Annotated in this window: 47 protein-coding genes and 1 tRNA gene (2 of these 48 only partly in view); 23 read left to right on the top strand and 25 right to left on the bottom strand. The window is 71.5% G+C overall.

Annotated features, from left to right (window positions below; genetic code table 11):
- A protein-coding gene (locus tag ABZ990_RS16055; RefSeq protein ID WP_361231216.1) for a ScbR family autoregulator-binding transcription factor crosses the window boundary here: on the bottom strand, positions 1-465 show its 5' portion. 165 nt of this gene lie to the left of the window's left edge; only the first 465 of its 630 coding nucleotides appear in the window; it begins with the start codon at positions 463-465; its stop codon lies off the left edge, out of view.
- A 123-nt stretch (positions 466-588) separates the two neighbouring features.
- On the opposite strand from ABZ990_RS16055, the gene ABZ990_RS16050 reads away from it, so the two are divergent.
- Positions 589-1593 carry a ScbA/BarX family gamma-butyrolactone biosynthesis protein gene (locus ABZ990_RS16050; protein WP_361231214.1) on the top strand — a complete coding sequence of 335 codons (1005 nt, stop codon included), beginning with the start codon at positions 589-591 and terminating at the stop codon, positions 1591-1593.
- Positions 1594-1775: 182 nt separating this feature from the next.
- On the opposite strand, the gene ABZ990_RS16045 is transcribed toward ABZ990_RS16050, so the two are convergent.
- Both ABZ990_RS16045 and ABZ990_RS16040 read right to left on the bottom strand, forming a co-directional pair.
- Positions 1776-2279 carry a hypothetical protein gene (locus tag ABZ990_RS16045; RefSeq protein WP_361231212.1) on the bottom strand — a complete coding sequence of 168 codons (504 nt, stop codon included), beginning with the start codon at positions 2277-2279 and terminating at the stop codon, positions 1776-1778.
- Positions 2280-2578: 299 nt separating this feature from the next.
- On the bottom strand, positions 2579-3553 hold the full coding sequence (locus ABZ990_RS16040) for a zinc-binding dehydrogenase (RefSeq protein ID WP_361231210.1): 975 nt from the start codon (positions 3551-3553) through the stop codon (positions 2579-2581).
- A 116-nt stretch (positions 3554-3669) separates the two neighbouring features.
- Between ABZ990_RS16040 and ABZ990_RS16035 the strand changes: the two genes are divergently transcribed.
- Complete coding sequence (locus ABZ990_RS16035; RefSeq protein ID WP_361231208.1) at positions 3670-4272, top strand: TetR/AcrR family transcriptional regulator; 603 nt, start codon at positions 3670-3672, stop codon at positions 4270-4272.
- A 326-nt stretch (positions 4273-4598) separates the two neighbouring features.
- Positions 4599-4671: transfer RNA gene (locus tag ABZ990_RS16030), tRNA-Arg, on the top strand.
- Between the two features lie 153 nt (positions 4672-4824).
- Here the strand turns inward: ABZ990_RS16030 and ABZ990_RS16025 are convergent.
- Positions 4825-5862 (bottom strand): DUF6215 domain-containing protein, encoded by a 1038-nt coding sequence (locus ABZ990_RS16025; RefSeq protein WP_361231206.1) that lies wholly within the window; start codon positions 5860-5862, stop codon positions 4825-4827.
- A gap of 312 nt (positions 5863-6174) precedes the next feature.
- On the opposite strand from ABZ990_RS16025, the gene ABZ990_RS16020 reads away from it, so the two are divergent.
- A complete protein-coding gene (locus tag ABZ990_RS16020; RefSeq protein ID WP_361231204.1) occupies positions 6175-7284 on the top strand; it encodes a winged helix DNA-binding domain-containing protein in 1110 nt (369 codons plus the stop codon).
- A gap of 142 nt (positions 7285-7426) precedes the next feature.
- Here the strand turns inward: ABZ990_RS16020 and ABZ990_RS16015 are convergent, their stop codons facing one another.
- Together ABZ990_RS16015 and ABZ990_RS16010 are read right to left on the bottom strand one after the other, a co-directional pair.
- On the bottom strand, positions 7427-9118 hold the full coding sequence (locus tag ABZ990_RS16015) for an MFS transporter (protein ID WP_361231231.1): 1692 nt from the start codon (positions 9116-9118) through the stop codon (positions 7427-7429).
- Between the two features lie 357 nt (positions 9119-9475).
- Positions 9476-11794, bottom strand: a complete 2319-nt coding sequence (locus tag ABZ990_RS16010; RefSeq protein ID WP_361231202.1) for a D-alanyl-D-alanine carboxypeptidase — start codon at positions 11792-11794, stop codon at positions 9476-9478.
- A 218-nt stretch (positions 11795-12012) separates the two neighbouring features.
- Between ABZ990_RS16010 and ABZ990_RS16005 the strand changes: the two genes are divergently transcribed.
- The 3 genes from ABZ990_RS16005 (at position 12013) to ABZ990_RS15995 (ending at position 14446) form a co-directional block, all read left to right on the top strand.
- Positions 12013-12720, top strand: a complete 708-nt coding sequence (locus ABZ990_RS16005) for a GPP34 family phosphoprotein (RefSeq protein ID WP_361231200.1) — start codon at positions 12013-12015, stop codon at positions 12718-12720.
- A gap of 420 nt (positions 12721-13140) precedes the next feature.
- Positions 13141-14013: a helix-turn-helix transcriptional regulator gene (locus ABZ990_RS16000; RefSeq protein ID WP_361231198.1), complete on the top strand. Its 873-nt coding sequence runs from the start codon at positions 13141-13143 to the stop codon at positions 14011-14013.
- Between the two features lie 232 nt (positions 14014-14245).
- The gene (locus ABZ990_RS15995; RefSeq protein WP_361231196.1) at positions 14246-14446 is read left to right on the top strand and encodes a DUF397 domain-containing protein; all 201 of its coding nucleotides are present in this window, start codon (positions 14246-14248) and stop codon (positions 14444-14446) included.
- Positions 14447-14713: 267 nt separating this feature from the next.
- Here ABZ990_RS15995 and ABZ990_RS15990 read toward each other — a convergent pair whose 3' ends face one another.
- Both ABZ990_RS15990 and ABZ990_RS15985 read right to left on the bottom strand, forming a co-directional pair.
- A complete protein-coding gene (locus ABZ990_RS15990) occupies positions 14714-15832 on the bottom strand; it encodes an ADP-ribosylglycohydrolase family protein (protein WP_361231194.1) in 1119 nt (372 codons plus the stop codon).
- Positions 15833-16146: 314 nt separating this feature from the next.
- A complete protein-coding gene (locus ABZ990_RS15985; protein WP_361231192.1) occupies positions 16147-19959 on the bottom strand; it encodes a S8 family peptidase in 3813 nt (1270 codons plus the stop codon).
- 270 nt (positions 19960-20229) lie between these two features.
- Here ABZ990_RS15985 and ABZ990_RS15980 point away from each other — a divergent pair, with 270 nt between their 5' ends.
- The gene (locus tag ABZ990_RS15980; RefSeq protein ID WP_361231230.1) at positions 20230-21387 is read left to right on the top strand and encodes a helix-turn-helix domain-containing protein; all 1158 of its coding nucleotides are present in this window, start codon (positions 20230-20232) and stop codon (positions 21385-21387) included.
- 159 nt (positions 21388-21546) lie between these two features.
- Here the strand turns inward: ABZ990_RS15980 and ABZ990_RS15975 are convergent, their stop codons facing one another.
- The 4 genes from ABZ990_RS15975 to ABZ990_RS15960 form a co-directional block, all read right to left on the bottom strand.
- Positions 21547-24198 (bottom strand): bifunctional FO biosynthesis protein CofGH, encoded by a 2652-nt coding sequence (locus tag ABZ990_RS15975; protein WP_361231190.1) that lies wholly within the window; start codon positions 24196-24198, stop codon positions 21547-21549.
- Positions 24199-24393: 195 nt separating this feature from the next.
- Positions 24394-24855 (bottom strand): prevent-host-death family protein, encoded by a 462-nt coding sequence (locus ABZ990_RS15970; RefSeq protein ID WP_361231188.1) that lies wholly within the window; start codon positions 24853-24855, stop codon positions 24394-24396.
- Positions 24856-24894: 39 nt separating this feature from the next.
- Positions 24895-25725, bottom strand: a complete 831-nt coding sequence (locus ABZ990_RS15965; protein WP_361231186.1) for an LLM class F420-dependent oxidoreductase — start codon at positions 25723-25725, stop codon at positions 24895-24897.
- Positions 25726-25910: 185 nt separating this feature from the next.
- Complete coding sequence (locus tag ABZ990_RS15960) at positions 25911-26507, bottom strand: hypothetical protein (RefSeq protein ID WP_361231184.1); 597 nt, start codon at positions 26505-26507, stop codon at positions 25911-25913.
- A 106-nt stretch (positions 26508-26613) separates the two neighbouring features.
- Here ABZ990_RS15960 and ABZ990_RS15955 point away from each other — a divergent pair, with 106 nt between their 5' ends.
- Complete coding sequence (locus ABZ990_RS15955) at positions 26614-27375, top strand: GNAT family N-acetyltransferase (RefSeq protein ID WP_361231182.1); 762 nt, start codon at positions 26614-26616, stop codon at positions 27373-27375.
- 258 nt (positions 27376-27633) lie between these two features.
- Here the strand turns inward: ABZ990_RS15955 and ABZ990_RS15950 are convergent, their stop codons facing one another.
- The 7 genes from ABZ990_RS15950 to ABZ990_RS15920 all read right to left on the bottom strand — a co-directional run bounded on the left by ABZ990_RS15950 (position 27634) and on the right by ABZ990_RS15920 (position 37831).
- Positions 27634-29199, bottom strand: coding sequence for an APC family permease (locus tag ABZ990_RS15950; RefSeq protein ID WP_361231180.1), 1566 nt, complete (start codon positions 29197-29199; stop codon positions 27634-27636).
- A 287-nt stretch (positions 29200-29486) separates the two neighbouring features.
- Complete coding sequence (locus ABZ990_RS15945) at positions 29487-30977, bottom strand: aldehyde dehydrogenase family protein (protein ID WP_361231178.1); 1491 nt, start codon at positions 30975-30977, stop codon at positions 29487-29489.
- Positions 30974-32719: a D-aminoacylase gene (locus tag ABZ990_RS15940; RefSeq protein WP_361231176.1), complete on the bottom strand. Its 1746-nt coding sequence runs from the start codon at positions 32717-32719 to the stop codon at positions 30974-30976. Before ABZ990_RS15940 ends, ABZ990_RS15945 begins: the two co-directional genes overlap by 4 nt.
- 494 nt (positions 32720-33213) lie before the next feature.
- Complete coding sequence (locus tag ABZ990_RS15935; protein ID WP_361231175.1) at positions 33214-34338, bottom strand: LLM class flavin-dependent oxidoreductase; 1125 nt, start codon at positions 34336-34338, stop codon at positions 33214-33216.
- 148 nt (positions 34339-34486) lie between these two features.
- Positions 34487-35248 carry a glucose 1-dehydrogenase gene (locus tag ABZ990_RS15930; protein ID WP_361231173.1) on the bottom strand — a complete coding sequence of 254 codons (762 nt, stop codon included), beginning with the start codon at positions 35246-35248 and terminating at the stop codon, positions 34487-34489.
- A 13-nt stretch (positions 35249-35261) separates the two neighbouring features.
- Entirely contained in the window at positions 35262-36182 is a 921-nt protein-coding gene (locus tag ABZ990_RS15925; RefSeq protein ID WP_361231171.1) for an LLM class F420-dependent oxidoreductase, read from the bottom strand.
- 431 nt (positions 36183-36613) lie between these two features.
- Complete coding sequence (locus ABZ990_RS15920; protein WP_361231169.1) at positions 36614-37831, bottom strand: amidohydrolase family protein; 1218 nt, start codon at positions 37829-37831, stop codon at positions 36614-36616.
- A 282-nt stretch (positions 37832-38113) separates the two neighbouring features.
- On the opposite strand from ABZ990_RS15920, the gene ABZ990_RS15915 reads away from it, so the two are divergent.
- The 3 genes from ABZ990_RS15915 (at position 38114) to ABZ990_RS15905 (ending at position 42332) form a co-directional block, all read left to right on the top strand.
- Positions 38114-41332: a BTAD domain-containing putative transcriptional regulator gene (locus ABZ990_RS15915; protein WP_361231167.1), complete on the top strand. Its 3219-nt coding sequence runs from the start codon at positions 38114-38116 to the stop codon at positions 41330-41332.
- A 212-nt stretch (positions 41333-41544) separates the two neighbouring features.
- Positions 41545-41733 carry a hypothetical protein gene (locus tag ABZ990_RS15910; RefSeq protein ID WP_361231165.1) on the top strand — a complete coding sequence of 63 codons (189 nt, stop codon included), beginning with the start codon at positions 41545-41547 and terminating at the stop codon, positions 41731-41733.
- 437 nt (positions 41734-42170) lie between these two features.
- Entirely contained in the window at positions 42171-42332 is a 162-nt protein-coding gene (locus tag ABZ990_RS15905; RefSeq protein WP_361231163.1) for a hypothetical protein, read from the top strand.
- Between the two features lie 275 nt (positions 42333-42607).
- Here the strand turns inward: ABZ990_RS15905 and ABZ990_RS15900 are convergent, their stop codons facing one another.
- The 3 genes from ABZ990_RS15900 to ABZ990_RS15890 are packed head-to-tail and all read right to left on the bottom strand — an operon-like array spanning position 42608 to position 44903.
- A complete protein-coding gene (locus ABZ990_RS15900) occupies positions 42608-43003 on the bottom strand; it encodes a PIN domain-containing protein (protein ID WP_361231161.1) in 396 nt (131 codons plus the stop codon).
- Entirely contained in the window at positions 43000-43308 is a 309-nt protein-coding gene (locus tag ABZ990_RS15895; RefSeq protein ID WP_361231159.1) for a hypothetical protein, read from the bottom strand. Before ABZ990_RS15895 ends, ABZ990_RS15900 begins: the two co-directional genes overlap by 4 nt.
- A gap of 44 nt (positions 43309-43352) precedes the next feature.
- On the bottom strand, positions 43353-44903 hold the full coding sequence (locus ABZ990_RS15890) for a FadD3 family acyl-CoA ligase (RefSeq protein ID WP_361231157.1): 1551 nt from the start codon (positions 44901-44903) through the stop codon (positions 43353-43355).
- 205 nt (positions 44904-45108) lie between these two features.
- On the opposite strand from ABZ990_RS15890, the gene ABZ990_RS15885 reads away from it, so the two are divergent.
- From ABZ990_RS15885 to ABZ990_RS15875, 3 genes are all read left to right on the top strand, one after another.
- Positions 45109-46263, top strand: a complete 1155-nt coding sequence (locus ABZ990_RS15885; protein ID WP_361231155.1) for a lipid-transfer protein — start codon at positions 45109-45111, stop codon at positions 46261-46263.
- Positions 46264-46390: 127 nt separating this feature from the next.
- The gene (locus tag ABZ990_RS15880) at positions 46391-46816 is read left to right on the top strand and encodes an OB-fold domain-containing protein (protein ID WP_361231153.1); all 426 of its coding nucleotides are present in this window, start codon (positions 46391-46393) and stop codon (positions 46814-46816) included.
- Complete coding sequence (locus ABZ990_RS15875; protein WP_361231151.1) at positions 46813-47643, top strand: enoyl-CoA hydratase/isomerase family protein; 831 nt, start codon at positions 46813-46815, stop codon at positions 47641-47643. The genes ABZ990_RS15880 and ABZ990_RS15875 overlap by 4 nt, the downstream gene beginning before the upstream one ends.
- On the opposite strand, the gene ABZ990_RS15870 is transcribed toward ABZ990_RS15875, so the two are convergent.
- Positions 47640-48281, bottom strand: a complete 642-nt coding sequence (locus tag ABZ990_RS15870) for a hypothetical protein (RefSeq protein WP_361231149.1) — start codon at positions 48279-48281, stop codon at positions 47640-47642. The two genes, ABZ990_RS15875 and ABZ990_RS15870, sit on opposite strands and share 4 nt — an antisense overlap.
- Before the next feature lie 128 nt (positions 48282-48409).
- Between ABZ990_RS15870 and ABZ990_RS15865 the strand changes: the two genes are divergently transcribed.
- The 5 genes from ABZ990_RS15865 to ABZ990_RS15845 all read left to right on the top strand — a co-directional run bounded on the left by ABZ990_RS15865 (position 48410) and on the right by ABZ990_RS15845 (position 52002).
- Entirely contained in the window at positions 48410-49051 is a 642-nt protein-coding gene (locus tag ABZ990_RS15865) for a hypothetical protein (RefSeq protein WP_361231147.1), read from the top strand.
- A 91-nt stretch (positions 49052-49142) separates the two neighbouring features.
- Complete coding sequence (locus tag ABZ990_RS15860; protein ID WP_361231145.1) at positions 49143-49427, top strand: hypothetical protein; 285 nt, start codon at positions 49143-49145, stop codon at positions 49425-49427.
- Positions 49428-49538: 111 nt separating this feature from the next.
- On the top strand, positions 49539-50117 hold the full coding sequence (locus ABZ990_RS15855) for an RNA polymerase sigma factor (protein WP_361231143.1): 579 nt from the start codon (positions 49539-49541) through the stop codon (positions 50115-50117).
- On the top strand, positions 50114-50887 hold the full coding sequence (locus tag ABZ990_RS15850; protein ID WP_361231141.1) for a hypothetical protein: 774 nt from the start codon (positions 50114-50116) through the stop codon (positions 50885-50887). The genes ABZ990_RS15855 and ABZ990_RS15850 overlap by 4 nt, the downstream gene beginning before the upstream one ends.
- A gap of 443 nt (positions 50888-51330) precedes the next feature.
- Complete coding sequence (locus ABZ990_RS15845) at positions 51331-52002, top strand: RICIN domain-containing protein (protein ID WP_361231139.1); 672 nt, start codon at positions 51331-51333, stop codon at positions 52000-52002.
- Between the two features lie 144 nt (positions 52003-52146).
- On the opposite strand, the gene ABZ990_RS15840 is transcribed toward ABZ990_RS15845, so the two are convergent.
- Positions 52147-52515 (bottom strand): hypothetical protein, encoded by a 369-nt coding sequence (locus ABZ990_RS15840; protein ID WP_361231137.1) that lies wholly within the window; start codon positions 52513-52515, stop codon positions 52147-52149.
- Between the two features lie 625 nt (positions 52516-53140).
- Here ABZ990_RS15840 and ABZ990_RS15835 point away from each other — a divergent pair.
- The 3 genes from ABZ990_RS15835 to ABZ990_RS15825 all read left to right on the top strand — a co-directional run bounded on the left by ABZ990_RS15835 (position 53141) and on the right by ABZ990_RS15825 (position 56695).
- Complete coding sequence (locus ABZ990_RS15835; RefSeq protein ID WP_361231135.1) at positions 53141-53854, top strand: hypothetical protein; 714 nt, start codon at positions 53141-53143, stop codon at positions 53852-53854.
- A gap of 139 nt (positions 53855-53993) precedes the next feature.
- The gene (locus tag ABZ990_RS15830) at positions 53994-56171 is read left to right on the top strand and encodes a hypothetical protein (protein ID WP_361231133.1); all 2178 of its coding nucleotides are present in this window, start codon (positions 53994-53996) and stop codon (positions 56169-56171) included.
- A gap of 17 nt (positions 56172-56188) precedes the next feature.
- On the top strand, positions 56189-56695 hold the full coding sequence (locus ABZ990_RS15825; protein ID WP_361231132.1) for a hypothetical protein: 507 nt from the start codon (positions 56189-56191) through the stop codon (positions 56693-56695).
- A gap of 99 nt (positions 56696-56794) precedes the next feature.
- Here ABZ990_RS15825 and ABZ990_RS15820 read toward each other — a convergent pair whose 3' ends face one another.
- Positions 56795-57671, bottom strand: partial view of a PQQ-binding-like beta-propeller repeat protein gene (locus tag ABZ990_RS15820; protein WP_361231130.1) — the 3' portion only. The gene runs 1757 nt beyond the window's last position; 877 of the gene's 2634 nt are visible here — the last part of the coding sequence; its start codon lies beyond the right edge, outside the window; its stop codon occupies positions 56795-56797.

The raw sequence follows: 57671 nt of genomic DNA, 5'->3' as shown, positions 1-57671 counted from the left end.
GGACACGATGAACTCGGCGAGCTCGGGGACGTACACATCGGTGCGAACGTCACCCACGTCGCGGCCCTCGACCAGGCACTCCTCCATGATCTGGGCCCACTGGCGGTACGGGGTGATGTCGTCGAAGCCGAAACCCGTCTGCTCACTGGTGAGCCGGACGCCCGCGCGCAGCATCAGGTCGGTCCGCAGCTTGTGCGACCAGACGAGGGTGATGTCCACCAGCCGCTGCAGACCCTTTGACTCCAGGGCGGGCACTATGCTCGTCGGCTGCGCCCGCATGACGGCCAGGGCCAGCGCTTCCTTGTTCGGGAAGTGGAAGTAGACGGCGCCGAGCGTCACTCCCGCGCGGTTCATGATCTCCCGCATCCCGGCGCCGTTGTAGCCGCGCTCGTCGAACACCTCGGCCGCCGCCCGAAGGATCTCCTCACGGGTCTTCTGTGCCCGCTCCTGCTTGGGTTTCGTCATCAGTTCCGTACCCTCCCTCGACAAACAAAAAGAACGACCGTTATTTTACGTGACGTGGTTCTGGGAGACCAGAGCCCGCGCACTTCGCACGGGCATCGACGGCACTCATCCCTGGGGGGACCCATGACTCTCGCTCCGTTCGCTTCGGCCGCTCCGCTCGCTCCGCTCACCCGGACCACGTCCGCACCGAACCTCCAACTCCGGCCTGTTCCGCAGGAGTTGGTCCACAAGCTGGATGGATCCGAGGTCCTTCTCACGGGCTGGGCACCCGCCGGCGAGGACCGCGTCACGGTCACCGCCCAATGGCCGCGCACCCACGCCTTCTACGCCCCCGCGGCCGGGAACCACGACCCGATGCTGCTCGCCGAGTCGCTGCGCCAGTGCCTGCCGCTGATCTCGCACGCGGTCTACGACGTGCCGTTCGGCCACCACCTCATCTGGCAGCACTTCTCCTTCGAGGTCGACCCCGACTCGATGTGCGTCGGCGGCGGCCCGACGGATCTCCAACTCCGGATCACCTGCTCCGACATCACCCGGCGCGGCGGCCGTCTCGCGGCGCTCACCATGGATGTCGACATCCTGCGCGACGACTGGCCGGTTGCCACGGCGCACACCCGGTTCAGCTGCAACTCGCCCGCGATATACCGCCGTCTGCGCGGCGAGCACTACACGGAGCCCGGCAGCGCCTTTCCCGTTCCGCCGGGCCCTTCGGCCCCGGTGGTGATGCCCGTCCTGGTGGACCGGGAGCAGCCCGGTGACGTCGTGCTCTCCCCCACCGCGGTGCCGGACCAGTGGCAGCTGCGCGTCGACACCTCGCACCCCGTCCTGTTCGACCACCCCGTCGACCACGCGCCGGGCATGCTGCTCCTCGAAGCCGCCCGGCAGGCGGCCCACGCACTCCACGGCCCCTTCGCGGGCGAGGTCACGCCGGTCCGCTTCGACTCGGCCTTCTTCCGCTACGTCGAGTTCGACTCGCCCTGCCTCATCACCGCCCGGGTGGAGCCGGCCGGCTCGTCCCCGGAGGGGACCCGCTGCGTCTCGGTCACCGCGATCCAGGAGGACGCCACGGCCTTCACCTGCCGGGTGACCATGGCGGAGCGCACCGGCACCCGCCATCTGCGCCACTGACGACGGCAGTTGGGGGCGCGGGGGTCGATACGGGGGTCGATGCATGGGTCGACGCGGGGCCGCCACCCCGCGGAGACGGCGAAGGGCCGGGCCGCACCCTTCGGTGCGCCCCGGCCCTGCCCGGGATCAGCCGGCGATCCCGCTCCGTCGTCTCGATCAGCCGTCCCGCTCAACGATCCCGATCAGTGATTGACGTCGACGACGATCCGGTTGGGAGCGGTCAGCTTGAAGACCTTGTAGGAGGAGTGCGGCCCGAGGGCCAGCCCGAAGGTGTTGCCGTCCTCGAAGCTGTACACCAGCGCCTGCCCCTTGAGCGAGGGGAAGGCGAAGGACGCGGAGCGCGGACTCGTGTACGTGGACTGCCAGTTCAGATCGTTCGCGTACGACGGCATCACATGGACCTTGAGATACGAGTCCCCCTTGATCGGCACCTCGGTCTGCGAGCCCTCCTCGCCCCAGTACAGCGGAGTCGTCTGCTCGCTCGTGGTCCAGCCGGGGATGGTGCCCTGACCGAGATCGATGACGAAACGGTCGTACGTGTCGTGCGTCGCCGCCCGCACCCCGAGCACGCATATGCCGGCGCAGACGGGCTCCGTCCCCACCGCCGCCGCTGCCGAGGTGGTGCCGAGCAGCGTGGCGGCCAGGACCGCGGAGCCGGTCAGGGTGCCGAGTGCCGTCTTGCGCATGAATACTCCTCAGGGGATTCGAGTTCCACAGGCAACGCGAAGAGCCCGGGGAGCCGGCCCGCGAGGATTCCGGCCGCGTGCGGGAAGCCGCGACGGCGCGCGCCGCTCGCGCCAGGCCGGAACCATCCAAACAGCAGCCCGCCGGACGCCTCAATGGATCTTCCGGACAACGTCGGTCCGGCGGGACACTTGACGGCACTCCGAGCCGGGTGACCTCGACCAGGAGAGATACGGGGCGCGTTTCGAGCGGCCACACCCGGGAACACTGGGACTCCCCTGCCGCATGCCGGCCCATCCGCCTACGGAACGACCAGCACCCGACCCAGCTGCGCGCGGCTCTCCAGCAGCCGGTGCACCTCGGGCGTCTCGGTCAGCGGCAGCCGGGCGTGGACCGCCGCGCGCAGCAGTCCCCGGGTCGCGTACGAGGTGAGCTCGGCCTGGTCCTTCCGGGCGCGCTCGGGGTCGGCCGCGTACGCGGCCAGGAGGGAGAAGCCGGTGACGGACCTCAGGGCGAACAGGTCGGCGACGGGGACGGCGCCGAGCTCGCCGCTCGCGGCTCCGTACGTCACCAGTCGTCCGTAGGGGGCCAGGACGTCCAGGCTGCGGCGCATGATGTCGCCGCCGACGGCGTCGAGGACGACGTCCACGCCGCCGGACGAGGCCGCGCGGACCTGCTGCGGCCAGTCCTCGTCGGTGTAGTCGACGCCGGCGTCGGCGCCCTGGGCGCGGGCGAAGTCCAGCTTGGCCGCCGTACTCGCGGTGGCGATGACCGTTCCCGCGCCGAGCACCTTCGCGAGCTGTACGGCGAGGTGACCGATGGCGCCCGCGGCCGAGTGCACCAGCACGGTCTCACCGCGGGCCGGCCGCCCGGCGCGCAGCGCGCCCAGGGCCACCGGAGCCATCATCGGGAGCGCGCCGGCCGTACCGATGTCGAGCCCGTCGGGCACCCGGACGAGCCCCGGCTCGTCCACGAGGACGAGGTCGCCGAACGCGTCCTCGGAGGCCGCGGCGACCCGCCGTCCGATCAGGTCCGGGTCCGCGTCCGGCCCGACCGCCTCGACCGTGCCCACCACGTCGCCGGTGAGGGGCCGGGGTAAGGGGCGCCGGTAGAGCTCGGTCTGGATCATGCCGCGCCGGAGCTGGGTGTCCACGAAGTTGGCGCCGATCGCTTCGGCCCGGATGAGCACCTGTCCCTTCTCCGGTACGGGGGCGGGGACTTCTTCCAGGGTGAGGACTTCGGGGCCACCGTGGGAGTGGTAGCGGATGCGTCGCATGACAGATCTCCTTGGACGGGTCGATGCCCTAAACTGGACCAGCGGTCCAGTTCGGCGACCGTACTGGACCGCCGGTCCAGTTGTCTATGGACCGGTCCCGGACGAGGAGAGAGCAGATGGCGGAAGTCCGCCGCGAACGCGCCGACGCGGCACGCAATCGGCAGGCGATCCTGAAGGCCACCGAGAGCCTCCTCTGCGAGCACCCCGCGGAGCAGGTCTCGATGGAGCGCATCGCCGCCGCGGCCGGGGTCGGGAAGGGCACGGTGTTCCACCGGTTCGGCAGCCGCGCGGGCCTGATGCGCGAGCTGATGCTGGAACGGGCGCACGCCCTGCGCGAAGCGGTCGTGGACGGCCCCCCGCCGCTCGGCCCGGGAGCCCCGCCCCGGCAGCGGCTGCTGGCCTTCCTCGACGCGGTCGTGGACGTGGTCGGCCGCAACAAGGGCCTGCTGGCCGCCCTCGGCCAGGCGGTTCCCCACGACGCCCCGGAGGACTCGGCCGAACAGAGCTCGGTCTACTGGTTCTGGCAAGGCCACATCAGCACCCTGATCGCCGAGGAACGCCCCGACCTCGACGCCGAGTTGCTCGCCCACATCCTGCTCGGCGCCCTGCGGAACGGATCGGTTGTGCACCTGCTGGGGCAGGGCGAGACCCGGCGACTGACGGAGTCGTTGCGCCTGCTGGTCACCGGCGCCCTGGAGGCGCCGATCCGCCGGCCGTGAGGCGGCGGCAGGGAATCCGCAAGGCAGCACGGGAGGGCCCGGGCCCGAGGCCCGCGCTCGCGGACCGCCCCGGGGTCCCGGTGCGGCCGGACCCCGGACACCACCGCATCACCCCCGACCGCCCCGACAGCCCACCGCGCGGCAGAGCCCCCAGCGCACAGCCCGAACCCTCGGCGGGCCACATCCCCCATGCGGCGAGCAAGCCACCCGCTACACTGGCGGCGGCGAGCAGCCCCTCGCGGGCCGATCGCCAACCTGTCCAAGACACGTCAGAACCGGGCTTCATATGAAGCACCGATCGAGACACGTTTCGCGGACAGATCCCCGCCTTCGTAGCTCAGGGGATAGAGCACCGCTCTCCTAAAGCGGGTGTCGCAGGTTCGAATCCTGCCGGGGGCACAGTGGAAAGGGCCACCTACGATTTTTCGTAGGTGGCCCTTTCGCCGTTCTCGACCGGTATCGGGTATCGGCGCGGGCGCCCGCCGGAGGCCCGGGGCCCGGGCTTTCCGGCGCCGGGGCCTTCCGGTTCCCGAGGCCGGAGCCGGGGCCGTCTCAGTGGGCGGTGTGTCCGCCGGCCTTCGGGATGACCTTCTCGGCGATGGCGATCAGGGCGCCGTCGTCCGGGAGGGCTCCGGACTCGCTCCACACGGTGATCTCGTAGTAGCCGCCGTGGTCCTCGGGGGCGAGGGCCACCGAAAGCGTCCTGGCCATCGGGCCTGTATTGGTCCCTCCGGTGGATCCGGTGCTGCCGAAGTCGACCCGGAACTCCATGGTCCGGTCCGAGGAGAGGAACGCGGGCCGGCCGAGGACCTTGAAGGTCTTGATGTCCTGATCGTTCCCGTACTTGAGCAGCTTCACGTACTCGCTGGTCGACAGCCTGTTGTAGGTGGCCGAGACATTCACGGTGTACGTGGGGAACGAGACCTGGGCCTCGGGCCGGGCGACCTTCTCGTCGGTCAGCGGCGCGGTGCCGCTGGAGCCGGAGGCGGCGGTCGCGGTCTCGCCGGGCGATCCGAGGAGGCCGGCCAGGTCGGGCCGGTAGAGCGCATGGCACAGCTGGTCGCCGGTCACCGGCCGGGGCGTCTTCTCGTACGCCTTGGGCAGTGCCTCGTGCGACACCTCCGGGCACGCGACGGGCTCCGGGGCGCGCTCGCCACCGGACTCCATCAGCTTGGGGATCCCCCACAGCGCGGCCGCGAACGCCGCACAGGCGACCAGGGCCGCGGCCACCTGGCCCCACATGTGGGGTTCCTTCTCCGGTACGGCCGGACCCACGGCCGGACCCGGACGCCGCTGCGCCACGGGCTGCGGCTGGGACGGGGGCTGGGGCTGGGACGGGGCGGCGATGCCGGCCATCGCCTTGGTCGCGGAGATCGCCGGTTCCGGTTTCCGGCGTGCGCGCAGGGCCTTGACCACGGCGTGGACGCGCACAGCGGTGAACACGAGGAACAGCGCGCCGATGCCCGCGCCCTGCCAACTGCGCTCGCTCACGGCGAGATACATGATGCGTACGCCGAAGACGGAGCCGACCACGATGAGCAGCGGCTCGCGGACCCAGAACGGCAGACGGCGGACGATGAATCCAAGCATTCGGTGATCTCACCAGAACCGGACCCCGAACACCATGGTGAAGATCGAAAATCTGGCGCGCACGGGCCGGGCGGGCCGGGCGGGCCGGGCGGGCCGCGCACGCCTCCCCTCGTCGGAGCAGAGGAAGCCGAAACAGGGAACACATGCGGTCCGTCCGCCGGTTGGCGGTCCACCGGAGGCATTCCGCGACGGCCGCGTCGCGCCGAGCCCGGGGCCGGGGCCGGGGGCGGGGCCCCCGGGCACCACCACGCTCGCCGGTCGTTGATGTCGATACGAGGCACCGCGAGGATCGGCACGAGGAGGACTCCACACATGGCGACGTCAGGGGATCCCGGCGTACTGGACCGCAGAACACTCAACCGGAGCCTGCTGACCCGGCAACTGCTGACCACCCGAGCGGAGTTGTCCGCCTCGCAGGCGCTCGGCCACCTGGTCGGCATGCAGTCCCAGGCGCCCAACCCGCCCTACATCGGGCTGTGGACCCGGCTCGCCGGCTTCCGCACCGACGACCTGGCCCGCCTGATCAGCGACCGCGAGGCGGTCCGGCTCGTCCTGATGCGCGGAACGATCCATCTGGTCACGGCCGACGACTGCCTGGCCCTGCGACCGGTACTCCAAAACTCCCTGGAGCGGAGCCTCAAGGGAGCCTTCGGCTGCAAGCTGGAAGAACTCGACACCGCGCAAGTAGTTTCATATGGGCGTGAATTGGTGGAGGAGGAGCCGCTGACGCTCGGCGGGCTCGGAGCCCGGCTCGCCGAACGGTGGCCGGACCGCGATCCGTTCGCCCTCGCCAACGCCGTACGCAATCTGGTGCCGCTCGTCCAAGTACCCCCTCGGGGCCTGTGGGGCGAGAGCGGCCAGGCCGTGCACACGACCGCCGAGTCCTGGCTCGGCCGGCCACTCGCGGCCGACACCGCGCCGGACACCCTGGTCGAGCGCTATCTGGCCGCGTTCGGCCCGGCCACCGTCAAGGACATCCAGGCATGGTCCGGCATGACCCGGCTCGCCGACGCCGTCACCCGACTGCGGCCCCGGCTGCGCAGCTTCCGCGACGAGAACGGACAGGAGCTGATCGACCTCGCGGACGCCCCACTTCCCGACCCGGACACCCCCGTCCCGGTACGGTTCCTGCCCGAGTTCGACAACATCCTGCTGTCCCACGCCGACCGCTCCCGCATCATCACCGAGGAGCGTCGCAAGCGCGTCTTCACCCGCAACGGACTGATCAAGTCCACCTTCCTCGTCGACGGGTTCGTCAGCGGCCTGTGGCGCATCGAGCAGCACCGCACGACCGCGACCCTGCTCCTGGAACCGTTCCAGCAACTCCGGGCGCGAGACCGGGACGCGCTCGCGGCGGAGGGCGAGCGACTGCTGTCCTTCGCGGCGGCCTCGGCCACGACGCGGGATGTCCGGTTCGACTGACGGGGCCATGGGGAGCTGGGACGGGGGCGAGGGCGGGGGCGGGGGCGGGGGCGGGGGCGAGGGCGAGGGCGAGGCCCGGACGGATGGGTGGGTGGATGGGTCCGGCTGTCGGGGCCGCCGGCTCAGGCCGGCCGCGCACCCCTCAGCGCAGCTCCTCCGGGCACGCCGTCCCCCGCGTGAACAGCGCGTACGGCGACCCCAGCCGGTACACCCCCGCCTTCGGCGCCAGCAGCTCCGTCCACTCGTCGCCCTCGGCGTCCGCCTCCACGCGCAGCAGGCAGCCCGAGACATTGGCGTACTGCTTCGGCGGCTCCTCGCCCACCGCCGTCTTCCGCGCGCGCTTCGAGGCTTCCGTCTCCTCCGGTGCCTCGATGCGGGCGCCGTGTTCGTCGAGGAGGGCGAGCCACGGGGAGTAGGGGACGCGGATCCGGACGCGGCCCGGAGCGTCGACGCGGAGGACGACCTCGTTGGCCTCGGCGCTCTGGACGCGGGCGGGCGGGTCGGCGAGCGGGGCGGGGTCGGTGACCTCGTACAGGCGCCAGTTGGCGTCCGACCAGACCTGCTTGAGGTAGGGCAGTCCGCTCTCGACGAGTTCGGTCTCCCGCTGCCCGCCCGAGTCCGGGGCGCCGGTCGGCAGGACGACGTAGTGGACGGCCCAGCGGTCGAGCCACTCGTGGTAGTTGGCCGCGTCGAGGGTGTCGTCGTAGAAGAGCGGGTTGCGTTCGAGGTCGGCCTGCCGGTTCCAGCCGCGGGCCAGGTTGATGTACGGGAGGAGGGCCGAGGACTCGCGGTGGCTGGAGGCCGGGACGACCTCGACGCGGGACTGCTGGGCGCCGCGTACCTGGAGCTGGTTGACCAGCGGGGCCAGTTCGCGCGCCCAGGAGGCGTCCGGGGCGGTGCGGACGACGTCGTCGGCGGCCTTGAAGCCGATCCAGCCGTTGAGTCCGACGAAGGCCAGCACGAGCGCGAACCAGCGCAGCGAGCGCGGGCGCGTGTACGGCAGGGCGGCGAGCAGCACCACGCCCGCGAACAGCATCGCCATGCGCGAGACGTTGGTGCCGATCTGGGAGTCGACGAGCCAGGTGAGCAGGGTGCCGGCCGCGTACACGGCCGCCGCCACGCGCACCGTACGCCAGTCCTTCGGGACCAGGACGAGCACCAGCACGCCGAAGAGGAACGGCAGCGCCGTCGACATCAGGCTCATCGGCTGGGTGCCGGAGAACGGGAACAGCCACGCCGACAGCGCCACCACCACGACCGGCGCGAGGCCGAGGGCGTACGCGCCGGGGCGCCGCTTGTTGAGGAACAGCGCCGCCGCGACCACGCCCAGGAACAGGCCCGCGACCGGGCTGCACGCGGCCGCCAGCCCGGCGAGCGGCGCGGCGACGGCGGCCTTCGCCCAGCGCCGCCGGCGCCAGCGGTGCGGCCAGCAGAAGACGGCCGCGACCGCGCCGAGCGCGAACATCATGCCGAGGCCGAAGGTGACCCGCCCCGACACCGCGTTGCAGAGGAAGGCGAACACCCCGGCGAGCGCGCACATCAGCGGATTGCGTACGGCCCGTACCCGCACCAGGATCAGCGCGGTCAGTCCGGCGGACAGCGTCCCGGCGATCATCATCGTCGTGCGGACGCCGAGCACGGACATGAGGTACGGGGACACCACGCTGTACGAGACGGGGTGCATCCCGCCGTACCAGGCGAGGTTGTACGCCGAGTCCGGGTGCCGGCCGACGAACTCCGCCCAGGCGTCCTGCGCCGCCAGGTCCCCGCCGCTGTTGGCGAGGAAGAGGACCCACAGGAGGTGGGTGAGGGCGGCGACGACCGTCGTGACGATGACCGGGTAGCGGCGGGTGCGCCGCCAGTCGCGGCGCGCGCCCGCGAGGGAGGGTTCGACGGGCGGCCTCGGTGCCGGAAGGTCTACCGGAAGATCTATTCGCGAAGGCGAAGAGGGAGAGGCAGACGGAGGAGCGCCCACGGACGCGGCCCCGGAAGTGGAAGTGGACGCGGCCTCGGCGGCGCGTGTCGGCTCGGCGGTGGTCACTGCGGCCCTTTCCCGTGCTGCCTTCTCGTGCTGCCTTCTCGTGCCGCCTTCTCGTGTTCTGCGGCTGCCCCGCGGGGCCTTCCCCGCCTACCCGTACCCCCCGGGAACGCTAACAGCGGGCGCCCGGTGGTCCCCCGGGCGCCCGCCGGATCAGCCCAGTCGGGTCAGCTTCTTGCCGATGCCGGGCTGCGCCATGTCCGTCTGCAGCGCGACCGGCGCGGTGACGGGGTCGGCACCGGGGCCGGTGCCGACCGCGACCACGCCGACGATGTCACCGGCCTTGCCGGCGTGCGGCAGGTCCTTGTCGCCGACGCCCAGCCTCAGGTCCATCTTGAGGCCCGGCCAGCCGACGGCCTTGATGTCCTTGGTCGCGACGACCGGCGTACGGCCGTCGAAGCCGTCGTCCACGTAGCCGAGGACCTGCCCCTTCTTCACCACGGTGGCGGAGGTGACCACGTCCTGGGCCTCCTTGATCACCGTGTAGCTGTTGGTGATGGCGAGGTCCAGCTTGTCCGCGAGGATCTGCGCGTCCTGGGCGCCCATCACTATGCCGAGGATCCGGCGCTTCTCGCCGTCGACGACGGTGTAGGCCGCCCACAGCAGGTTGCCGCCGGCCGGCGTCGACGAACCGGTCTTGATGCCCGCGACACCCGGCTTCAGCAGGATCGTGTTGTTGTTCTCGATGCGGTTCGGGATGCCGTCGACGGTCACGTTCGGCATGTCGACGACCTCGCGGAACACCTCGTACCGCATGACCGCCTTCGCCAGCTTCAACTGGTCGAGCGGGGTCGACACGGTCGACGACTTCAGACCGGACGGGTCCGTGTACGTCGAGCCGGTCATGCCGAGGTCCTTGGCGGCGGCGTTCATCTTGTCGATGAAGGCCGCCTCCGAACCGGCGTCCCAGCGGGCCAGCAGCCGCGCCACGTTGTTGCCGGACGGGATCATGAGGAGCTCGATCAGCTCCTTCTCGGTGAAGCTCTGGCCCTCCTGGATGGGGGCCGTCGACTCGTCCGGGGACTTCGCCTGCTCGGCGGCGATCTTGTCGACCTTGATCCGCGGACCCTCGCCGTCCCCCTTGATGGGGTGGTCGCGCAGGATCACGTACGCGGTCATCGTCTTGGCGACGCTCGCGATCGGGGCCGGCTTCTGGGGGCCGTACGTCCCCATCGAGCCGACGCCCTCGACCTCGACCGCGCCCTGGCCCTCACCCGGCCACGGCAGCTTCAGCTCGCCGCCCTCGAAGGTGTACGAGCGCTCGGCGGAGAGCACCATCCGGGGGGCCGGAAGCGGGCGGACGAACTGTGCGACCGCGAAGACGATCAGGAGCAGCAGGACCAGCGGGGTCCAGATCTTCACCCGCCGCGCGGTCGTGCGCAGGGCCGTGTCCGGCGGCGGCGGGGTGTTGGTGAGCTCGGCGAGTATCTCCAGCGGGGGGCGGGGCGGCAGCGGCTGCTGCCGGGTCCGCTCGGCCTCGACGAGCGACGCCGGCAGGGGGACCGGAGCGGTGAAGTCGCCGGCGCCGGCCTGAGCCGGAACGGAGGCCGGGTCCGGGGCCGTCTTGCCCCCCTTCGGCTCCCGCTGCCCCTTCGGCTCCCGCTGCTCCCGCGACGGCTTCGACTGCTCCTGGGTGATGTCGCCCTGGAGCGGGCGGAAGGTGGACGCCGGGGGCAGCTTCAGGGCGGTCGTCGGCTGGTCGACGGGCTGCGGCTTGATGGCCTTGAAGACCGTGGTCGGGTGATCGACCGGTTCGTCGGCGGGCGCGGGCTTCTTCCCGGCCTCGGGGGCGGACGCGGGCGCGGGCACAGACACGGCGGCGGCCTCGGGAGCCGGCTTCGTCTCCGGCTGCGACTCCGGCTCGGGTGCGGTCTTGGACTGTACGGGCTTGCGCGTGGCGAACCAGGACTCACCGGTGCCGGGCTTCTCCGCGGCCTCCGGCTTCGGCCCCGGCGTGGGCTCCGCCGTCGGCTCGGACTCCGACTCGGACTCCGACTCGGACTCCGACTCGTCCTCGGCCCGCACGGCGGCCTCGACGGCCCACGTGGGCTTCCGGGCGCCCTCGGAGGCGGTCTTGGCGGCAGCGGCTGCCTCCGGCCCGTCCGCGGCGCCCGACGCCCCCTCAGACGCCTTGCCGGCCTTGCCGGTCGCCCCGGGCGCCTCACGCCGCTCCCCGGCTTCCCGGGGGTCCCGCGGGTCCCGGGGGTCCGACGGCTCGTCCTCCGGAGCCGTGCGCGGGGTCGGGGCCCTGAAGACCGCCGTCTTCTGATCCGCGCGGTCGGCGTGATCGGCCTCGTCCTGATCGACGCGCTCCTCGCGGTCTTCGCGGTCGACCCGGTCCGCCTGGTCCACGTGGTCAACACGGGTCACGTGGACCGCGCCCCCGGCGTGATCCTCGGTGTTCTCGACGACCGACAGCCGCGGGTCCTGGCTCTCGCCCTGCTCCGCCTTGTCGGGGAACTCGCCCGCCACCGTGCCTCCTCCATGCCGCATGCCGTAAACGGCCCAACAAAAAACGCCCGGACTCGTCCGGACGTCCGAACCATGTACCAGTGTCCTGTGTGACCCCTTGGCCCCCGTGCTAGACGAGAACGACATACCGAGAGGTTCCCGTACGAACCACCCAGGCACTCTCGACAGATGAATGTGAGAGGGGTCACCCTGTCATTCATCCACGCGGGGAGGCATGGATGGGCAGGAGCCGCAGAACACTTCCGGAGGAGCTTCTGTTGCTCGCTCTGGACCCGGCCACGGGTACCACAGCGCAGCCGCAGTCGCTCGACCTCGGCCTTGCCGGAGCACAGCTAGTGGAGCTGGCTCTGGCAGGTCGGATAGCCCCTGACGGGGATCGTATCGCCGTGGTGATGCCACGGCCGACCGGAGATCCGACGCTGGACTCCGCACTGGAGCTGCTGCGCAGACGCGGCTCTCCGGTACGGGCCGTGCACTGGATCGGCGGGCCCCGGCTGGGGCTGCGCCAGACGTATCTTTCGCATCTGGAACGCTGCGGCATGGTCCATGCCGTGGAGGGCCAGATGTGCGGGGTGCTGCCGACGACTCGCTACCAGGCGACGGACACGGCGATCAGCCGGGAGATCAGGGCCCGGCTGGACAGCGCGATCCGCACCGGCGTCCCGCCGGACCCGCGGACCGCGGCGCTCGCCGCGCTGGCCCACGCGGTCGGTCTCGGCAAGCATCTGTACCCCGGCAACGAGGGACGGTCGTCGCGGTCGCGACTGCGCGACCTGATCCGGCACGACCCGATGGGCGGCCTCGTGGCGCATGCCGTCCTCGACGTGCAGAACGGCGCGGGCGCGCAGCCCCGCCGGAGTACGACCGCGGGCGGCGCCGTGCCGTCCCAGCCACGTCGCGGGAGCATGGCGCGCGCCGCCATGTGACCGGACCGCGCGCACCCGGCCCGTGCCGGGTCCGCCGGTTCCCCTCACGACGCCCGCACCACCCGACGCACCACCTCGCGCGATCCGTACGACCCGCGTGACCCCGTACACCCCCGTACGGCCTCGCGCGGTCTCGTACATCCGGCACGCCGTACATCCGGCACGCCGTACGCCCCTCGCGGCCTCACGGCCGCGCACGGCCCGCACGTTCTCGCACCACCCGGCATCACCCGGCGCCACCCGGCGCCATCCCGATCATCCACACCGGGAGCCGCATGCGTGTGCGGGACGGTCGTCCTCATGACCGTCCCGTAACCGCATCTCTCGCCGTTTTCCAGCGCACACGGCACTTTTGGTGGCAGTCTGCCAAGCAGTAGATACTCACAGCTACGCAGGCCGACAGCCGGAGGTGCAGTTTCCGTGGCGTCCAGTGTCAACCCCACCGTCAGGCGACGCCGTTTGGGTCAGGAGCTGCGCCGGCTCCGGGAGGCGAAGAACATGACGGCCGAACAGGTCGCCGAGCGACTTCTCGTCTCCCAGTCGAAGATCAGCCGCCTTGAGAACGGCCGTCGTTCGATCAGCCAGCGCGATGTCCGCGACCTCTGCGGTGTGTACGAGGTCGAGGACGAGCGACTGGTCGATTCGCTCATGCAGATGGCCAAGGACTCGCGCCAGCAGGGCTGGTGGCACGCCTTCGGCGACATCCCGTACAGCGTCTACATCGGTCTGGAGACGGACGCGGAGAGTCTGCGGGTGTACGAGCCGCAGATCATCCCGGGTCTGCTCCAGACCCACGCGTACGCCGAGGCCGTGATCGCGGGCGCGCTGCCCGAGTCGACGCCCACCGACATCGAGAAACGGGTCCAGGTCCGCACCCGCCGCCAGGAACGGATCCGCAACAACGAACGCCCGCTCCGTCTCTGGGTGGTCATCGACGAGGCCGCGCTGCACCGCCAGATCGGCAGCCGGCGACTGATGGCCGAACAGCTGGAGCATCTGGCGGAGCAGTCCAGCCTGCCCCATGTGACCGTCCAGGTACTGCCGTTCCACATGGGCGCGCATCCCGGCATCAGCGGGCATTACGCGATTCTGGAATTCCCGGACACCTCCGACTCCAGTGTGGTCTACATCGAGGGCGTGACGAGCGACCTCTATCTGGAGAAGGCGCAGGATGTCGGCAAGTACAGCGTGATGTACGAGCACTTGAGGGCACAGGCCATGAATGCGGATGACACCCGGGTGTTCATCATGAATATGGCGAAGCAGTACGCCGACGGGGAACCGGACGTTTAAGGGCGACCCGGTCCGGAATGCCGTCAATCGGCGGCGAGTCGGGGAGAAAGCCCGCACGGTACACCCCCGACTCGCCCCGGTGTAAGGACAGTTGGAATATGGCATCCGGTCGAGTGAACGGCGGTCCCACTGGACGGGGCCGGACGGGTAGCGTCCCTCACGCCAAGGGAAAGACATTGGCACGTTCCCGTTCGCAGACCCCCTCCTATGCACAGAACCGGAGTTGAGCATCATGGCCATCATTCAGGGCGCGACCGACACCTGGACGAAGTCCTCCTATTCCGGCGGCAACGGCGCCTGTGTCGAGGTCAAGTCGCCGCTCGTGAGCGCGATCGCGGTGCGCGACTCGAAGGCGCCCGAGGGCCCCTCGATCTCCTTCGGACCGGAGTCGTGGAACGCGTTCGTGGGAGACGTGAGCGCCCGGGGCCTGTGACCCCCGGCCGCGCACCCCGCGCCGCCTGAAGCAGCACCCGCAGAACCCTGGAACACCAGCAGCACCGGCACCACCAGCAGAACCCGGAAACACCGGGAACGCACGAAGCAACAGAGCCCTCTCGACCGGTCCGCCGTCCTGGCCGAGGGGGCTCGGCTTTTTCCCGAAGCCGCCTCGGGCCCCCGGGTCCAGGCCCGGGCCCGGACCCCGGAAGCACCCGGCCCTCCGGCCTTCCGGCCCTCCAGCGCTCTCAGCCCCCGGACGCGCTCAGTCCCTCGGGTAGCGGGCCAGCCACCCCGGCGACGGGTTCGCCGGACCGTGCAGCGCGGGCCCCTGGGTCATCTCCATCGCGAAGTCGTCGGCCAGCTCCAGCACCGTGCCCCGGCCCTCCAGTTCGGCGAGCCAGGCGGGCGGCAGGGCCGTCTCCCCGTGCAGGACGCCGAGCAGGGCGCCGGTGAGCGCGCCCGTCGCCGCCGACGGGCCGTCGTGGTTGACCGCGAGCCGCAGCCCGTGCCGGACGTCCTCGCCGACCAGCGCCCCGTACACGGCCGCCGCCAGCTGCCCCTCCGCCCGGTCCTCGCCGGCCCCGAGCGCCGTCACCCGCTCCGCGTCCGGTACGCCTTCCCGTACGGCCGCCGACGCGGCCCGCAGGGCCTCGGTCACCGGCTCGTGGCCGGGGCGCGGGGCGATCTGGGCCAGGGCCGTCGCCACCCCGCCCTCCACGCTGTCGCCACGGGCCAGCCCGTGCACGACGACGGCGAAGGCGCCGGCCGCGAGGTACGCGGCGGGCGCTCCGTGGGTCTGTGCCGCGCACTCCACGGCGAGCTGGCAGACCAGTTGCGGTTCCCAGCCGACGAGCAGCCCGAAGGGCGCCGAGCGCACGAGCGCGCCGCAGTCGGCGGCGTCCGGGTTCTTGGGCCGGTCCAGGGTGCCGAGGACGTCGTCGCCGAGGCCAGTCAGACAGGCCCGGGCCGGGTCGCGACGGGCGTACAGCCACTCCTCGCGGGCCAGCCAGCCGAGGTCCGGGCGCCGTTCGTCGGGGCCCCAGTCGCGCTGAGTGGCCGCCCAGCGCAGATGGGCCCGGTGCACGTCGGTGGGCGGATGCCAGACGCCGGTGTCGCGGCGGACCTGGGCGCGGATCAGGCCGTCGACGGTGAAGAGGGACATCTGGGTGGCGGCCGTGACGGCGCCCCGGCGGCCGTACGCGGGGACGAGGTCGGCCAGCCCCTCGGGGCCGTGGGTCTCGCGCAGGGCGGCCAGGGTGCGGCCGTGCGCGCCGGCGCCGAGCGCGTCGCCGAGTGCGCCGCCGAGGAGACAGCCTCGTACCCGCGCGCGGAAGTCCTGCTGTTCGGCGCGGCCCCACACGGCCGCGGCTGTGGTGGTCACGACGTGCCCTCCCCCTGCGAGCTGCCCGAACGCCTGTGCTGTCTGTCGTTCGTCCAGCACTGTAGTAGACCGGGGGCGTCCCTTCAGGGCCCGGATCGTCATGGGAGGGGGCCATTCCGGTGAAGCCGTGGCGAAGTGACGCCACGTCGGAACAAAGGCCGCGGGCGATGACGCGCCCGCCACCACGCACGAAGCCGGGGCACCCGCGTACGGGTGCCCCGGCCGGTGCTGCCAAGCAGAATCGAGCCGAGCCGAATCAATTCGAAGCGGATCGGGCCGAGCCGAACCGTCTCAGCGGCGGACTCTCACCGACGTCACCGCCGGACGACCCGGTACGCCCGCGTCACCGTCTGGTCGACGGAGTTCCCGTCCGCGTCGGTGGCGCTGACCCGCAGCGAGACGAAGCCCGCGGTCGCCGGGTTGACGATGGTGCCGCTCAGGGAGCCGTTCGGGGAGCCGCTCGGCTTGCCGTCCAGACGGACCTCCCGCCAGGACGCGCCGTCGTCGTACGACGCCCACAGCTTCACGCCGGTGACCTTCGGACCGTCCGTCAGGCCCTTGGGCTGGCGCAGGCCCAGTCCGATCGTGGTCCGGGAGCCGGTGCCCGCGCTGTTGGCCAGGTCGGTGCCGAGCCGGTAGTCGACCGACAGGACCGGGAGGAGCGTCGGAGACTGCCCCTGGCCCTGGCCCTGGGCGGAGTGGAAGCGCCAGTCGGTGTGGACCTTCGGGGAGGTGGTCCAGCCGGCGGCGTCCCGCTGGACGTCCGTGACCAGGCGGTACTCGGCGCGCTCCGGGCTCATCGGGAAGGCGACGGCCGCGGCGGCCGCGGTGCCGAGCAACTGCCCGTCCCGGTAGACGGTGGTGGACTCCTTGTCGGTGACGTAGTTCCCGCCGGCGATCCACTGGTCGCTGCCGCTGTCGAGCAGACCGACGTTCCGCACCACACCGACCGTGCCGACCCGCACGGCGGACTGCTCCATCGCGCTCGTCAGAGCGGTGCGGACCACGGCCTTGTTCCAGTCACGGCCGAGCCGCTGACCGGCGGCGAGCTTGCCCTCCTCCGTCGTCAGCGAAGTGCCCTCGGCCGTCCACACCGGCCCGACCCGCACGCTCTCGGCGGTGCGCACACCCGCGGTGACGTACTCGGTGAGAGTGCTCGGCATCGTCCTGCGCTTCAGGGAGAAGTACGCGACCGACTGCATCGGCGTGCGCATCAGCCGGCTGTACCCGCCCTCGGTGGCGGCGGTGGAGGCGTGGAAGCGGTGGTCGACGGTGGCCAGTTCCCCGGCCCGGACGCGGTAGCGCTGGTCGGCCGGGATGCCGCCGTTGCCGTACTTCACCAGCTCGTAGGAGTACGGGCTGACCGCCGTGCCGGTGAAGGTGATCCGGGGATCGCGGAGGGCCAGCATCCGCTCGCCGTCGGTGCCGGAGGCCGTCATCGCGGGGATGCGGGTCTCCTTCGGGCTCCAGTTGCCGGCGATCCAGCCGCCGGGGGTGTCGTTGTAGACGAGGACGGCGAGCGCGCCGGCGTCGGCGGCCGCGCCGACCTGGGCGTACGTCGTGCTCGACGGGTCCCGCTTGACGAGCGCGAGCTTGCCCCGGACGTCCTCGCCGGGCTTGGCCACGCGCAGCGCCTTGGTGCCGTCGAAGCGGGCGGAACCGGTCCAGCCCTCGAAGTAGGTGACGTCCAGGTCGCGGGTGCCCTGGCCCTTGGCGGCGAGCCGGGCCGAGAGCGCGGGCGCGCTCATCGACCAGCCGACGCGCGACTCGAAGAGGCTGTCGTCGACGGTCGGGGACGGGACCGAGTAGACGGCCGTCTCGCCGCCCAGCCAGGTCTCGCGGCCGTGTATCGCGTCCGCCGTGGGAGAGCGGTCGGCCAGGCCGACGCGGACGAGGTCCGGCTCCGACGGCAGGGGGGTCCGCATGGTGACCGGGCCGGCCTTGGAGCCGTCGAAGGTGAAGGTGCGGTCCGCGTCGATCACGGTGACCGGCTGGGCCGCGTACGTGTACTCGTGGAGCATGCTCCAGTCGGGACTGTAGTGGTAGATCTCCGCGAGGAACGCGTGCTCGCCGCCCGGTATCCGCACCACGGCGGTCCCGTTCTCGTCGACCGGGTAGGTCTCCGGCAGCTCCATCTTGTCCACGGCGGTGACGCTGACCGCGGCGACGCCGTCGGTGGGCTTGCCGTCGCGGTCGAGGACCTTCAGCGTGACGTCGTACTTCCGTACGTCCCGGCCGAAGCCGATCGCGGTCACCGCCGTCGTGCCGCCGTCACCGCGCGCGGTGACGTGCGCGCCGTGCGAGCCGGTCGTGACGCCGGCGGTGTCGAGGGTGAGGGCGACGGCGGCGGTGCCGTGCGCCGGGACGGTCACCGAGTCGGCTCCCAGGGCGAGTACGCCGGCGGGCAGCTTCCCGCCCGCCTCACCCGCGTCAGAGAGCGAGAGCGCAAGGGTGACAGGCGCGTCGCCGTCGTTGACGTACGAGATCTTCTTCGTGACCGGCGCGGTGTCGTCCCAGCCGCGCAGCCCGAAGTCGACCGTGCCGCTCGCCGACAGCGTCTGCCGGACCGCGCGGGCCACGTCGACGCGACCCGCGCCCTGGGCGTACACGGAGGTGTCGGCGGTCGTCTTCGCGGCGCTGATCAGGGCGTCCTTCAGGCGGGCGGCCGTCCAGTCGGGGTGGCGCTGGGCGAGGATCGCGGCGGCGCCGGCCACGTGCGGCGTCGCCATGGAGGTGCCGCTCGCCCGGGTGTAGAGGTCGCCGACCGGGGTGCCCATGGTCGTACCGGCCGCGCGGGCCGCGACGATCCCGGCGCCCGGGGCGGTGATCTCCGGCTTGAGCCCGCCGTCGCCGCGCGGGCCCCGGCTGGAGAAGTCGGTGACGGCGTCGTTCGCGTCCACGGCACCGACCGTCAGGGCCGCGGCGGCCGCGCCGGGGGTGCCGACGGTCTTCGCGCCGGGACCGCTGTTGCCCGCCGCGATGGCGAACAACACACCGGTCTCGGCGGTCAGTTCGTCGACCGCGAGGGCCATGGGGTCGGTGCCGTCGGCGCCGTCCCCGCCGCCCAGGCTCATGGAGACGACCTTCGCGCCGGAGTGCGCGGCCCAGTCCATGCCCTCGATGATCGAGGACTCCGAGCCGGAGCCGTCGTCGCCGAGCACCTTGCCCACCATCAGCTTGGCGCCGGGGGCGACACCCTTGTACGTGCCGCCGGAGGCGGCGCCGCTGCCGACGATCGTGGACGCCACGTGCGTACCGTGGCCGTGGCCGTCGCGCGCGGTCTCGCCGGGCACGAAGCTGCGGCTCTCCTCGATCCGGCCGGCGAGGTCGGGGTGGGTCGCGTCGACGCCGGTGTCCAGCACCGCGACCTTGACGCCGGTGCCGTCGTATCCGGCGGCCCACGCCTCGGGGGCGCCGATCTGCGGGACGCTCTTGTCGAGCAGCGCCTCGACCCGGCCGTCCAGCCAGACGTGCTGAATGCCGCCCGACAGACGGGACTTGGCGGTGCCGGCCCGGGCGCTGTCGTCGTCGACGGCTTCCCAGAACGTGTCGCCCTTGCTCTTGTCGGCGCTGACGGCCGCACCGTGCACGCCGGGGAGCTTCCGGACCAGCCGGGCGCCGCCGGGGGCCGCCGTCCGCTGGTCGCCACCGTCGCCGTCGTAGCGGACGATCAGCGGGGTCGCCGTGCTGTGGGCGTCGTCGAGACCCTGGGCGATCAGTTGCGTCACGTTGAACAGCCGTTTGTCGACACGGCCGTTGTGGATCAGCGGCTCGACGTCCCGGGGGATCACGTACACGTCGGTGCCGACGGTGTACGTCCGCAGCCCGGCGGTGCTCTTGCGGTACGGCTGGACGTCGACCCCGACGGTCTTCCCGGCCCGGGTGGCCACCGTGACCCGGTCGCCGGTCACCAGGGTGACCGTCGTGGTGCGGACGGCGTCCTGGGACGCGGGCGCGGCGGTCACCCGGTCCTTCCCGGCCGGTCCGCTGCCGGCCGGTCCGCCACCGGCCGGTCCGCCGCCGGCCTCCGCGGGGAGCGTGGCGGCGCCGTACGCGTGGCCGCCGGCGGCCATCGTGGCGGCCAGGGCGAAGCCGAGCAGCGCGGTCGTCCGTCTGCGTCGTCGCATGCTGAAGCACTCCTTCCGCCGGGCGGCGGGGGTTCCGGCCCGGCGGAACCAAGAGTCGACAGAAACGAACACTTCCGCCACGGTCCGTGTCTGACGAAGAAACGACATGTCCACTCGCCGCCAACTTGCCAGGACGACCGGGCCTTTGAGGGCACCCCTGTGGTATGCGGCGCTCTCGTTTCCAGTGGGTCCCCTGTGCTTTGATCACGCCGTGCTCTTCAGGCATACGCGCAGGCCGGGCCGGGTGGAGGCATCGTGGGGACAGGGAACATGCTGGAGGCCGCGGGGGTCGGCGCCGGGGAGGAGCGGGTGTACCGCTTCCTCGTCGGGGCGCGGGAGGCCGACGCCGCCACCGTCGCGGAACGGCTGGGGCTCGACGAGGCCCGGGCCCACGGGCTGCTCTCGTCGCTCCACGACAAGGGTCTGGTGGGGCGGGTCGCCGAACCGCCGGGAGGTGACGCGTCGGAACGTGCCGCACCGGGACATGCCGCGCCGGGCGGCGGCCCGGCACGCTACGTCCCGGTGGCGCCCGACGCGGCGCTGCGTCCGCTGCTGCTGCGCGGGCACGAGGCCCTGGAGTGGGCGCGGCGGGGCGTGGACCAACTCGCCGAGGATTACCGGGCCGGGGGCCGGCGGCATGCCGCCGACGAGCTGGTCGAGATCATCACCGGGGCGGGCGTGATCCGGCAGCGGCTGCGCCATCTCGCCTACGGGGCCCGGGAGATGCGCTGGCTCTGCAAGGCCAACCCGGTCGCCCTGGCCGCCGAGGAGAACGACGAGGAGTGGGAACTGCTCGCCCGGGGCGTGCGGTACCGGACGATCTACGAGCGTGAACTCCTCGAACAGCCCGGCATGGTGGACAACGTCGAGCGGAGCATCCGCGCGGGCGAGCAGGCCCGGGCGACCGAGACACTGCCGGTACGGCTGGTGATCGCGGACAGCTCGATCGCCATCTGCCCGCTGGTGTACGGGAGTACGGACGGGGATGGGGGCGGGGGCTACTGCGGGGGCTATGGCGGCGACGGTGACGGTGACCGTGACGCGGACCGGGGGGTCGCAGGCGGCCGGGCCCCGGCGGGCCGGACGGGTGAGCCGACGGCCGCCGTGGTCCACAGCAGCAGCCTGCTGGACGCGCTGATCGCCCTGTTCGAGAGCCAGTGGGCGGCGGCGTCGCCGCTGCACGTCACGGACTCGGGAGAGTTGGCCGATTCCGGGGACAGCCCCCTGCCGACCGTGCATCTCGCCGAGGACGAACGGTATCTGCTGTCACTGATCGTCGCCGGAGTCGCGGACAAGGCGATCGCCTCCCAACTCTGGGTCAGCCAGCGCACGGTGCAGCGCCGGATCCAGGCCCTGATGCAGCGCGCGGGGGCCCTGACCCGGACGCAGCTGGTGTGGCAGGCGGCGCAGCGGGGGTGGCTGGCGTAGGGGCGGGAGCGGGGGCGGCGCGGGCCGACGTACGTACGTACACACTCACGCACGTAGCCCTGCGCCGACCCCGACCGGGGAGGCCGGGGCCCGGCGTACGTACGAAGCCCCGCCCCGCGCCCGGAGAAGCCGGACCCACCGCCGCCTCCCGCCTCCGCCTCAGCCCCGGTCGCCCGCACCCTCCACCGGCAGGACCGGCAACAGCTCCGGCAGATGCCCGTCCGAGGCCCTCGCCGCCTGCTGCCGCTCCTCCGGCACCTCCCCGTACAAGGTCGTGCGCAGCCGGGACGGCCGACCCGCCGCGTCGGCGATGGCGGCGAGGTCGCGGATCGAGCGGTACGACCCGTAACTCGATCCGGCCATACGGGAGATGGTCTCCTCCATCAGCGTGCCGCCGAGGTCGTTGGCGCCCGAGCGCAGCATCTCGGCGGCGCCCTCCGTACCGAGCTTCACCCAACTGGTCTGGATGTTGGGGATGTACGGGTGGAGGAGCAGCCGGGCCATCGCGGTGACGGCGCGGTTGTCGCGGATGGTCGGCCCGGGCCGGGCGATGCCGGCGAGGTAGACGGGCGCGTTGGTGTGGACGAACGGCAGGGTGACGAACTCCGTGAAGCCACCCGTCTGTTGCTGGATGCGGGCGAGGGTGCGCAGATGCCCGAGCCAGTGCCGAGGCTGGTCGACATGCCCGTACATCATCGTCGAGGAGGACCGCAGGCCCAGCTCGTGGGCGGTGGTGATCACCTCGATCCAGGTGGCGGCGGGCAGCTTGCCCTTGGTGAGCACCCAGCGGACCTCGTCGTCGAGGATCTCGGCGGCGGTGCCCGGGATCGAGTCGAGTCCGGCCTCCTTGGCGGCGGTCAGCCACTCGCGGATCGAAAGTCCGGTGCGGGAGGCGCCGTTGACGACCTCCATCGGCGAGAAGGCGTGCACATGGATGCCGGGGACACGTTCCTTGACGGCCCGCGCGATGTCGAAGTAGGCGGTGCCGGGCAGGTCGGGGTGGATGCCGCCCTGCATGCAGACCTCGACGGCGCCGACGTCCCAGGCCTGCGCGGCCCGGTCGGCGACCTGGTCCAGGGAGAGGGTGTACGCGTCGGCGTCGGTGCGCCGCTGGGCGAAGGCGCAGAACCGGCAGCCGGTGTAACAGACGTTGGTGAAGTTGATGTTGCGGGTGACCAGGTACGTCACCTCGTCGCCGACGACCGACTTCCGTACGTCGTCGGCGACCGAGCACAGCGCGTCCAGGGCCGGGCCGTCGGCGTGCAGCAGGGCGAGGGCCTGGGCGTCGGTGAGCCGGGTCGGGTCGTCGGCGGCGACGGCGAGCGCCTCGCGCGCGTCGGCGTCGATCCGTTCGGGCGCGGACGCGAGCGCGTCGGGGGTCATCCCGGGCGCGGCGGCCTCGCGCAGCGCGTCCCAGTCCCCGTAGACGTGGTCGAAGTCCTCGCGCCGGTCGGCGGTGCGGCCGGTGGTGTCGATGGTGCGGTGCAGGTCGGTCCGGCCGGCGGCGAGCGCGGTGAACGACTCGTCGGGCTCCTGCCAGGGCAGCCCGCGCACCACGGCGGCGGGGTCGGCGAGCCCGGTGTCGGGGTCGGCGAGGGCGCGGACGTGCGGCAGCACCCGCGGGTCCAGCCAGGGCTCGCCGCGCCGCACGAACTCCGGGTACACACAGAGTCGTTCGCGCAGCTCGAAGCCGGCGTCGGCGGACCGCCGGGCCAGTTCCTCGATGGCGGGCCAGGGGCGCTCGGGGTTCACATGGTCGACGGTGACGGGCGACACCCCGCCCCAGTCGTCGATCCCGGCGGCGATCAGCCGCTCGTAGGCGGAGTCGACGAGGTTCGGCGGGGCCTGGAGGCAGGCCGAGGGCCCCATGATGAGCCGGGCGACGGCGACGGTGGCGACCAGGTCGTCGATCTCCGCGTCCGGCGCGGCGCGCATGGCCGTGTCCGGCTTCGCGCGGAAGTTCTGGATGATGAGTTCCTGGACGCCGTGGTAAGCGCGGGCGATCCGGCGCAGCGCGAACAGCGAGTCGGCGCGCTCCTCGTACGTCTCGCCGATGCCGATCAGGAGCCCGCTGGTGAAGGGGACGGAGGAACGTCCCGCGTCCTCCAGGACCCGCAGCCGGACAGCGGGTTCCTTGTCGGGCGAACCGTAGTGCGGCTGCCCGGGCTCCTCCCACAGCCGCTGCGAGGTTGTCTCCAGCATCATCCCCATGCTGGGCGCGACGGGCTTGAGCCGCTGGAAGTCGGTCCAGGACAGCACCCCGGGGTTGAGGTGCGGCAGCAGCCCGGTCTCCTCCAGGATCCGGATCGCCATGGCCCGTACGTACGCGATCGTGTCGTCGTACCCGTGCGCGTCCAGCCACTCACGCGCCTCGGGCCAGCGGTCCTCGGGCTTGTCGCCGAGGGTGATCAGGGCTTCCTTGCAGCCGAGCGCGGCACCCTTGCGGGCGATCTCCAGGACCTCGTCCGGCGACATGAACGCCTGGTGCCCGTCGCGCCGCAGCCGGCCCGGGACGGTGACGAAGGTGCAGTAGTGGCACTTGTCCCGGCAGAGCCGGGTGAGCGGTATGAACACGCTCTTCGAGTACGTGACGACCCCGGGCCGCCCGGCCTCGGCGAGCCCCGCGTCCCGCACCCGCCCGGCCGTCGCGACCAGGTCGGCCAGATCCTCCCCGCGCGCCCGCAACAGCACGGCGGTTTCCCCCGCGTCCAGCGCCACCCCGTCCCGGGCCCGGCGCAGGGCCCGGCGCATGGCGTTCCCGGTGGGGCGGGAGGAGCCGGAGGGCGCGTGTGATGCCTGGTGATCCGTCATGAACCGAGCATACGAGCCGGGTGCGGGGGTGGGGGTGGGGCGAGGGCAAGGCGGAGCGAGGGCGACCGGGCGTGCGGAAGGGGTTCGCTCAGTCCGTCCCCGAGCCGATGCTGCCGATCCGGCCTGATGCTCCCTGCCCCGCCCCAGTGGATCAGCGCGCAGGGCGTCGCGACAACGGCGAGTGTCGCTTCGGCGTCATGGAGCCGTGACCTCTCCGTGGTCCTCTTCCGGGAGGGCGCGAGTCAGCTCGGCGGTGAGGACGGGATCGGCGAGGATGCGAGCCGTCGCCCTCCACTCCACGACCGTCCGCTGGAGGGCGGCATGAACGTCCGGTGGAGCCGCGTCTTTCATCGCGTCCACAAGGTCGTGGATGAACTCCCCGAGCTCTTCCGCCGCCAGATGACGCGCCCACGGAAAAACCACGGGAAGAGCTCGCCTTATGACCGGGACGCCTCCGGCCGTGTCGATCAGGGCCGCGAGGAGCCGGGCCGTGACGTCCGCGGTCTCCTCGCGGTCTCCGTCGTAGTCGGCGGTGGTGAGATAGAGATCCTGCCCGTCGCGACGCGTGACGAGCAGGCGCCTCTCCCTGTCAAGCGTCTCCGCGACCCGCTTCGAGTTCTTGGAGAGCTCCGAGAAGGTGACAGTGGCGGTCAGCATGCCCGGACTCTGCTTCGGAATGCGTTCCGAAGTCAATTCTCACAGGTATCGGGCGTAATCATCCAGAACGCCCAGCACCGTGCCCTCGTCGCCGGGCGGGAGCTGGAGGACGACTTCCTCGCAGCCGAGTTCGGCGTAGCGGTCGAGCTTGCCGGGGCTCGGATGGACGGCGTACGGGACGACCTGGAGGGCCTTCGGGTCGCGGCCGGCCTCCTCCCAGGCCGTACGGAGGACCGGCAGCGTCTCGGCAAGCCCGCTGCCGCCGATGGGGAGCCAGCCGTCGGCGCGGGCGGCGATCTCGGCGAAGAGCCGGGGCCCCGCCGCGCCGCCGATCAGAATGCGCGGGGCGCCGCCGGCCGGCTTGGGCCAGGCATCCGAAGGGCCGATGGAATGGCCGAAACGGCCTTCGTGAGCGGTGGGATCGGGTGCCCACAGGGCACGCATCAGGTCGAGTCGGTCGGAGACGAGAGCGCGCCGGGTGGACCATTCGACTCCGTGTCCGGCGGCTTCCTCGCGGTTCCAGCCGAGGCCGACGCCGAGGGTGAACCGGCCGCCGGAGAGATGGTCGAGGCTGGCGATCTGCTTGGCGAGATCGATCGGGTCGTGCTGGGCGACCAGGGTGATGCCGGTGCCGAGCCGGAGGTGTTCGGTGACGGCGGCGGCCTGGGCGAGGGCCACGAACGGGTCGAGCGTCCGGGCGTACTCGCGGGGCAGCGGGCCGCCCGCCGGATAGGGGCTCTCGCGGGAGAGCGGGATGTGGGTGTGCTCGGGCAGATAGAGGCCGCCGAAGCCGCGCTCCTCGAGCGCGCGGGCCAGCCGCACCGGGGTGATGGTCTCGTCGGTCAGGAAGATCGTGGTCGAGATCCGCATAGCGGAACGGTAGGGCGTGCGGCGCGGTTTGCCGAGGGCGCGTGGAGCGCCGGAGTGGCGAAACGCGCCCCGCTCACTCCCCCCGCCCCCGTGCGCCCCTTTCACCCCGCGCACCCGGGCCCGCACCCGTCAGCCGTCTGCCACCCGCCGGCCGCCGGCCGCCACACGCTGTCAGCCCTCAACCGTCAGCCGATGGCCGGCTGCGACTCCGCCAGATCGCCGTAACCGCCCGCCTCCCACACCCGCTGCCGGAACTCCTGGAGCGTGAGCGGCCGGATGTCCCCCTGCGGGTCGTCGGCGAGGTGGACGGTGCCGCAGCGGTGGCAGTACCAGCCGCGCCCCCACAGCTCCTCCGCCCGGGCCTGGCCCCGAGTCTTGCTGACGAAGGCGTTCCGGCGCCGGACGAGCACGACGGTCACCAGGACGGTGACGCACAGGGCGACCAGCGAGATCCAGCCCAGGAAGGCCAGGTCGGGGCCGGGGTCGGGCGCGGGGCCCGCGATGTACGGGGCCGGGAAGTCCCCCTGGTCGTCCACCGGCCCGTCGCCGAGCACCTGATCGGCGATCGAGAAGGCCCTGCCCGCGAAGACCCAGCCCAGGAACGTTCCGACGGCCACGATCCCGGTGAGGGCGCCGAGGCAACCGAGGGCGTAGGTCGGCGCCTTCGGTACGGGCGCCAGGGCCTCGGCCAGGGCGGTGGTCACCGGCCGGGCGACCACCCGCGCGTCACCGTCCATGTCCCGTTCGTGGCTGGTGACGGTGGTCCGACCGGCGACGTACACGGCGGGCACCGCCTGCGTCCGGTCGTCCCGCCCGCACCCCGGACATCTGTGGCCGCTCGCCGAAATCATGTTTCCCCCCGTGATCGGACCTTCATACGGTGGCCGCATGCTGACACGCCTTGAGACCTTCTACGACTCTGTCCCCCGAACCGGTTCCCGCGCCGAGGACTTCGGTCCGCTCACCCTCTTCGTACGGGAGGGCGCCGGCTGGCCCTATTACGCGCGGCCCACACTCGGACACACCGGCGAGGTGCCGGTCGCGGCGGTGGAACGGGTCCGGGGCCGACAGCGGGAGCTGGGGGTGCCCGAGGCGTTCGAGTGGGTCGCCGAGACGACCCCGGGGCTGCGGGCGGCCGTGGAGGCGACCGGGCTCCCGGTGCACGAGCACCCGCTGATGGTCCTGGAGCCGGCCGAGGAGCGGCGGCTCCCCCGCCCCGAAGGCGTGGTCATACGGGTCGTGGAGCCGGCCGACCCCGCGCTGGAGAGCGCGCTCGCGGCCCAGTGCGCGGCGTTCGGCGCCCCGCTCGCGCCGGGCGCCGTCGCGGCCACGGCGGCCCGGATCGAGGCGGGCCTCACCCGCCTGGTGGCGGCCGTCGACACGGATGGCACGGCGCTCGCCGCCGGTCAGCTCCAGTCGGCGGGGCCGGTCACCGAGGTCGTCGGCATCGGCACCCGCCCGGAGGCCCGCCAACGCGGCCTGGGTCTCGCGGTGACGGCCGCCCTGGTCGAGGAAGCCCGCGCCCGCGGCGCCGAAACGATCTTCCTGTCGGCCACGGACGCCTCGGTGGCCCGCCTCTACGCCCGCCTCGGCTTCCGCACGATCGCGACGGCACTGATCGCGGAGGCCGAGGCCCCGGAGAACCGATAGCGGGAAATTCTCCATGAGGTGTCACATTTCAGGGGGTTCGGCGCGTCATGAAAGTGAGAGCGAACGGAACCGAGAGACACGGAGAGCCGACCATGACGCACAAGATCACGCCCCTTCTCCCCCGCCCCCGCACCCGCACCCGCACCCGCACCCGCACAGCAGCGTGCGGCCCCCTTCCCCTCCTCACCGAAAACGACAACGCGGCGGGACCCCCCACGGGCCCGCCGCCTTGCCTTCCTTCGCCGTTCGCCCGTCGAGTCAGTCCTCGACGACGAGCGAAGGGGTCTCCTTGGTGAGGACCAGGCCCCGGAAGAAGTCGGGGCTCCGGCGCTGCATCACCAGCATGATGACGACTCCGAGGAGGAGGAGTCCGACGCCGATGACGAACACGGATCCGACGCCGAAGACGGCCGATCCGGAGCCGTAGGCGGGGTCCCACATGTCGTACATGGTCTTGCAGAAGACCGCGGTCAGGAGCACGCCGCCGAGCAGCGGGAACAGGCCCTTGAAGACGACGTCGCGGAAGGAGGCGGTCAGCTCGCGACGGAAGTACCAGACGCAGGCGAACGCCGTCAGCGCGTAGTAGAAGCAGATCATCAGGCCGAGCGCGTAGATCGTGTCGACGAGGACGTGTTCGCTGACGAGGGTCATCACCGTGTAGAAGACGCCGGTGGCGACGCCGGCGACGACGGTGGCCTTGCCGGGGGTCTTGAAGCGCGGGTGGACGCGGGCGTAGGAGGCGGGCAGCGCCTCGTACGTGGACATCGCGAGCACCGTGCGGGCCACGGGGATGAACGTCGTCTGGAGGCTCGCGGCGGCCGACGCGAGGACGGCGACGAACAGCAGGAGACCGAGGACGGGGCCCATGACGGGACCGGCGAGCGCGGCGAAGACGTTGTCGGAGGTCTTCGGGTTGGCGAGGCCGAGGCCCGTGTCGCCGGAGCCGACGGCCATCTGCGCGGCGATGCCGGTGGCGAGATAGGAGCCGACGAGGACGAGCATCGCGATGAGGGCGGCGCGGCCGGGGGTCTTCGTGGAGCCGGTGGTCTCCTCGTTGGCCGTCAGGCAGGCGTCCCAGCCCCAGTACATGAAGATCGACAGCGAGAGTCCGGCGGTGAACGCGGCGAAGGACTGCACCGCGAAGGGGTTCATCCAGGACCAGGAGAAGTCGACCGAGGTCTCGAAGGTGCCGGCCTTCGACAGCGCCATGGCCACGAAGACGCCGAGGACGAGGAGCTGGAGGCCTACGAGCGCGTACTGCACGCCCTTGGTGGCGGTCATACCGCGATAGCTGATGGCGGTGGCGGCGGCGATGAGACCGAGACAGGTGACGATGTGGACGGCTTTGTTGCCGTCGAGCGCGGCGACCGAGGGACTGTTGGTGATCTCCCCGGCCAGCAGCCAGAAGTACGAGGTCGCGACACCGGCCAGATTGGACAGGACGATGATCGTCGCGATGACGAGGCCCCAGCCGCACATCCAGCCGACACGGGGGCCGAAGGCCTTCACCGTCCAGGTGAAGGAGGTGCCGCAGTCCGGCATGGCCTTGTTGAGCTCGCGGTACGCGAATGCGACGAGCAGCATCGGGAGGAAGCCCGCGAGGAAGACGGCGGGCATCTGGAGGCCGACCTCGCCGGCGGTGGAGCCGAGGGTCGATGTCAGACAGTAGACGGGGGCGACGGTGGAGACGCCGATGACGGCGCTGCCGAGCAGGCCGACGGAATTGCCACCGAGGCCTTTGGTGCGCACGCCGTTGTTGTCGCCCGGTGCGGCGACGCCCCTTACCGTGTCTCCGGCCTGGGGCCGCACGTCCAGCTGAGTCATGAACAGGACGTTAAATGCTGCGGTTTCCACATCCGGAAGATCAAGTTCCGGTCAACGGTTCGGCGAGCGCCTTGCATTGAGAGGGTCGAATCGACTAAGCGCCAATGATTGAAAGATCCACCACCGGACCTACCGACCAACTGGTAGGTAGGTCGGGGGGCGTCCGATATGCGGGAACCGCAGCACCACCCCATATGTCCGTTTCCAAAATTTCCCGTGGAATTTTCGGGAACGCCCGCCGCCCCCCGTTTCCCGGCCTTGACGACCCCTCCCGCCGCGCCTCTTCCTCAGCCGCCGGGCCAGACCAGCGCCTGGAGTTCGCTGTACGCGTGCAGCGCGTACGAGCCCACGTCCCGCCCGATCCCGCTCCGCTTGAACCCGCCGAAAGGAGCCTCCATGTTCCGGCCGATCGTGTTGATCCCGACCCCGCCCGAACGCAGCCGTCCCGCCACCCGGAAGGCGCGGGCCATGTCGCCGGACCACACGTAGTCGATCAGCCCGTAGTCGGTGTCGTTCGCGAGCGCGACGGCCTCGTCCTCGTCGTCGAAGGGCAGCACCACGACCACCGGGCCGAAGATCTCCTCCCGCACCACCCGCATCCCGGGCGCGCAGTCCACGAGAAGGGTCGGCGCCACATAGAAACCGAGCTCCAGACCGGGCCCGTCCGGCCGTTCGCCACCCGTGACGACGCGCGCGCCCTCGTCGCGGCCGAGCGACACGTATCCCTCCACCCGGTCGCGATGGGCCGCCGAGACGACCGGGCCCACCACCGTGCCCCGGTCCGCCGGGTGTCCGACCGTCAGCGCGCCCGCGTAGCCGGCCAGCCCCGCCACCAGCCGGTCGTGGATCGCGCGCTGGACGAGGACCCGGGTCGGAGCCGTACAGATCTGCCCGCTGTAGAAGGAGAACGTCGTGCCGATCCCGCGGACCGCCGCGGCGAGAGCCCGGTCGTCCAGGTCGTCGAAGACCAGCGCCGCGCCCTTGCCGCCGAGTTCCATCAACTGCCGCTTCAGCATGCCCCCGCACACCGCGCCGATCGCCTGTCCGACGGCCGTGGAACCCGTGAAGGAGACCATGTCGACCTCGGGAGAGCCGACGACCGCCTCGCCGACGGCGGGCAAGGAGCCGGTGACCACGTTCACCACACCGTCCGGGACACCCGCCTCCGCCAGGGCGTGGGCCATCGCGTACACCGACAGCGGGTCCTGCGGGGCGGGCTTCACCACGACCGTGTTGCCGAGCGCGAGCGCGGGGGCGATCTTGCCGGCCGGGTTGGCCCAGGGGTTGTTGTACGAGGTGACACAGGCGACCACGCCCACCGGGCGCCGTACCGCCAACGCGCCCAGCACGCTGGACGGCCCCATCGGACCGGCCTCGTTCACCTGCGGGGGCAGCGCCCGTTCGACCGGCTCCAGGGCGCCGCGCGCGTACCGCCGGAAGCGGGCGGCGGCCACGGCGACCTGCATACCGCGCGCGGTCGCGGTGGTCGCCCCGCTCTCCCGGCGGGCCAGCCGGGTGTGCGCCTCGGCGTCGCGGGCGATGAGGGCGGCGGCCCGGTCGAGGATCGCGGCGCGTTCCTCCGGCCTCGTGCGGGACCACGTGGCGAAGGCGGTGCGGGCCGCGTCCGCCGCCGCGTCCACCTGGGCCCGGGATGCCTCGGGGGCGAGACCGACGACCTCCTCGGTGGCGGGGTCGACGACCTCGTAGTACCCGCCGTCGGGCTCGACCCGTTCCCCTCCGATGAAGAGGAGTTCGGGCCCGGGGTCTTCCCGGCTCATCGGGTGCTCACCGTCCTCGTGTCACGGCCCGAGCGCAGCACCCGGCCGGGGACGGCCCCGGTCAGCCGGTCGTCGCGGACGGTCTCCACGCCGTTGACGCGGACCGACACGACGCCGAGGGCCCGCGAGTCCAGGCGGGGGCTCGCGCCCGGCAGGTCGTGGACGAGGGTCGCGGGACCCGCGTCGATCCGTTCGGGGTCGAAGAGCACCAGGTCGGCGTGGTGGCCGACGGCGATCCGGCCCCGGTCGCGCAGTCCGAACAGCCGGGCCGGGTCGTCGCTGAGCATCCGCACGGCCCGCTCCAGCGGCACCAGTCTCCGCCCGCGCAGACAGTCGCCGAGGAAACGGGTGGTGTACGGGGCTCCGCACATCCGGTCCAGATGGGCTCCCGCGTCGGACCCGCCGAGCAGGACGTCCTCGTGCCGCCAGGTCTCGCGGCGCAGGGCCCAGGACGCCGGGTCGTTGTCGGTGGGCATCGGCCACAGCACGGTGCGCAGCCCGTCGGCGGCGCAGATCTCGACGAGGCAGTGGAAAGGGTCCTGGCCGCGTTCGGCGGCGATGTCCTCGACGACACGGCCGGTCAGGCCGTCGTTGGCGGCGCTGTAGGTGTCGCCGACGACGTAGCGGCCGAAGTCGGTGAGACGCCGGAAGACGCCGGCCTCGGGGGAGACGGCGTGGCGCAGCAGTTCCGCGCGGACGGCGGGATCGCGCAGGCGCGCGATCCGTTCGGGGACGGGCAGCCCGAGGATCCCGCCCCACCCCGGGATCAGATTGAGGGCGCAGAAGGTGCCGAGCGACATGTTCATGGGAGTGAGGATCGGCATGGTGAGGGCGACGATCCGGCCACCGGACGCGCGGGCCCGTTCGGAGGCCAGGAGCTGGCGCGGGACGCGTTCGGGGACGGCGGAGTCGATGGTGAGGACGTTCCAGTTGAGCGGCCGCCCGGCGGCGGCGCTCATCTCGACGAGCAGGTCGATCTCGGCGTCCGAGAACCGGTCGAGGCAGCCGGCCACGATCGCCTCGATCTGGGTGCCCTCGTGTCTCCCGACGGCGCGGGCGAGGGCGAGCAGTTCGTCGGGGGTGGCGTGCCGGGAGGCGACGGGGGCGCCGTCGCCGTCGGAGTGGGTGGCGGACCGGGTGGTGGAAAGCCCCCACGCCCCGGCGGCCATGGCCTCTTCGAGGAGCGCGGTCATCCGCTCCAGCTGGGCGGGGGTGGCCCGGCCGCCGATCGCGTCCGCCCCCATCGCGTACCGGCGCAGGGCGCAATGGCCCACCATGAAACCGGCGTTGACGGCGATCCGGCCGTCGAGGGCGTCGAGGTACTCGGCGAAGGACGACCAGGACCAGTCGACCCCCTCCTCCAGGGCGGTCAGGGACATGCCCTCGACCTTGGCCATCATGCGGCGCGTGTAGTCGGCGTCCTCGGGGCGCCCGGGGTGCAGCGGGGCGAGGGTGAAGCCGCAGTTGCCGCCGACGACGGTGGTGACGCCGTGGTGCAGAGAGGGGGTGGCGTACGGGTCCCAGAAGAGCTGGGCGTCGTAGTGGGTGTGCGGGTCGACGAAGCCGGGAGCGAGGACGAGCCCGCGTGCGTCCTCCTCGGTGCGGGCCGCCAAGTCGCCGGTGGCGGTGCCGGGTTCCGCGACGAGCGCGATCCGGCCGCCTCGGATGCCGACGTCGGCGGTACGGGCGGGGGCACCGGTGCCGTCGACGACGGTGGCGCCCTTGACCAGGTGATCGAGCATGGCGTGCCGTTCCCTTCCCTTCGGATCCCGTCGGTCCGGATCCCGCTGGTTCGAGCCCCGCGCCCCTTCGCGGGCCGCCCCGCGCATCCCGCGCTCCTGGGGTTCGCTCGCCCGTGTCCCGCGCTCCCGCGTCTCACACTCCCGAGGTCCGGCCCTTCGAAGCCGGCCCCTGCTGACCCCGCCGCTCCGACTCCCGTCCTTCCGGGGCCCTGCCCACGCGGGGTGTGCCCCGGACCGGCGGTCGCCGCGGAACGGCCGCCGGCCGGGGCGGTGAACGGGACGGCGGTCCGGGAAGACACCGCCCCGCGCTGGATGACCGGACGAGCCCCGGAGCCCTCGCGCACCGGGGCCCGCCCGGAACAACGGGACACCGGGACACCGGAACTCTCGAAGCCCCCGGCCCCGAAGCCCCGGACCCGAGACCCCGGACCCCGGATCCCAGCCCAGAGCCACGGGGCCCCGAGCCCCCGAGCCCCCGGGCCCCGGCCCGTCGCTCAGCTTCCGGCGGACTGCCGGAAGCGGGAGGTCCGGTGGACGGGGTCGGTGTCGATCCGAGGGATCACGTGCTCGCCGATCAGCTTGATGGTGTTCATCGTGTCCTCGCTGGAGATGCCGATCGGCAGACCGAAGGAGAGCTGGTCGGCGCCCGCCGCTTCCCAGCGCCGGCACTGGGCGAGCACCTCACCCGGGTCGCCGCAGATCATCAGCTCCTCCTGGATGAGGAGTTCGATGATCTCGGCGGAGTACTCGGGCAGCAGCTCGGGCCACTCGGGGATGCCCTCGGGGCGCGGGAAGGTGTCGTGGTAGCGGAAGAGCAGCGACTGGAGGTAGTTGAGCCCGCCGCCGACGGCGATCTCGACGGCCTTCTCGTGGGTCTCGGCGCAGATCGCGGTCGAGGTGACCATGACGTTGTCGTTGACGAAGTCGCCGACCGCCCGCGCCTCCTTGATCGCGCTCTTGTACGACTCCAGGACCCACTCCATGTCGGAGACCTTCTGCACGCTGAAGCCGAGGACGCCGAGGCCCTTCTTGCCCGCCATGGCGTATGAGGAGGGGGAGCCGGCCGCGTACCACATGGCCGGGTGCGACTTCCCGTACGGCTTGGGCAGCACCTTGCGCGGCGGGAGCGACCAGTGCTTGCCCTGGAACCCCTCGTACTCGTCCTGGAGCCACATCTTGGGGAACTCGGCGATCGTCTCCTCCCAGATCTCCTTGGTGTGGTTCATGTCGGTGATGCCCGGCATGAACCCGAGGATCTCGTGGGATCCGGCGCCCCGGCCGGTGCCGAACTCGAAGCGTCCGCCCGAGAGATGGTCGAGCATGGCGACCTTCTCGGCTACCTTCACCGGGTGGTTGACCGGAGCGAGCGGGTTGAAGATGCCGGATCCGAGGTGGATGCGGTCGGTGGCGTGGGCGAGGTAACCCAGGAAGACGTCGTTGGCGGAGAGGTGGGAGTACTCCTCCAGGAAGTGGTGCTCGGAGGCCCAGGCGTACTTGAAGCCGGACGCGTCGGCCTGGATGACGTACTCGGTCTCCTCCATCAGGGCCTTGTGCTCGGCCTCGGGATCGCTCTCGGCTCGCTTGCCGACGTATCCCTGAACGAAGATCCCGAATTCCAAGGAAGTTCACCACCCTCGCAGCTTTCTGACGCTACGTCAGATTCATTGATGTGCCCGACTCTCGCACCACGCCCCGGACCCGTCAATAGCTGATGGACCGTCAGGTCAGCAGTCAGGTCCGCACGCCGGCAGTGCCCGGAGGCGGCGCTCAGAACAGACTGACACCCGCGAGCCAGCCGCCGTCGATCACGAACGGCTGTCCGGTGATGTACGAGGAGTCCTCCGAGGTCAGGAACAGCGCGAGCGCCGCCACCTCCTCGGGCTGCCCGATCCGCCGCAGCGGCACCTTCGTGCGGTAGAGATCGGTCATAACCGCCGGGTCCACGCCCTCCGGGTGGCTCATCGCGGTGTCGATGGCGCCCGGGCAGATCGCGTTGACGCGGATGCCGCCCGCCGCCAGTTCGATGGCCGCGACCCGGGTGAGCCCGAGCACCGCGTGTTTGGTCGCGGTATAGGCGCCGACCCCCGCCATCCCCGTCATCCCCGTGTACGACGAGGTGTTGACGATCGTGCCACCGCCGGCCGCCGTGATCTCGGGCGCGACCGCGCGGATGCCCAGGAAGCAGCCCGTCTGGTTGACCTGGACCATCGACTGGAACTCCTCCAGCGGCGTCTCCACCAGCGCGTTGAACCGCACGATCCCGGCGTTGTTGATCAGCCCGTCGATCCGGCCGAAGCGCTCCTTCGTGGCCGCGACCGCCGCCGACCAGTCGTCCTCCCGCGTCACGTCCAGGTGGACGTACACCGCCCGCTCCGCCCCCAGCTCCTTCGCCACCGCCCGGCCGGGCTCGTCCAGCACATCCCCCAGGACCACCCGAGCGCCCTCGGCGGCGAACAGCCGCGCCTCCTGCTCACCCTGTCCGCGCGCCGCACCCGTGATCACGACGACACGCCCGTCCAGCTTGCCCATGAAGCCACACTCCTCAGTTCAGGTGGGGAGCGACCTCGGCGGCGAACGCCGCCATCTGGTCGGTGAGTTCGGTACGGCTCCGGCTGCGGAACCGCACCTGGATCTGTTCCACGCCCATCTCGCCGTACGCGCGCAGGGACGCGGCGAGTGCCCGCGGGTCCCCGCTCAGGGTCCGCCGGCCGGTGTCCCAGCCGGGCACCCCGACGTACAGCGGCTCGGTGAGGGCGCCGACGGTGACCGGCTCCTCGATCCCGGCCTTCTCGCGCAGCCCCTTCAACTTCCCGATCAGTTCCGGCAGTCGGTCGCGAGGATCGCCCTGCGGAAGCCAGCCGTCACCCTTGAGCGCGGCGCGGCGCAACGCGGCGGGCGAGGAGCCGCCGATCCAGAGGGGGATCCGCGCCTGGACGGGCCGGGGCGCGAGGGCGAGGTCCCGGAAGACGAACCGCGCGCCAGTGTGTTCCGGGTACTCGTCCGGCCCGAGTGCGGCCCGCAGCGCGTCGATGCTCTCGTCGAGCACGGCGCCGCGGCCGGCGAAATCGGCCCCGACCGCCGCGAATTCCTCCGCCACATGCCCGGCCCCGACCCCGAGGACCAGCCGGCCCCCGGAGAGCCGGTCCAGGGTCGCGCAGGCCTTGGCGGTGAGCAGCGGATGCCGCAGCCCGACGACGGCGACATGGGTGAGGAGCCGTACCCGCTCGGTGGCGGCGGCGAGGAAGGAGAGGGTGGCGACCGGGTCGTACCAGACGGTCCCCATCGCGCCGGCGAGCCGCCGCGGGATGGCGACATGGTCGCAGCAGGCGATGTAGTCGAACCCGCAGGTGTCGGCGGTCCGCGCGACCGCGACCAGATCGCCGGGCCCGGCGGCGGCCTCCCAGGGTTCGGCGTAGAGGGTGCTCTGCGACTGCACGGGCAGTTGTATCCCGTAGACCACCATGAGACTCCCCCTTATCTGACGTCACGTCATATACCCCGGCGGGTCATGCTCGTACCTGACGTTCCATCAGACAAGGGGCAGGGTGCGGCGGCCCGTGTGGCAGGGGCTCGCGCGAGGAGCTGTGATGACATGTGACTCTATGTACCCATGGGAGTCACGGAGAGACGTGACGTGACGCGGCTGTGACATAGATCGACATCGGCGGTGACATGGGGCGGCGGAGGCGCGTGCGGCGCACGAGACGGCGCGCCGATCACCGCGCCCCCACCCGGCGCGCCCCCGATCCGAGCGGGCACCCCGTCCGCGCCCCTGGGGCGAGCCGGGACCCCTCCGACCGCCGGGCAGGCGAGGAGCGTGCGGACCGGGCACAGGCCATCGGCCGGGGCCACGAACCACCGGACCGACCACAGGTCACAGCGATCGACCGCGGATCAAGGGCTCCAGAGGCCCTCCGCCGTCAGGCCCAGCAGTTCGATGGCGTTGCCGCGGACGATCCGTTCCACGACGTCCGGGGCCAGGTGGGCCATCTGCTCCTCGGCGACCTCGCGGGACTTCGGCCAGGTGGAGTCGGAGTGCGGGTAGTCCGTCTCGTACAGCACGTTTCCGGCCCCGATGGCGTCCAGATTGCGCAGGCCGAAGGCGTCGTCGAAGAAGCAGCCGTACACATGCCCGGCGAAGAGTTCGGACGGCGGGCGCAGCACCTTGTCCGCCACCCCGCCCCAGCCCCGGTTCTCCTCCCAGACGAGGTCGGCGCGTTCCAGGATGTACGGGATCCAGCCGATCTGGCCCTCCGCGTACATGATCCGCAGGTTCGGGAAGCGCTCGAACGCGCCGCTCATCAGCCAGTCGACCATCGAGAAGCAGCAGTTGGCGAAGGTGATGGTGGAGCCGACGGCGGGCGGCGCGTCGGCGGAGGTGGACGGCATCCGGCTGGAGGAGCCGATGTGCATGGCGATCACGGTGCCCGTCTCGTCGCACGCGCGCAGGAGCGGGTCCCAGTGGTCGGTGTGCACGGACGGAAGCCCCAGGTGGGGCGGTATCTCGGAGAACGCGACCGCGCGCACCCCGCGTGCCGCGTTGCGCCGGACCTCGGCCGCCGCCAGGTCCGGATCCCACAGCGGGACGAGGGTGAGCGGGATCAGCCGGCCGCGCGCCTCGGGGCCGCACCACTCCTCGACCATCCAGTCGTTGTAGGCCCGAACGCACAGCAGCCCGAGTTCACGGTCGGCGGATTCGGTGAAGGTCTGCCCGCAGAAACGGGGAAAAGTAGGGAAGCAAAGGGCGGACTGGACGTGATTGACGTCCATGTCGGCGAGACGCTCGGGCACCGAGTGGGAGCCGGGGCGCATCTGCTCGTAGGTGATGACCTCCAGCCGGATCTCGTCCCTGGCGCAGCCGACGGCGGTGTCCAGCCGGGTGAGCGGGCGGCGCAGTTCCTCGTAGACCCACCAGTCGCCGATGGGGCCTTCGTCCCCCTTCGCACCCATCACGGGGGCGAACTTTCCTCCCAGAAAGGTCATTTCCTTCAGCGGCGCCCGGACGATCCGGGGTCCGGTCGCGCGATAGCGGGTCGGGAGCCGGTCCTGCCAGACGCGCGGGGGCTCCACGGTGTGGTCGTCCACCGAGATGATCGCGGGGAAGCTCTCCATGTGTTTCACGGTAGCGCTGATCTGACGGGTCGTCAGTAAACGGGGTCGCATCGGTCCGGAGAACGCCCACGGAACGGCTCGACCCGATGCTGACGCATGCCCTCCGGACAAGGCAGACTGTCCAGGGCGAAACCAGCGGTACGGGCAGGGGGAGCTATGGACCGTGAGGACGGGCCGCGAGTTCCGGGACAGCGGACTCCGAAGAAGGACTCCGGCGGGTACGCGGGCCGCCACGCGGACAAACGCGTGAGCGGTCCCTCAGGCACGGCCGCCACGCCGGGCATGAACACGACCACGGACAGGGGAACGGACACGGAAGCGGCGACGGGCACGGACACGACCGCGCGCACGGACACAACTGCGGGCACCGCCGCGGGCCTGGCCACGGGCGCAGCCACGGCCGCCTCCGCCGGGACGGCCGCGAACACGCCGGCCACCACGGCGGCCCCCGACACGGCGGACCGCGCCACGGCGGCCGGTGACGCGACAGACGCCGCCACCACGGACGCCGCCACGACGGGCGGCAACCCCGCAGGTGGCGCCCCGGCAGGCAGCGGCACGACGGGCACCGACACGACGGCCGACAGCCAGGACGTCGACGCCACGCTGCGCTTCCGCGTACTCGGCCCCGTCCGGGCCTCCCTCGGCGACCAGGCCCTGCCCACCGGCTCCCCGCAGCAGCGCGCCCTGCTCGCCGCCCTGCTGCTGCGTGACGGCCGTACCGCCACCGCCTCCGAACTCATCGACGCCATCTGGGGCGAGGACCCGCCGTCCCAGGCGCTCGCCGCCGTCCGCACGTACGCCTCCCGGCTGCGCAAGGTCCTCGGCGCCTGGGTGCTGACCAGCGAATCCGGCGGCTACGCCCTGCGCGCCGGCGCCGGTGCCACCGCCCTCGACCTCGCCGAGGCCCAGAACCTGGCCGCCGAGGCCGACAAACTGCGCGCCGCGGGCCGGCGCGCCGAGGGCCGCGAGCGGCTGAACGCCGCCCTCGCCCTGTGGGACGGCGAGGCGCTGGCGTCCGTACCGGGGCCGTACGCCGACACCCAGCGCACCCGCCTGGAGGAATGGCGGCTCCAGCTCCTGGAGACCCGGCTCGACCTCGATCTGGAGGTCGGCGCGCACGCCGAGGCCGTCTCCGAACTGACCGCGCTGACCGCCGCGCACCCGCTGCGCGAGCGGCTGCGCGAGCTGCTGATGCTGGCCCTGTACCGGTCCGGCCGGCAGGCCGAGGCGCTGGCCGTGTACGCCGACACCCGGCGGCTGCTCGCCGACGAACTGGGCGTCGACCCGAACCCCGAACTCTCCCGCCTCCAGCAGCGCATCCTCCAGGCCGACGCCGAACTGGCCCGGCCGGTCGAGGAGTCCACCCCGGCCGCCGCGCCCACCGCCCGGCCCGCCCAGCTCCCGGCGACCGTCCCCGACTTCACCGGACGCGACGCCTTCGTCCGCGAACTCGGCGACCAACTCGCCACCGCCGAGGGCTCCGTCATGGCGGTCTCGGCTGTCGCGGGCATCGGCGGCGTCGGCAAGACGACCCTCGCCGTGCACGTGGCGCACGCGGCGCGCCCGCACTTCCCGGACGGTCAGCTGTACGTCGACCTCCAGGGCGCCGGCGCGCGGGCGGCGGCGCCGGAGACGGTGCTCGGCGCGTTCCTGCGCGCGCTCGGCACCCCGGACTCCGCCATTCCGGACACCCTGGACGAGCGCGCCGCGCTCTACCGCTCCACCCTCGACGGCCGCCGCGTCCTGGTCCTCCTGGACAACGCCCGCGACGCCGCCCAGATCCGGCCACTGCTGCCCGGCACCGCCGGCTGCGCCGCCCTCGTCACCAGCCGCATCCGCATGCTCGACCTGGCCGGCGCGCACCTGGTGGATCTGGACGTCATGTCCCCCGAGGAGGCGCTCCAGCTCTTCACCCGGATCGTCGGCGAGGAGCGGGTGGGCGCCGAACGGGAGGCCGCGCTCGACGTGGTCGCGGCCTGCGGGTTCCTGCCGCTGGCCATCCGTATCGCCGCGTCCCGGCTCGCCGCGCGCCGCACCTGGACGGTCTCCGTCCTGGCCGCCAAGCTCGCCGACGAGCGCCGCCGCCTCGACGAACTCCAGGCGGGGGACCTCGCCGTCAAGGCCACTTTCGAGCTCGGTTACGGCCAGCTGGAGCCGGCCCAGGCCCGCGCCTTCCGCCTCCTCGGCCTCGCCGACGGCCCCGACATCTCCCTCGCCGCCGCGGCGGCCGTCCTCGGCCTGCCCGAGTGGGAGGCCGAGGACCTGCTCGAAGCCCTCGTCGACACCAGCCTCCTGGAATCCGCCGCCCCGGGCCGCTACCGCTACCACGACCTGGTGCGGCTCTACGCGCGTGCGTGCGCCGAGCGCGACGAACAGCCGCCGGTGGAGCGAGAGCACGCGCTGTCCCGGCTGCTCGATTTCTATCTGTCGACCGCCGCGCAGGTGTACGCGATCGAGCGCCCCGGCGACCGGCTCGTCGACCACCTGGAGACCACCCACTACGCGGGCCTCACCTTCACCGACCGCCACGCGGCCCAGGACTGGCTCTACGCCGAGGCCGACTGCCTCCTCGCCTGCGTCCGCCAGTCGGCCGCGTCACCGACGACACTGCGTCGCGCGGTGGACCTGCTGTGGGCGGCCCTCGACCTCGCGGAATCCGGCGCCAACTCCAAGGAGTACGAGGCGGTCGCGACGACCCTGCGGAGCGCGGCGAAGGCGGCGGGGGACGTGCGGGCGGAGTGCCGGGCGGCACTGACTCGTACCTATGTACTGCACGTCAGTGGCCGGTTCGACGAAGCCGACGTCGACGCCCATGTCGCCATGTCCCTGGCGACCTCGACCGGCGATCGGCTCCCTCTCTGCTGGGCCGCCAACGCCCTGGGCATCATGGCGCTTTACCAGGGTCGCAACGAGGACGGCGAGCGCTTCCTGACCCAGGCCACCGAGTCGTTCCGCGCCTGCGACGACGCGGCCGGCGAAGCCAGCGCCCTGTGCAACCTCTCCCGGATCCACCTGGCGATGGGGCACACCGACCTCGCGGTGGAACTCGCCCGGCGCGGCAGCGCGATGTACGAGAAGCTGGGGCACGCGCTCAAGGGCGCGAACGGCCGCTACGCGCTAGGGCTCGCGCTGACCCAGAGCGGTGGGCTCGTTGAGGCCGCACGGCAACTCGCCGAGGCCCTGGACGTCTTCCGGGACAGCCGCCAGCGGCTGTGGGAGGGAATGTCGCTCTTCCGGATCGCCGAGGTGGGCATCGCCGCGGGCCGGTACGCCCAGGCCGCCGCCGACTCCGAGACCGCGCTGAGCATCCTCCGCGACATCGGGGGCGAATGGCGGCGCGGACAGATTCTCGTCGTTCTCGGGCGCGGCCTGTCCGGCATAGGGCAGCATGGCCGCGCGCGGGTGTGCTGGCAGGAAGCCCTGAGCATCTTCTCCGCGCAGGGGTCCCCGGAAGAGGCCAAGGTACGGACCCTCCTTCTGGAAAGCGTCCCCATCTGACCACTGAACTGCTCGTTCATCGTTCGTTTATGGCGGTCGTGCAGTCTTCTCTCATCGATTCGTCGCGCCGGGGGGGCGGGCGGGTCAGTGGGAGGACCGTCACCTGCTCGGTTTATGGTGAGCGGCCCGAGTGGTCCGTCCGGTTGTCCATGGGGGAACGACCGGACGGGGACCGCTCACCATATCCATTGCCTTCACGGGAGTTGATCAGCATGGCCGACCTCGAGCCGAACAAGAACATGCACGCGACGGACGCACCGCTCACCGACTCGGTGGCCGAGAAGATCGGCATCAACGGCAACATGCACGCCACGTCCGAGCCCGCCGAGGCCCCTGCCGTGCTGTCCGGGCCGGACGACAACATGCACGCCACCAGCGAGCCGGCCACCACCACCAAGTAGACCGCACCACACGAAGACGGATCCGGCGGCGCCATCGGGGGAGCTGCCGGGACCGTGGTCGTCCGAGTGAGCGCGCCGTGTCCCTTACGGGGGATGCCCGAGGGGGTTGGGGGACCTGCCGGGTACGTGGGGCGGGCGCGACCGGGGGACCGTACCGGAGGGGTCGGGCAGCAGCCCGGCCCCTCCGGCCGTGTGCGGGGGTACGGACGAAGGGGCCGGGCGGCCGTACGGCCTGCCCTGTGCCACCCCGCCCGCGCGGACGCCCGCGGGTGACCCTCCCGGTCAACTCGCCTTATACGGCCGCCCGTACGACCTGCCCGGCCCACAGGACCCACCGCATCTGTAGGACCTGACAAAGCGGCGCCGATCATCTGGTCTGCCGGGCCGTCACGTGCGAGGGTCGCGTGGATACGAGTCACTCGTCCGAGGAGTCCCAGATGACCCGCACCAAGCGCCTTCTGGCCGGCATCGCCCTGGCCGTCGCCGTCGCGGCCGGCACTGCCACGCCCGCGCTGGCCGACATGCACGCGATGACCGACACGCCCACGGGCAACATCCACGCCACCGTGGTCGTCGTGGGCGGCGGTCAGGGCGTCTGAGATCCGCCCCGCCGCACCTTGCTCCATGTGAAGAGGCCCGAACCGGTTCGCCGGTCCGGGCCTCTTCGTCTGCGGCGCCCCGGCGACCTGACGGATTCCGCCCGCCCGCTTCGCCGCCCGGCCGGGGCTGCGGCATGATCGGCGCACCTCGGAGGCGGACGGTGGGGGCCAGCCGTCACCGGGGACGGGGGAAGCCGCACGCATGCGCGCGCTGGGGAGGAGGTCCGGACCGGTCGCCCGGTCCGGACCTCCGACCTCCCGGCCGGCTCGGTGCCTCAGACGGGACGCACCATGACCCGTGACGGGCAGAGCTTGTTCATGTCGTCCTCATCGGACGTGAACACCGTCACGATCCCTCGCCGGCGCCCCGCGATCACGGCCAGCGCCGCGTCGATCGCGTACTTGTGGCCGTGCAGGCCCGCGCCCTTCAGGAGGGTGATCGCCGAGTCCGCGATCTCCTCCGTGACGGGTTCGACCTCGATCCGCGACAGGAACCACTTCCACGCCGCGTACGGGATCTTGGAGTGGTACGCCTCGATCAGCGTCATGGAACTGGTCACGACGCTGACGCCTGCTTTGTGCGCGTCCGCCAGACGCGCCCTCATCTTCATGTCCCCGAGGGCCGCCCTCGACAGCGCCTCACTGTCCAGGACGTAGCAGAGTTCGGTCATGCGGCATCGGCCTGTCGCACCTCGGTAGCTTCGGGGGCCTCGGCCGTGACGCGTTCACGGGCCATCCGCTCCTCGTACGCGCGGACGATCTCGCGCCGCTCCGCCTCGGCCGCCGCGAGCGCCTCGTCGTCGACCGGGCCGTACTCCTCTTCCATCCAGGTGACCAACTCGCCCAGGTGGTCGTGCTTCCGCTTGCGCTGTATGGCGCTGGTTACATACGCGCTGAAGCCGCCCGGACCCACCTCGCGGCGGATCTCCTCCGCCAGTTCCTCGGGCAGGGTGACCGTGTACTTCTTGGTTGCCATACCATCGACCATACCACCGCGTCGAGTGGCCTGGATCACACACGCTACCCCTCGCGCCGCGCCCGCAATTCCCCCTTCAGAACCTTTCCGCTCGCGTTCCGCGGCAGCTCGGGGAGGAATTCCACCTGACGGGGGACCTTGTAGTTGGCCATCTCGCGGCGGGACCAGGCGATCAGGTCGTCCGCCGTCACCCGGGCCCCCGGGCGGCGGACCGCGAAGGCCTTGCCGACCTCGCCGAGGCGGGGGTCCGGGATGCCGACGACGGCGACGTCGGCGATGTCGGGGTGGAGGCCGAGGAGCTGTTCGATCTCGGCGGGGTAGGCGTTGAAGCCGCCGACGATGAACATGTCCTTGATCCGGTCGGTGATCCGGAGGTTGCCCGCCTCGTCGAGGACGCCCACGTCGCCGGTGTGCAGCCAGCCGTCCGCGTCGATCGCGGCGGCGGTCGCCTCCGGGTCCTCGAAGTAGCCGCACATGACGTGCGGGCCGCGCACCAGGACCTCCCCCGACAGGGAGACCCTGAGTTCGGTGCCGGGGATGGCGCGGCCCGAGGTGCGGGCGACGACCTCGGGCGGGTCGCCCCGGCGGCACATGGACACCAGGCCGCTCGCCTCGGAGAGGCCGTACGCGGTGAGGACGGTGCCGACACCCAGCTCGGTGCGCAGCCGCTCGACGAGCCGCAGCGGCACGACCGCCGCGCCGGTCACGACCAGGCGCAGGCTGGACAGGTCGTGGGCGGCGCGGGCCGGGTGGTCGAGGAGGGACTGGTGGAGGGTGGGCGGGCCGGGCAGAACGGTGACGCGTTCGGCGGCGATGTGCGCGAGCGCGGTGTCCACGCTGAACACGGGCTGCGGGATCATCACCGCGCCGCGCAGCAGACAGGCGAGCACGCCCGCCTTGTAACCGAAGGTGTGGAAGAAGGGGTTCACGATCAGATAGCGGTCGCCCTCGCGCAGCCCGGCCAGTTCGCTCCACACGGTGTAGCAGCGCAGGGACTGTTCATGGGTGACGACCGCGCCCTTGGGGCGGCCGGTGGTGCCCGAGGTGTAGACGATGTCCGAGGGATCGGTGGGCATCACGGCGTCGGCCCGCGCCCGCACCCGTACCGGGCCCACGCCTCGGCCGGCGTCGAGGAAGGCCCGCCAGGTCGTGTAGCCCGGCTCGTCCGGAACCGTGTCACTGAACACCACCACCCGCTCCAGCGCGGGCAGTTCGACGCCCGAGCGGCGCAACGACGCCACGTACGAGGTGCCCAGGAAGGTGCCGGTGACGAACAGCAGCCGGGCCCGCGACCTGGCGAGGATGTCCGCCGCCTCGGCGCCCTTGAAGCGGGTGTTGAGGGGGACGAGGACGGCGCCGGCCGTGACCGCGCCGAGCGCGGAGACGATCCAGTCCAGGGAGTTCGGCGCCCAGACGGCGACCCGGTCGCCCGCCCGGATCCCGGTGGCGAGACAGGCGGCCGCCGCGCGTTCGACCCGCGCGGCGAGCTCGGCGTACGTGATCCGGGTACGGCCCTCGACGACCGCCTCGCGCGGGCCGTACCGCGCCGCCGCCCGGCGCACCAGCTCCCCCACCGATCCGGGTCCCCACTCCACGACCACCACCTCCGCCGGTCGTACCCCAGCCCTGCCCCGTCCCGAACCCGAGCGCCGCACCCCAACCCGAGCATCGCGCCCCGAACCCGAGCGCCTTGGCCTGTGCGCCTCGGACTCCGCGCCACAGCCACGCACCCTCGACCACACACCTGACTACTCGTCAGATTAGCGATAGCCTGACGAGCTGTCAGCAGTCGGGAACACCATGGGGGTTGCCGTGCTCAAGGACCGCACAGCCATCGTCGGGATCGGCCAGACGGCCTTCGCCAAGCGCCTCCCGGAGTCCGAGAAGACGCTCGCCTGCCGGGCGATCCTCGCCGCCCTCGACGACGCCGGCATCGCGCCCGCCGAGGTCGACGCCTTCGCCTCGTACACCATGGAGGAGACCGACGAGGTCGAGGTGGCCAAGGCCATCGGGGCCGGGGACGTCACGTTCTTCGCCAAGGTCGGTTACGGCGGCGGCGGTTCGTGCGCCACCGTCGGGCACCTCGCCGCGGCCGTCGCCACCGGACAGGCCACGGTGGGCGTCGCCTGGCGGTCCCGTAAGCGCGGCTCCGGGCCCCGGCCCTGGACGAACACCACCGCCCAGCTGGCCACCCCGGCACAGTGGACCCGGCCTTTCGGGCTGCTGCGGCCCGCCGACGAGATCGGCATGCTCGCCCGCCGCTACATGCACGAGTACGGCGCCACCCGCGACCATCTCTTCAACGTCGCCCTCGCCTGCCGCAACCGCGCCAACCAGAACCCGGCCGCGATCATGTACGAACGCCCGCTCACCCGCGAGATGTACATGACCTCCCGCTGGATCAGCGAACCCCTCTGCCTCTTCGACAACTGTCTGGAGACCGACGGCGCCCTCGCCTGTGTGATCGTCTCCGCCGAACGCGCCCACGACTGCCGCCGCCCGCCGGTCTATGTGCACGCTGCGGCCCAAGGGCTGCCCGCCCAGCACCACGGCATGGTCAACTACTGGACCGACGACCCGCTGACCGGCCCGGCCTGGACGGCCGCCCGACACCTGTGGAAACAGGCCGACTTCGGCCCCGCCGACGTCGATGTCGCCCAGATCTACGACGCCTTCACCCCGCTCGTCCCACTCTCCCTGGAGGGCTACGGCTTCTGCGGTCGCGGCGAAGGCGGAGCCTTCACCGAGGGCGGCGCCCTGGAGACCGGCGGCCGGCTGCCGCTCAACACCGGTGGGGGCGGCCTGTCGGAGGCGTACGTCCACGGCTTCAACCTCCTCACCGAGGGCGTCAAGCAGCTCCGCGGCGACTCCACCGCCCAGGTGCCGGGCGCCGCCACCTGCCTCGTCACGGCGGGCGAGGGCGTCCCCACCTCGGCCGTCCTCCTCCGCTCCTGAGACGACGCGGCCGGGGCGTACGCCCGAGGAGCGCCCGCACACCCCACCGTCAAGCACCTCCCCACACCGTCAAGCACCGCCAAGCACCGCCAAGCACCCGAAGATTCGAAGATTCGAGGAGTTCGCGATGCTCACCCCCGTGATCGACGAGGACGGCGCACCCTTCTGGGAGTACGCCGCCCGCGGCGAACTGCGCGTCCAGACCTGCGCCGCCTGCGCCGAGCCGCGCTTCCCGCCCCGCCCCTGCTGCCCGCACTGCCAGTCCTTCGACAGCACCTGGCGCCGGCTGTCGGGGCGCGGCCGGATCTGGTCGTTCGTCGTCCCCCACCCGCCCCTGCTGCCCGACTACGCCGCCCAGGCCCCGTACAACGCGGTGCTCGTCGAACTCGCCGACGCTCCCCGCGTCCGCCTCGCCGGCAATGTCGTCGCCTCCCCCGGCGCCCAGCTCGACTCGGTCGACCCGGCCCGGCTGCGCATAGGCGCACCCGTGAAGGTGGTCTTCGCCGAGATCGGCGGCATCACCGTGCCCCGCTGGCTCCTGGAGCGCGGATGACGATCACGGTGGAACGCGACACCGGCACCGGTGTCGCCGTCGTCACCCTCGACCGGCCCGCGCGGCACAACGCCCTCACCCTCGCGATGGCCCGCCGACTCGCCGAGATCTGGCGGGGGTTCCGGTACGAGGACGACATCCGGGCGATCGTGATCACCGGCGCCGGTCAACGGGCCTTCTGTACCGGCGTCGACCGGACGGCGGCGGGTGAACTCCCGCAACCCACCTCCCCGTTCACGATCGACGATCCGCTCCTCGCCATCGGCCCCAAGTCCAACGACCTGTGGAAGCCGGTCGTCGCCGCCGTCGAGGGCATGGCCTGCGGCGGAGCCTTCTATCTGCTCGCCGAGGCCGAGTTCCTGATCGCGGGCGAGGGCGCCGAGTTCTTCGACCCGCACACCACCTACGGCATGGTCAGCGCCTTCGAGACGATCCACATGGCACAGCGGATGCCCTACGGGGAAGTCGCGCGGATGGCGCTGATGGGCACCGCCGAACGGCTCTCCGCCGAGCGGGCGCACGCGACCGGTCTCGTATCCGAACTGACGGTGCGGGGAGGTGCGTTGGCGGCGGCGCGGAAGGCTGCCGCCGTCGTCGCCGCGTACCCGACCGAGGCCGTACAGGGAACCGTACGGGCCCTGTGGTCGGCCCGCGAGGCGGCCAGGACCCAGGCCCTCGCGCATGCCCCGCACCTGATCGCGCTGGGGAACCTGCCGCCGGAGCGGCAGGCCGAACTGTTCGCACGACGGGCGCGCGGGGCGAGAGCGGAGGCGGAGAAGGGCCCGGGGGCGGAAAAGGGCCCTGCCTCCGGGTTCAGGATCCGTTAGCGGCGAGGGGTGGCGAGAGGCTCCGTCGGAGACGAGTCGTCCTCCCAGACATTGCCCACGGTGCACAGCTTCACCCGGTCGACGGACTTCGGGTTCTTCATCGGCACGTCGTACCGCTTCTCGCCCGGGCCGTCGATCTTCACCAGGATCTCGCCCCCGTCGACCGGGACGTTCGCGCGCTCCTCGAAGGTGAGGGCGATCCGGTACGTGCCCGTCACCCCCGGCTTCGCGGTCACCCTGACCGTGGCGGTGGTGTCGGCCCGGCCGCCGGGCTTGCCCTTCCCCATCCCCGTACCCGCACCCGTCCCCTTCTTCCCGGCCGGCTTGACGCAGTCGACCACGACGACGTCGACGTCCGGTTCCTCCGAGACGGCCGGCGAAGGAGACGCACTGGTGGTGTCCCCGGAGCCCGAACCGGAGCCGTAGTCGTCGTCATCGTCGCTGTCGTAGTGATTCCTCTTCTTCGGCGTCGAGCAGCCGCCACCCGAGTCGTCGCTCTTGCCGTGGTCGCTGCTGCCCCCGTAGCCGCCGTGGCTGCCGTGGCTTCCATGACCGTGCCCCCGGCTGGTCTGGAAGCCGGTCAGCGCGAAGACGACCAACGTAAGGGTCGCCGCGAGTTTCAGCCTGGTGCGGATCATTTCCCCGTTCCCCCAACGGCCGGTTGATCGTGTCCGCGTCACCCTAACGCCGCCCTCCACTCGACAGGACACCCCCCGCGACCCGGCGTAGCGTCGTGACCGAGAGCCGACCGAAGGGAGGCCACACGGTGATCCGCAACATCGTGGGCTCGGTCCTGGCCCTCGCAGGAGCGACGGCCGCCGTATGGAGCCCCTTCCGTGCCTGGTACGACGGCCGTCCCGGCCGCGACTACCGGATCCAGGACCTGTTCGGGGGCATCACCGACGTCCGGGCCCAGGTGATCGGCTCGATCCTGCTCCCGTTCGCCTTCGCCGCCCTGGTCACCCTGGTCGGGCTGCTGCTGCGCTCGCGCGCGGTCGTCGCGGTCGCCGGGCTGATCGTGCTCGGGTTCACCGTGCTGTGGATGGTGCGGGTCGCGCAGGTCCAGAACGGGCTCTCCTTCGACACCAGCGGGCACGGCCTCGGGGAAGGGGTCGCGCTGGCGGCCGGAGGCGGCGTCCTGCTGCTCCTCGGTGCCGCCCTGATGTCCGGCCGTCCGCGCCCGCGCGGCACCCGGGCCGACCGGGCCGACCGGGCCGACGGGGCCGACGGGAGTACGAGCATTCCCGGCGGTACGGGGAACCCTGACGGCACCGCATACGGCGACGGGGACAGGTACGGAAGCAGGTACGGGTACGGCCCGGGGCCCGACGACACCCCGCCCCCGCCCCCGCCTCCCCCTCCTCCCCCACACCAGGGCAACGACCGGCCGGGCCCGACCGAGGTGTGATGGCGAGTTCTCGACGGGCCGGTGTGACCGCGACTATTCCAGGCGATATCGAGCGTGTTCGGCACATCACTCGACGTGAGGACACCACTCGATGCGCACGTTCAAGTCTCTGCTCACCGCCGCTGCGATGGTCGGCGGGATGATCGCCATGCCGATCGCCGCCACCGCACCGGCTCACGCTGCCGGCGGCAGCTGCGTCATCATCCTGCAGAACGGCTGGGTCCGCTACGAGTACCCCGGCCGGACCAGTGCCGACGGCGGCTCTTGCGTCCCTGACCCGCAGATCCCGGGCGGCGGCGGACTCAACCCCGGTGTCCCCTGCGACACCTGGGGCGCCGACTACGGCCCGTGGCTGCTGTACGTCATCTGCCACTGAGCCACCCGGCTCACCTCCAGGGCAGGGAGGGACGCAGGGGTGTAACGCTTCCGGGCAGTACGGCCAAGTAGAGGTGTAAGGCACCACTCGCCCTGCCCCAAGGAGCCCTCCGTGCCGACGGAGCACCCGACAGCACCACCGGCGCGCGACCCCGCCGGGTTCGCCGTCTTCTACGAGCAGCAATTCGACGCGGTGCTCGGGTTCGTCACCCGGCGCGTCGACAGCCCGCACCTGGCCGCCGACCTCACGGCGGACATCTTCGTGACGGCGCTGGAGAACGCGCACACGTACGACGCCCGGCGCGGCACGCCGGTGGCCTGGCTGTACGGCATCGCACGCAACGTCCTCTCCTCGCACTTCCGGGGCAGCACCCGCGAACTGCGCGCGGTCGCCCGGATCACCGGCCGGCGGCTGCTGGACGACGAGGACGTCAGCGCCATCGAGAGCCGCATCGACGCCGCCCGGGCCACCCGGCACCTGGCGGCCGCCCACGCGGCACTGTCCGAACCCCTGCGCGACGTGCTCGACCTGGTGGTCCTGGACGGGCTGACCACCCGCGAGGCGGCGCGGGTGCTGGGTATCAGCCCGGCCTCCGCCCGGGTCCGGATGCACCGCGCCCGCAAGGCGCTGCGCGCCACCGGACCGACCCGTACCGACCGTCACGACATCGTTCTGGAGGCCACCCGGTGAACGCCCCCCTGCACTTCAAGCAGCGGCTCGCGGACGAACTCGGCGCCCGCGCGGCCACCCTCGCCGCCGAGACCGTCAAGGTCCCCGAGCCCGCCGAGGCCACCGAAGCCACCGAAGCCGGCTCCACCGCCGGGACCGGCGGCCCCGCCGGCCCGGTCGTCCCGCTCTTCCCCGGCGACCACCGCACCCCGACCCGCACCCCGCGCCGCTCCCCGCGCCGTTCTCCGCGCCGCCGGCCGGTGCTCGTCCTGGGAGCCGTCGCGGCGGCGGCCGCGGCAGCCGTCACGCTCTCCCTCACCGGCTCGCCGTCCGGCACTCCGGGTCCGCACGGCGGCGGGAGCGGGAACATCGACATCGCCACGGCCGACTACGTGGTGAAGTCCCTCCCGGACGGCACGGTCGCCGTGGAGGTCATGAACCCCCGGGGCATCCCCGGGCTGCAGTCCGCCCTACGGGAAGCGGGCATTCCGGCGGCGGTGATGACCTACTCGCCCTCGTGCCGGGCCAAGGTCCGCTACGACGCCGGCTTCGACTCCTCGAAGGTCTTCCCCGAGACCCGGGAGACGGGCACCGGGATCGACGGGCACTACTCGCTGATCAGGCCGAGTGCCGTCCCGGAGGGAGACCACCTGCTGTTCGTGGCGACGACGGGGCCCCACGGGCAGGTCGGCTCGCTGTCGATGTCGGTGGTACGCGAGGTTCCCGCGTGCGTCCCGGAGACCGACAGCGGCATCGGTGCGGGGTACGTGGCCCCGGGCACCAACCCGTAAGGGCCGTAAGGGCCGTAAGGGGCAGGCGGATCACCGCGTCGCAGCTCTCCCGCCCCGGTAGCGACGCGAGATCCGCCGCCCCACCCCCTCTGTCCTTCTCTCTCACGAGAGTGCCGGGCATCACCGGGAGTCGATTCCCGGACATGCGTGAGTTCCACCCTCACACGCGCCGCGAGCGATATCTGGAATGTTCAATTCCAGTTGCTTTTGACCAGCGAATACGGACCACCGAATGACTCCGCTTCACCGACCCGCCAAAGGGTTGGGGTCTTTCTCGGTCACTCTCAAGAAGTCGTCGATAACGTCGCGTTGGCGCGCCGTGACGCTGCGTGCGTATCTTTGATTCAGTGATCAACGAGCGGAATCTCCAGCGAAAGCTCGGGAGATTCACCTCTGCGCGCCCGAAAAATGACTTGCACGCTCTTCTTGAGAGAGGAACGACGATGGCCCGTACTACCAAGATCCTTGTCGGCATGGCCTCCGCGGCGTCCTTGGCGATGGCGACTCCCGCCGTGGCTTCCCCGGTTTCGGCGGCTCCGGCTCCGGCTCCGGCCACCGCGAACCAGATCGCCGGCTCCTCGCTGGAGAAGCTCACGCCGCAGGAGGTGCGGGACCTTGAAAGCCGGTTCCCCGCCCAGGCCAAGCGCCTGAAGGAATCCGTCGCGCGAGCCTCCGCGGCCCGCGATGCGGGTACGGAGTCGGCCGCCCCTATGACGTCCGAAGCGGGCTATTACAAGATCCACAACTGGAACAGCAACAAGTGCCTGGCGATCGGCTCGGGAAACACGGCCAACGGCGCGAACGCGATTCAGTGGGACTGCCTGGCGGACAGCGCGTCTCAGGTGTGGTGGCTCGAAGGCGCTCACGTCATCAACTACAACAGTGGCAAGTACCTGGCCATCGGCGCGAGCAGCACCGCCAACGGCGCCGAAGCGATCCAGTGGGACTACACCGGCAGCGACAGCCAGCGCTGGTACTGGAATGGCGATTTCATCTTCAACGGGAACAGCGGCAAGTACCTGGCCATCGGCGCGAGCAGCACCGCCAACGGCGCCAAGGCGATCCAGTGGGACTACACCGGCAGCACGGGTCAGGCCTGGTACGTGACCCAGTAGCACCCCCGAAGCCGACGGCCGCGCAGCGCCGTCGGCAACCGTGCGCGGCACGGCGGAACGGGACGTCGCCACCTCGGTGACACCCCACCACGCAAAGAGGCCCCGGGCGCTGTCATAGCGCCCGGGGCCTCGTGAGTCCGACGCTCAGTTGAAGACCAGGACGTCGGTGCGCATCGGCAGCGCGCTGTTCCAGCCGATGTTGATCTTGAAGGTCACCGTCCCGGCGGCGGGGGCGATGCTGGACACCTGGAAGGGTGCGGCGCCGACGAAGCGGTGCCCGTTGCCGTCGATCTCGGAGGCCGTGATGACGACCGTCGAGTCGACCCCGATCACGCTCCAGGGCAGCTGGAGGTTGAACGTCCCGTTGCCCGGGCTCCACGTCCACCACGCCCGCCAGATGGCGCCGACATTGCCGCCGATCTGCGCGAGGTCCTGGCCCTGGCTCCGCTCGGCGTCCAGCGAACTGCTCTCGATCCGCGGCTCCAGCGTCGCGGAGGATTCGACTGCGGCCATGACGACTGCTCCTCTCATCGGGAGGGCCCTGCGGACCCTCCGAATGCGATGAGTGTCCAGCCGGGAGCACACCGTCACAATCACTCGTCCGGGCGACCTCCCGGCGCGTTGCCGCGTCACTCGCGCCTCACCGTGCATCAGCGCGAGCCGCCGCACCCCGCGCATTCGCCATGCCACCCGCGCACACCGCCCGCCGACCCTCGACGCCCCTGCGCAGCCACCGGTTCCGGCCACACGCAGGGCGTGTACGGCGAAGAGCGAGAGGGGGGGGTGGGATCCGGCGCGGCCACCCCAGGACAGGACGTACGGGACGAGGATCGATTCCCGGCCGAGCACCCACCGACCGACGTATCCGAAAGCAACGGACGCCGATGCGGCCAACTCCAGTCCGCTGGAACCTGATTGACACAAGGATCCGAGCCGCCCACCCCCATCGACTCACAGAACTCTTCGATCATTTTCGGCTCTTCCTGTGATTACAGGAAACGCCACGCGTTGACGACCCGGACCCCTGGCGGCATATGTTTGCACCGGTCAACGCGTGAACTCTTCCGCTGCAAACGAAGGGTTCAGTCGCGCTGCACGCACGTGGAATGACGCGTGCGTCTCCAGGAAGGGAACGGTCATGGCCCGCACCGCCACTACGCGCGGTGGCCACGCGACCGAACTCCGGAGCGCCGCCGAAGGCGGCCCCACCGCCGCCGTCGTCGTACCGAGCACGGCGATCACCGGTCCGGTGGACCACGGCCGTCGCCTCTCCGCGCCGAGGCCACCAGTGCCGGCGCCCGGTTCATCGCGGCGGACGAAGGTCACCGTTCCCTCGGGTCCCCGCGTCGCCTCGGTGCGACTCCTCGCAGCGGACCACGGCACACCACGAACAGCGACGAACAGCGACGAATGCGGGGGAACGATGGCGTGGGACGAGTGGGAGCAGCTCAAGGCCGAGGCCGCCGCGGCACGTCACGACGGCGGCATGCGCCTGAACAGCACGGGTGGTAGCGCCGGCCCGGCCGATCTGAAGACGAACGCGCAGGGCAAGAGCGGGGCCATCAACGCGCTGCGGAATCACATCGGCCCCGGCGTGGACAAGACCGGCATCCACGCCGACGAGAACACGGACGCCGCGGAGTTGGAGTTCACGGGCTGGGCGACCGGGGCGGGGCTGAAGGACGCGCATGCCGAATGGGCCCGCCAGGTGAAGAGCCTCAAGGCGCGCCTCGCGTACGACCAGGAGGCGCTGGGCAAGACGAAGAGCGGCTTCCGGTACGTCGACCACGGCGTGAAGAGCTCCTTGGGCGCGATCGTGACAGCGAAGCCGGACCCGCACCCGCACACCTGACTCACCCCTCCCGCGGGCTCGGGCCGCGGGAACGAGCCCCGCTCTCCGCAGACTTGAAGGATCAGGCATGCTCACCTACCAGGACATCGTCACCATCCGCTTGGGCCCGCTGACCACCGCAGCCACTTCATGGGACGAAATGGCGAAGGGTTTCGACGAGTTGGGCGCGGCCTACGGAGGAAGCGTCCAAAGCGTCACGACGGACGGAGGATGGGTCGGCGAGAGCGCGGACGCCGCCGAAGCCCGTTTCAAGGGGACCCGCAAGCAGTTCGACTCCGCCGCTGTCGAGGCCCGGGCCATCGCATCGATCCTGCGGGACATCCATGCCCAGTTCACGGAACGCATACATGCCGTGAACAAGCTGGTGGAGTCGGCCAAGGAAGCCGACATCCACATCGACACCAAGGGCAAGGCGCATCTCGATACCAGCAAGCGCAAGGATCCGGAGGGCGGCAGCTTCGTGGACGAGGCTGTGCGTCAAGCCCTGGAAGCCAGCTGGACCGCCGCCGTGGCGAACGCCGTCCTGGCGGTCGACGACGCCGACGAGGGGGCCAAGCTGGCGCTCCGGGATGCCGCCGGCATCAAGGGACTCTTCGAGAGGGTCGCGAACGACATCATCGGAGGCGCACACGACTTCAACGGCGACGCCGTCGGTGACATCGAAGTGGTCGAGGCCCGCGAGGCGAAGAAGTACGCCGACCAGATCCTGGCCGGAGGAAAACCCTCCGACCCGGAGGAGTACGCGCGTCTGATGCGCGACAACTCAGGGGACAAGGCTTTCAGTCAGACCTACCTCGACCTGCTCGGTCCCGACAAGGCACTGCGGCTGGCCAACAAGATCGACGATCTGGCGTACTTCGACGACACCAAGCACAAGAGCGTCTATCTGCAGATCAACGGCGGCCTGGCCGACTCGCTGGCCACCGCGACCCACGTCCCGGACTTCAAGGACGCCCACGGCAAGCATCTGCGCTTCGGGACCGAGGCGTACAACCAGGCGTTCAGCGACTGGTCGAAGACGGACGACGCGCGCTTCTACAACAAGTGGCGCGCAGGGCTGCGCGAACACGGCGACGACGCGTACGACTTCAAGGCGGCCGGTGAGAAGCGGCATCTGGCCAAGGGAGAGGGTCAGCAGATCCGTGGCTACCAGAGCCTGGCCACGCTCATGCAGCAGGGCAGCAGCGCCTACTCGCCGCAGTTCGTCGCGGACGTCACCGACGACATGATCGCCATGGAGAAGAAGAACCCCGACATCTGGGACCTGTACGGCGAGTTCACCGGGGAGGACCAGGAGGGCTGGTTCGCGAACGACCCCGTCGACGGCGCTCTCGGGGTCATGTCCCGCGATCCGGAAGGGGCTGCCGGCTATCTCGACCCCGGCACCAGCGCCGGCAAGGAGCGCTTCGACTACCTCGTGGGCGACGGCAAGGGAAGCCGCGACTGGGACGTCACCAACACCACCCGCTGGCAGGGCAATATCGAGATGGACGCCGGCGACGTCGAGGACGCCGACGGCCGCAAGGGCCTCGGCGACGCGCTGACCGCGGCCGCGACGGGGGTCGACCCCAACGGCTCCGCACCCGAGAAACCCACGCAGCACACGGATGCCAACGACCGTATCTTCGAGCGCGCGTTGAAGACCTTCTCCGGCCAGGGCGACGACATGCACGCCTCCCTTCGCGACGACATGGCGAAGATCATGACCAACCACGGCTCCGATGTGTTCGTCGCCATGCACGACCAGAGCGGCACCCAGGGCGACTTGGACCAGAAGCAAGTGATGGAGGTGACCAAGCAGATCTCCCGGAGCGAGGAATCCTACGGAATGCTCCACGAGGGAATGAACCACGCCATCGTCGCCAGCTTCCACGACAAGGACAGCAGGCCGGAGGACACACTGGACGCGGCCGGCCATGCGGTCGGCTTCATGGAGGAAGCCCGGTACAACGCGCTCAAGGGCGACAGGCACGACTACACCTGGGACAAGGCGTGGAGCTATCACACCACCGGTGCGCTACTCAACGTCATTCCCGTCTTCGGTGATGTCGTCCAGCGCGGAGCTGACGTGGTCACCAGCGCCTGGATCATGGACGAGCAGAATCGACAGGAAGCCCAGGTGACCAGCGACAACCAAGACACCTACACCAGCCGCCGAAAACAGCTCAACGCGCTGGCCGAGCAGTGGTACTCCGTGAACTCCGAATGGGCGGATGGAGAGACGGGATACTCGGAGGACAAGGGGATCTACAACAGAATCTCCGCAGCTGCGAACGACGGAAACGCCAAGGCGGACGGCATTGCGGGGGACCAGTAGTGAGAAACACACTCCGGATGGCATCCGGTATCGCCGTGCTGGCCCTGCTGGCAAGCGCGTGCGGAAAGAACGACCTCGCCGCCCCAAAGGAACTCTGCGAAGTCCCCGTAAAGGAAGCCGCCATCTCGCCACTCATCCCTCAAGGCGAAAAGCTGAAAACGTGGGATCCCGAACCAGTGGATGCAGATCCCGCATATTGCGACATAACAGTCGACGGCATTCGCGTTTTGGACATCACTGTCCGGTTGTCCGATAGAGGGCTCAACCCAGAGGATTGGGAATACGCAAAATCCGAATACAAGCTGGGCGCACTACGCAAGATCCCCTTCACGGGGACTGCCGTCATCGGCAGCAATGGCGCACTGGTCACCGCCAAGTGCGACAGCCCTGTGAAATACGTGCACTTCGTCATCCTGTTCAAGGGGGACCGCGTCGAGGACTCCCAAGCAGGGGTCGAGAAGTTCCAGAACTTCGTCGAGGACTTCGTGACCGGAACAAAGAAGAAGATCGGCTGCACCGCATAGCGGGGACCCCACAGCAGGGCCCCCCGCGACGCCCTGCACGGACGCCCACGGTCCGGGGGCCGCACCGTGGCCACCCGGACGAATCCGCGAAGGCCCCGCTCACGCGCCCCGGTTGGTCGCCGTCCCCTTCACCGCGTCCAGCGCGTACACGCAGCGGTCCTTGCTGCACGCGTACACGACCCCGTTCCGGGCCACCGGCGAGCCGGTGATCTCGCCGCCCGTCGCCAGCTTCCAGCGCAGCTGCCCGCCGGCCGCGTCCAGTGTGTAGAGGACGTGGTCGGCCGAGCCGAAGTGGACCCGGCCGTCGGCGACCACCGGGGTGCCGATCAGCTCGCCGCCCGCCGCGAACCGCCACTTCGGGGTGCCGGTGACCGCGTCGAGCGTGTAGAGGGCGCTGCCGCTGCCGACATGGACGTGCCCGGCGGCGACAAGCACCGGCTCGGTGGACTGGCGCGGCTCGGTCGCGATCCGCCAGCGGTCCTGGCCGGTGGTCGCGTCGAGCGCGTACACCGTGCCGAGGTGGTCGGCGAGGTAGACCCCGCCGCCGGTGACGGCCGGTCCGGGCGCGAAGGCGGGCGGCGAGACGAAGACCGCCGGCGCCTCGAAGTGCCAGCGCACATGCCCGGTCGCGATGTCCATCGACAGCACCCGGGTGCCGGCCGCGACGTACACGCAGCCGTCCTCCGCCGGGGCCAGCCGCAGCGGTACGTGGGCGCAGGAGGCCGCGTCGCCGATCGGGTACGACCAGCGCTCGGCGCCGGTACGGGCGTCGAGCGCCTGGAGGCGGGCGTCGCGCCACACGTACACGGTGTCGCCGTGCACGGCCGGTCCGCCCTCGACCGTCTCGAAGTCGGTCTGCGCGCCGCTCAGTTCCCACAGCTTGGCGCCGTTGGCGGCCTCCCACGCCTGGACGCCGCCGCCCCGGGTGCCGGTGACGACGGTGCCCCGGTCGACCTGGAGCGAGTACACCCAGGCG

Source organism: Streptomyces sp. NPDC046203 (genome assembly GCF_040646255.1).
Lineage (GTDB): Bacteria > Actinomycetota > Actinomycetes > Streptomycetales > Streptomycetaceae > Streptomyces.
This window is presented reverse-complemented; position numbering and strand designations above follow the sequence as displayed.

Bases quoted from the DNA above. Each gene is read 5' to 3' on its own strand.
- ABZ990_RS15900 (WP_361231161.1), bottom strand. From the start codon at position 43,003: ATGACCGAACTCTGCTACGTCCTGGACAGTGAGGCGCTGTCGAGGGCG.
- ABZ990_RS15870 (WP_361231149.1), bottom strand. From the start codon at position 48,281: ATGATCCGCACCAGGCTGAAACTCGCGGCGACCCTTACGTTGGTCGTC.
- ABZ990_RS15895 (WP_361231159.1), bottom strand. From the start codon at position 43,308: ATGGCAACCAAGAAGTACACGGTCACCCTGCCCGAGGAACTGGCGGAG.
- ABZ990_RS15875 (WP_361231151.1), top strand. From the start codon at position 46,813: ATGACGATCACGGTGGAACGCGACACCGGCACCGGTGTCGCCGTCGTC.
- ABZ990_RS15980 (WP_361231230.1), top strand. From the start codon at position 20,230: ATGCTGGAGGCCGCGGGGGTCGGCGCCGGGGAGGAGCGGGTGTACCGC.
- ABZ990_RS16045 (WP_361231212.1), bottom strand. From the start codon at position 2,279: ATGCGCAAGACGGCACTCGGCACCCTGACCGGCTCCGCGGTCCTGGCC.
- ABZ990_RS16040 (WP_361231210.1), bottom strand. From the start codon at position 3,553: ATGCGACGCATCCGCTACCACTCCCACGGTGGCCCCGAAGTCCTCACC.
- ABZ990_RS15835 (WP_361231135.1), top strand. From the start codon at position 53,141: ATGGCCCGCACCGCCACTACGCGCGGTGGCCACGCGACCGAACTCCGG.
- ABZ990_RS15955 (WP_361231182.1), top strand. From the start codon at position 26,614: ATGCTGACACGCCTTGAGACCTTCTACGACTCTGTCCCCCGAACCGGT.
- ABZ990_RS15845 (WP_361231139.1), top strand. From the start codon at position 51,331: ATGGCCCGTACTACCAAGATCCTTGTCGGCATGGCCTCCGCGGCGTCC.
- ABZ990_RS15970 (WP_361231188.1), bottom strand. From the start codon at position 24,855: ATGCTGACCGCCACTGTCACCTTCTCGGAGCTCTCCAAGAACTCGAAG.
- ABZ990_RS15945 (WP_361231178.1), bottom strand. From the start codon at position 30,977: ATGAGCCGGGAAGACCCCGGGCCCGAACTCCTCTTCATCGGAGGGGAA.
- ABZ990_RS15940 (WP_361231176.1), bottom strand. From the start codon at position 32,719: ATGCTCGATCACCTGGTCAAGGGCGCCACCGTCGTCGACGGCACCGGT.
- ABZ990_RS15840 (WP_361231137.1), bottom strand. From the start codon at position 52,515: ATGGCCGCAGTCGAATCCTCCGCGACGCTGGAGCCGCGGATCGAGAGC.
- ABZ990_RS15930 (WP_361231173.1), bottom strand. From the start codon at position 35,248: ATGGGCAAGCTGGACGGGCGTGTCGTCGTGATCACGGGTGCGGCGCGC.
- ABZ990_RS16020 (WP_361231204.1), top strand. From the start codon at position 6,175: ATGGCGACGTCAGGGGATCCCGGCGTACTGGACCGCAGAACACTCAAC.
- ABZ990_RS15825 (WP_361231132.1), top strand. From the start codon at position 56,189: ATGGCATCCGGTATCGCCGTGCTGGCCCTGCTGGCAAGCGCGTGCGGA.
- ABZ990_RS15885 (WP_361231155.1), top strand. From the start codon at position 45,109: ATGGGGGTTGCCGTGCTCAAGGACCGCACAGCCATCGTCGGGATCGGC.
- ABZ990_RS16050 (WP_361231214.1), top strand. From the start codon at position 589: ATGACTCTCGCTCCGTTCGCTTCGGCCGCTCCGCTCGCTCCGCTCACC.
- ABZ990_RS15880 (WP_361231153.1), top strand. From the start codon at position 46,391: ATGCTCACCCCCGTGATCGACGAGGACGGCGCACCCTTCTGGGAGTAC.
- ABZ990_RS16005 (WP_361231200.1), top strand. From the start codon at position 12,013: ATGGGCAGGAGCCGCAGAACACTTCCGGAGGAGCTTCTGTTGCTCGCT.
- ABZ990_RS15995 (WP_361231196.1), top strand. From the start codon at position 14,246: ATGGCCATCATTCAGGGCGCGACCGACACCTGGACGAAGTCCTCCTAT.
- ABZ990_RS15915 (WP_361231167.1), top strand. From the start codon at position 38,114: ATGAACACGACCACGGACAGGGGAACGGACACGGAAGCGGCGACGGGC.
- ABZ990_RS15920 (WP_361231169.1), bottom strand. From the start codon at position 37,831: ATGGAGAGCTTCCCCGCGATCATCTCGGTGGACGACCACACCGTGGAG.
- ABZ990_RS15910 (WP_361231165.1), top strand. From the start codon at position 41,545: ATGGCCGACCTCGAGCCGAACAAGAACATGCACGCGACGGACGCACCG.
- ABZ990_RS15965 (WP_361231186.1), bottom strand. From the start codon at position 25,725: ATGCGGATCTCGACCACGATCTTCCTGACCGACGAGACCATCACCCCG.
- ABZ990_RS15925 (WP_361231171.1), bottom strand. From the start codon at position 36,182: ATGGTGGTCTACGGGATACAACTGCCCGTGCAGTCGCAGAGCACCCTC.
- ABZ990_RS15975 (WP_361231190.1), bottom strand. From the start codon at position 24,198: ATGACGGATCACCAGGCATCACACGCGCCCTCCGGCTCCTCCCGCCCC.
- ABZ990_RS15860 (WP_361231145.1), top strand. From the start codon at position 49,143: ATGCGCACGTTCAAGTCTCTGCTCACCGCCGCTGCGATGGTCGGCGGG.
- ABZ990_RS15905 (WP_361231163.1), top strand. From the start codon at position 42,171: ATGACCCGCACCAAGCGCCTTCTGGCCGGCATCGCCCTGGCCGTCGCC.
- ABZ990_RS15830 (WP_361231133.1), top strand. From the start codon at position 53,994: ATGGCGAAGGGTTTCGACGAGTTGGGCGCGGCCTACGGAGGAAGCGTC.
- ABZ990_RS15950 (WP_361231180.1), bottom strand. From the start codon at position 29,199: ATGACTCAGCTGGACGTGCGGCCCCAGGCCGGAGACACGGTAAGGGGC.
- ABZ990_RS16035 (WP_361231208.1), top strand. From the start codon at position 3,670: ATGGCGGAAGTCCGCCGCGAACGCGCCGACGCGGCACGCAATCGGCAG.
- ABZ990_RS16025 (WP_361231206.1), bottom strand. From the start codon at position 5,862: ATGCTTGGATTCATCGTCCGCCGTCTGCCGTTCTGGGTCCGCGAGCCG.
- ABZ990_RS15985 (WP_361231192.1), bottom strand. From the start codon at position 19,959: ATGCGACGACGCAGACGGACGACCGCGCTGCTCGGCTTCGCCCTGGCC.